The sequence below is a fragment of the Marinobacter bohaiensis genome, assembly GCF_003258515.1.
GTDB lineage: Bacteria > Pseudomonadota > Gammaproteobacteria > Pseudomonadales > Oleiphilaceae > Marinobacter_A > Marinobacter_A bohaiensis.
On the sequence record NZ_QGEH01000001.1, the window covers coordinates 56585 to 114040 of the forward strand.

Below are 57456 nucleotides of genomic sequence, written 5' to 3' on the forward strand. Positions count from 1 at the left end.
CGCCTGGTGGTGCCGGATCGTCCCGGTATTGGCGGCTCGTCGGCGCAGCCCGGACGGGTGCTGCTCGATTACCCAAGGGACGCGGCCGCGCTGGCCGATGCCCTGGGCATCGACCGCTTCGTGGCCATGGGCTGGTCCAGCGGTGGCTCGCGCACCCTGGCCTGCGCCCACGCCCTGGCGGACCGGGTCTCGCTGGCGGTGTGTCTGTCCGGCTATACCCACTTTGCCGAGTACCCGCGCCGTGGGCCGCTGCTGGAAACCACCCGCTGGCCCGGCCCGGCGCTGGCGTCATGGAGCCCGCGGCTGTTGCGGCTGGTGGTGCGCGCGCTGGTGTGGCTGTCCCGCCGTCATCCAGGCCTGTACCTGCGCGAAGCGCGCCAGTTGACCAGCGGCCAGGATCGCGAGCTGCTGGCCCGGCACGGGCCCACCCAACGCTTCCAGGCGGATCAGATCCTGTGCCTGGGCAGCGGCGCCCGGGCCATTGCCGACGACCTGATGACCGAACTGGTGGACTGGGGCTTCCGGCTCGGCGAGGTCGCCATACCGGTGTGGCTGTACCAGGGCGGGCAGGATCCGTTCGTTCCCGCCGATTACGCCCGGCACCTGGCGTCCCGTTTGCCGCGGGCGGACCTGGAGCTGATGCCCGGGGCCGGGCATCTGTACCCGCTGTCGGAAACGTTTCAGGCGCAGTTGTTCGGGCGCCTGCGGCAATGGCTGTCGTGATCGCTATTCATCGCCGCTATTCATGAACTCATGAGCGTTATCGGGTTGATGCAATGGATTTGCGTGGATCGATAGCGACCTGCTATTAGCGTGTTATACGATCTATTTTTGCGCTTCTGCCCTCGGCCAAGGATAATTGCGCTCCTATCGAGGTGCTAGCTGGCGAGGTGCTGGCTGGCGAGGTGATGGCGGGACGATCCCGGTCAACGATCGTCGCCGGCCGAGTAATCCAATGCCGCTATCCAGCGTAAATGCGTCATTGTGTGTATCCATCAGGGCAGAGGCTTTCCCATGTCGCAGCAATTGCAGACTTCGTCCCTCCGCGAGGCGGACTCCGTCGCGGTATCACGGCTCAGTGAAGAGGCGCTCGCGGTGCGCAGCGCGCTGGTGGAACGGGGCCTGGAAACGCCCATGGTGGACAATCACCTGACCCGCGACCAGAAGGTCGAGCGGATCCGTGAGCTGATGCGCCAGATGACCCAGACCCTGGGGCTGGACCTGAACGACGACAGCTTGGCGGAAACCCCCGACCGCATCGCCCGGATGTACGTGGACGAGATTTTTGCCGGCCTGGATTACAGCCAGTTTCCCAAGATCACCCAGATCGAGAACAAGATGGGCGTTGAGGAAATGGTCAAGGTGCGCGACATCAGCGTCACCAGCACTTGCGAGCACCATTTCGTCACCATCGACGGGCTGGCCCGGGTGGCCTACCTGCCCAGGGACAAGGTGATCGGCCTGTCCAAGATCAACCGCATCGTGCGGTTCTTCGCCAAGCGCCCGCAGGTGCAGGAACGCCTGACCAACCAGATCATGGTCGCCCTGCAGACCCTGCTTGATGTGGAAGACGTGGCCGTGCACATGGACGCTACCCACTACTGCGTCAAATCCCGCGGCGTACAGGACACTCATTCCCAGACCGAAACCATGGCCCTGGGCGGACGCTTCAAGACCGATCCCCAGTACCGGCGCGAGTTCCTCGGCTGAGCCGGATCAACGCCGGTGCGCGGCAGGCGCCCGGTAAATCCCGTATACTGCGCCGCCTGAATCCGCGATCCCGAACGATGGAGTGAGTTGTGGCGCTGCTGGTCTTCGTAACCGTCCTCTGGGCGTTTTCTTTCAGCCTGATCGGTGAGTTCCTCGCCGGCCACGTGGACAGCGACTTTGCGGTGCTGAGCCGGGTGGTCCTGGCCGGGCTGGCGTTCCTGCCGTTTACCCGCTGGCGCGGCGTGCGCTGGGAGCTTAAGGCCGGCGTCACCGTGGTCGGCGCCCTGCAGTTCGGCATCACCTACCTGTGCCTGTACCGGTCCTTCGCCTACCTGAGCGTGCCGGAAGTGCTGCTGTTCACCATCTTCACGCCGCTCTACGTCACCCTGTTCGACGATGCCCTCAATCGCCGCTTCTCGCCCATGGCCCTGGTGGCCGCGGCGATCGCCACCCTGGGGGCGGGCATCATCCGCTACGACGGTCTAAGTGAGGACTTCCTGACCGGCTTCCTGCTGCTGCAGGTGGCCAACGCCACGTTTGCCGCGGGGCAGGTGGGCTACAAACACCTGATCCAGCGTTTCCCCACCGAGGTTCCGCTGTTCCGCTTCTTCGGTTACTTCTACGCCGGCGCCCTGGTGTTCGCGCTGCCGTCATTCCTGATCTTCGGCAACGCCGACAAGCTGCCGCACACCGCATTGCAGTGGGGCATCCTGGCCTGGCTGGGGCTGGCCGCGTCGGGCATCGGCCTGTTCCTGTGGAACCGCGGCGGCTGCCTGGTGGACGCCGGCACCCTGGCGATCATGAACAACGCCCTGGTGCCCGCCGGCCTGCTGGTCAACCTGCTGATCTGGAACCGCGACGCCGACCTGGGCCGCCTGCTCGCCGGGGGCGCGGTGATGATGCTGTCGCTGTGGGTGAACGCCCGGTTCTCGCGCGGGCGGCTGGCACTGAGGAACGCTGTCTAGCGGTCTCACTTGAGCCTGATCGAAGCGGATGTCCCGAAGGAGGCATAGGGACGTGCCGGTCGCTATTACGCCCAGGAATGGCCGTTAATAGCAGCGAAGGCAAGGGTGGAGCACCCGCTTCCCACCCCAAGGCCTGAATGCCTGTAATGCCGTCTCCTGCCGCAAAGCCCCTTGCCCGTGATGGTTTTGTGAACTTTCCTTTATAGACTCTTTAGCGGGCCGTGATGGGCCCGTGAGCGGGTGTTGTCAGGCTGCGTCCTGTCCCCTGCGGCATTTGGCCGTGGGTCCATGACAGGAGAACGCATAATGAAAACACTGACCCCGATCGTATTCGCCGCCGTCACCGTCCTGCTTTCCGGCACCGCAGTCGTCCACGCTGATGAGATGATGGACGGCGAGGACCACATGACGTCGGACATGCAGCACGAGACCATGGCGGACGACGGCATGGCCAAGGAGTCCATGCACGACGACATGAAAAAGGATGCCATGCACGACGACGGCATGATGAAAGACGATGGGATGCAGGACGAGATGCATCACGACGACATGAAGGACGCCGGCATGAAAGGCGACGACATGAAGCAGGATGCCATGCAGTAATCCCCGGCAGCCGCCATCGGCCCTGGCCGGTGGTGGCCGCCCGCGCAGCCCCCGAGGCCGCGTAACCGGCAACTGAGACAACCATGACCCGAACCGTACTGATCATCGAAGACAACCCGGGCATCGGCCAGCTGGTCAAGATGCACGTGGAAGACATCGGCTGCGAGGCGATCCTGGTGCCGCGCGGCGATGATGGCCTCAAGCGCTACCAGGAAGGCGGCATCGACCTGGTGGTGCTGGACCTCATGCTGCCCGGCCTCGACGGCCTGTCCATCTGCCGCGAGATTCGCGCCGGGACGGGCTATGTGCCGGTACTGATGCTCACCGCCAAGTCCACCGAGCTGGACCGGGTGCTGGGCCTGGAAATCGGCGCTGACGACTACCTCACCAAACCCTTCAGCGTGGCCGAACTGGCCGCCCGCATCAAAGCCCTGTTCCGCCGTGTGGATGCCATGAGCGCTCCGGCCGACGACGCCAGCCCGGGCGATCGCATCGACGTTGAGGGCCTGACCATCGACCCCGAGCGCCGCCGGGTCACCGTTGCCGGCAATGAGGTGGAGCTGACCGCGCGGGAGTTCGATCTGCTCTACCACTTCGCCCGTCAGCCGGGGCGGGTTTTCAGCCGCAGCCAGCTGCTGGATTCCGTGTGGGGCTACAATCACGAAGGTTACGAGCACACCGTCAACACCCACATCAATCGCCTGCGCGGCAAGATCGAGCGCGACCCGTCCGACCCGTACTACATCCAGACGGTGTGGGGCGTTGGCTATCGCTTCCGGGACTGAACCATGCTGAATTCGCTGTACACCCGCCTGGCTGCGGGGCTGTTCGTGCTGATGGTTGCCGTGGGGCTGGTCTACACCTTCATCAGCACCGTGTCATTGCGCGAGTACTACGCCTCGGTGAATCAGGAGCTGAACCGCAACCTGGCCCGGGACCTGGTCTCCGACCGCAACCTGGTGGACGAGGGGCGCATCGACCAGACAGCCCTCAAGGAGCTGTTCGCGCTCTATATGACCATCAACCCCAGCATCGAGATCTACCTGCTCGACCCCGACGGCAAGATCCTGTCCTACTCCGCCGATCCGGAGAAGATCAAGCGCAACCGGGTGTCCCTCGACCCCATCCGCAACCTGCTGGTCGACGAGACCGCCTACCCGGTGCTCGGGGACGACCCGCGCAGCCACGAACGGCAGAAAGCCTTCTCGGTGACGCCGGTGCCCTCGGCTGACAACATCCAGGGCTACCTCTACGTGGTGCTGCGGGGCGAGGAATACGACTCCGTGGAAATGATGGCCCGGGAAGGGCATTTCATCGGCATGAGCGCCTGGGCCGTGGCCTTCAGCCTATTGTTCGGCCTGGTGGCGGGGCTGGCGGTGTTCCGTCTGCTGACACGACGTCTGACCCGCCTGACCCGGCTGGTGGAGCAGTTTGAACAGGGCGACCCGTCCGCCTGGGCCGCCCGGGCGCGCTGGGCCGACGAGCGCGGTCGCAGCCGGGACGAAGTGGACTACCTGGGCGTCGCCTTCGACCGCATGGCTGACCGCATCGTCTCCCAGATCGAACAGCTGCAGGAGAAGGACACGCTGCGCCGGCGCCTGATCGCCCAGGTCTCCCACGACCTGCGCACCCCGCTGGCGTCCATGCAGGGCTATGTGGAAAGCCTGCGCATGAAACGGGACAGCCTCTCGCCGGAACAGCAGGGCCGCTTTCTGGATGTCGCCCTGGATGAAAGCCGGCGCCTGAGTCATCTGGTGGACGAACTGTTCGAGCTGGCGGCGCTGGAAGCTCGCGAGAAACGGCCTCAGCCGGAACCGTTCACCCCGGCCGAGCTGATCCACGACGTCGCCCAGAAGCACGGCCCCGAGGCGGCCCGCAAGGGCGTCGAACTCCGGGTGACCGGAAATCTGGGGCTGCCCATGGTGCTGGGTGACCTGGGCATGACCGAACGTGTACTGGACAACCTGATCCGCAACGCCCTGCGCTACAGCCCCGAGCACAGCGACGTGGTGCTCGATCTGGCGGGAGACGAGCGCTGGCTTACAGTCACGGTGCGCGATGCCGGGCCGGGCATCCGCGAGGCGGACCTGCCCCATGTGTTCGATGCGCTCTACCGCGGCGAGCAGCGCGACGAACCCGGCCACGCCGGTCTGGGGCTGGCCATCGCCAAGCGCATCATGGATCTGCAGGGCGGCGATATCCGCGTGCGCAACGAGGCGGAGGGCGGCGCGGCGTTCGCCATTCGCCTGCCGTTCCAGTCGGCGATGGCCGACTGATCCCGAATCCGTTATGAATTCGTAATAACGTGGGGAAAATGGTGTGAATCTTTTACCCGATACTGGAGTCTCAAAACTGGGACACCCGAAGAGGTAAGTGGTATGAAACGCATAACCCTGGCTGCCATCCTGATGCTGTCCGCCGGCACGGTCGGACTGCAGGTCTACGCGGCCGATGACGAGCCCAAAGCGGATACCGAATTTGCGCCGGACGATCCGTCGCTGGCGGTGGCCACCTTCGCCGGCGGCTGCTTCTGGTGCGTGGAAGCCGGTTTCGAGAAGATTCCCGGCGTGGTGGAAGCGGTGTCCGGTTACGCCGGCGGCGATGAGGCCGATCCCACCTACAAGCAGGTGTCCTCCGGCCGCACCGGCCACACCGAGGCGGTGCAGGTCTATTACGATCCGGACGTGATCACCTACCAGGGACTGCTGCAGGGATTCTGGCGCTTCATGGACCCGACTGATGCCGACGGTCAGTTCGTCGACCGCGGCCAGCAGTACCGTCCAGAGATTTTCTACGACACGGCCAAACAGCAGCGGTTGGCGGAAGTCTCGCGTGACGCACTGGCGGACTCCGGCCGCTACGACAAGCCGGTGGTGATCGAGATCACCGCGCTCAAGCAGTTCTACCCGGCCGAGAAGTACCACCAGGACTACTACAAGAAGAATCCGGTGCGCTACAAGTTCTACACCTTCAACTCCGGCCGCTACCAGTTCATCGAGCAGGTCTGGGGCGAGGATCAGGACATCGATTTCGCCCAGTTCCGGCCGGAGAACGTGGACTCCGACGACGGAGGGCAGGCGATGAAAGGCGCCGATGCCAAGGGCTTCGACGACGCCAGTTTCGTCAAGCCGAGCGACGAGAAACTGAAGTCGATGCTCACCGATATGCAGTACAAGGTGACCCAGAAGGACGGCACCGAGCCGGCGTTCGAGAACGAATACTGGGACAACAAGCAGGTGGGCCTGTACGTGGACGTGGTGTCCGGTGAGCCGCTGTTCTCATCCGCCGACAAGTACAAGTCCGGCACCGGCTGGCCCAGCTTCGTGCGCCCGATCAAGCCGGACGCGGTGGTCGAGAAAGAGGACAAGTCCTGGTTCATGACCCGCACGGAAATCCGCAGTAGCGTGGCGGACTCCCACCTGGGCCACGTCTTCAAGGACGGCCCGGCGCCCACCGGCCTGCGCTACTGCATGAACTCGGCGGCCATGAAGTTCATTCCCAGGGACGAGATGGTGGCGGCCGGTTACGGCGAGTACCTGGATGAAGTGGGGCCGCCGCTGAGCTGAGCAAAGCGATGGCCCGGTAACCCGCTTTTCGACAAGCGGGGCATCTGGGTGCCGGCAGCGAATGAACACCCCTGCCTACGCTGCTATTAATGGCCGTCCCTGGCCATAATAGCGACCAGGACGTCCCTGTCCTTCCTTCGGCAGGGGCGTCCATTCGCTTCGATCCAATCCCACGGTATTCGCTCACCCATATCGGCTTTGCGGGGTCAGACGCTGAACCGCGCCACCCGGGTCCGCAGGTTTTCACCCAGCTGCGCCAGCTCGGTGCTGGACGAGGCCACCTGGGTCGCGGCGCTGGCGGACTGGTCGCTGATGTCGCGGATGCGGGTGACGTTCTGGTTGATGTCTTCCGCCACCGACGACTGCTGCTCCGCCGCCGTGGCGATCTGGCTGTTGAGCTGGCGGATCTCCTCCACCGACTGGGTGATCGCCTTGATGGTGCGGCCCGCGGTCTGGGCGCGGTCCAGGGTGCGGCCGGCGAGGTCGGTGCCTTCGCTCATGGCCGTCACCGAGGCTTCCGCGCTGTGCACCAGTTTGTCGATCAACGATTCGATCTCCTCCGCCGAACTCTGGGTACGCTGGGCCAGTGACCGTACTTCGTCCGCCACCACGGCAAAGCCGCGACCCTGTTCGCCGGCGCGGGCGGCCTCGATGGCGGCGTTGAGGGCCAGCAGGTTGGTCTGCTCGGCGACGGCCTTGATCACATCGAGCACGGTGCCGATGTTGCGGGTGTCGGACTGCAGCGTCTGCACCTGTCCCTGAACCCGCTCCAGCAGGTTGTTCAACTCGCTGACGTAGCTCAGGGTTTCACCCACCGCGGTATCGCCGTCATTGGCGGTCGTGCTGGCCCGGTTGGCGGCGTCGAACGCTTCCTCGGCACTCTTGGCGACTTCGCCCACGGTGGCCACCATCTCGTTCATGGCCGTGGCCACCTGGTCGGTCTGGTCGCGCTGGTCGGTCATGCCCTGGCTGGTCTGCTCGGTGACACTGGACAGTTGCCCCGTGGAAGTGGCGATCTCATGGGAGCCGCTGTTGATGTCGCCCACCAGATTGTGCAGGTTGGCGATCATCTGGCCCAGGGCGTTGATCAACTGCCCCAGCTCGTCGCTCCGGTCGGATTCGGCGTGGGCGCGCAGGTTGCCGTCGGCCACCTGGGTGGCCAGGCCCACGGCTTCCTTGAGTGGGCGGATGATGCTGCGCGACAGCGCCCACGCCAGCAGCACACCGATCACGATGGCCGCCAGGATGCCCAGACTGATCAGGATGGTGGCGCGGTCGTGGTCACGCTCCATTTTCCCCAACTGGATGGTCTGCAGTGACTGCGCAGCATCCAGGATGCTGCGCGCGGTGGTGACCAGTTGTTCCTCCAGTTCCCGCAGCTGGCGTGAGGCGGAGACGGCTTCGTCGAAGGCGGCGGTGTAGCGCTGGAACAGGCCGGTGATTTCCGCTTTGGCATCGTCGCTGATGTAGGTGCCCTCAATCGATTGCAGGGCGCGCTCGGCGTCCTTGTCGAACCGGCCAACGGCGTCATCATCGTGCTGGATCAGGAACTGGCGCTCGTAGCCCCGCATCTTCTTCAGCGCACCTTCCGCCACGTAGAGCTGGGGCTCGGTGCTGAGCCGGCTGGCGGTGATCCGCGCGCTTTCCTCCAACTCCGCCACCGCGCTGTCGCGGGCGGACTGGGTGCGGGCCAGATCCTGCAGGCTCTGGGTGTAGCGCGCGCTGCCGTCGCGAACGGACTTGAGCAGTTCCAGGTCCGACGGTACGACCAGCTCATCGGCAAGGGTCCTGGCCACCGTTCCCGCCTGCTGCCCCAGGCTGACCGCCTCCTGAAGCCGCGCGTCGTCCCCGTTCAGCATGAAGTTCTTCTCTTCGGTGCGGGCTTGCAGCAACAGGGCCTCCATCTGGCCGGCCTGGGCCACCACATTGGAGCGGTGCCCGTAGCTTTCCAGCTGCAGCAGCGCATGGCCGCCCACCAGGGCCGCCAGGATGATCAGGATACTGAACCCGATCGCCAGCTTGCGGGCGATCGTCAGGGAAGAAAGGAAGCGGAACATGTCGAGTACTCGTTTTTTGGTTGTGCGACCCACCGGGCCCTTTTGATTGGATTTCGAGGGACGGCCCGGACAACTGGTATGGATATTCGACCAAACGCCTGCGGCGTACGCCGTTACCAGGGGGCCAGCCAAGCAAGAAGCTCGCCGCCGCCGGGAATCGGATCGGGCCGGAGGATCGTCCGTTTGAAATGGGTGGATTCCTACCCGCATCCATTCGGGCGTCCGGTCTGGTGCCGGGGGCATCGTCCTTTACTAGGCAGTCTAGAACAGGATTTTCGCTTGCAAGTGACGACGGGTGAAAAATCACCCGTTATTTGCCGGGAATGGGTGGATATCTGCCCATTGTAGGGGGTGTTACGTATCAGATTGTTGCAAAAAGGACTGGTTGCGTAAGCGTACGGTGTGAGGCGCCACGGATCCGCGACCTGGCCCTGGTCTTGCTAAAGCCCTGTTCTAACTATAAAGCCTGACAAAAGATGCCGAGAGGCCATCCGGACAACAAACCGATAAAAAGAAGGACGTATCCACCATGAAATGGAATCTGCTGCGCGTCGCCCTGGCTGCGCTTCTGGTCTGGCCCATGAGCCTGGCCGCCGAGCCAAAGACGCTGGTGCTGTCTCACGTGGTCAGCCCGGACACGCCCAAGGGCAAAATGGCGACGATGTTCAAGACCATTGTCGAGCGCAAGATGGGTGACCGCTTCCGCGTCGAGATCCACCCCAACGGCACCCTGATGGATGACAACGAAGCCGTCGACGCCATCGCCGAGGGTCGCATCCAGTTCGCCGCGCCGTCGGTGTCGAAATTCGAGGCCTACACCCAGAAACTCAAGGTGTTCGATCTGCCGTTCCTGTTCCCGGACATGGCGGCGGTAAACCGCTTCCAGCAAAGCCCCGCCGGCCAGTCGCTGCTCACCAGCATGACCGATCAGGGCATCGTCGGCCTGGGTTATCTGCACAACGGCCTCAAGCAGCTCTCCGCCAACCAGCCGTTCGAAAAGCCCCAGGATCTGGCGGGGCTGAAGTTCCGCATCATGAATTCGGACGTGCTGAAGAAACAGTTCCAGGCGGTGGACGCGACGCCGGTTCCCATGGCCTTTGCCGATGTCTATCAGGCACTGGCGGAGGACCGTATCCAGGGGCAGGAGAACACCTGGTCCAACATCTATTCCAAGCGTTTCTACGAGTACCAGCCCTACATCATGGAATCCAATCACGGCGTGCTGGACTACATGGTGATCACCAACGCCGCTTTCTGGCAAAGCCTGAGTGACGAGGACCGCCACCACTTCCAGTACGCCATCGGCAACGCGCTGGGTTACGGCAACGCCGTGGCCAAGGCCAAGAGTACGAACGATCGCGGCGAACTGCAGGCGATGCCGGGCGTTAACCTGATCCGGCCCAGCCGCGCCGATCTGGCGGACTGGCAGGCGGTGATGAAGCCCCTGTGGGACGAGTACGCGCCCGCCATCGGCGAAGCCACCCTGCGCGCCGCCCAGGACGCGGCCGCCGCCAGTCTCTGACGGCGGCCGTCCCGCTCACACGCTGAAGCGGGCCACCTGGGTGCGCAGCGTCTCGCCCAGCCGGGCCAGCTCGGTGCTGGAGGAGGCGACCTGGGTCGCCGAGCTGGCGGACTGGTCGCTGATGTCGCGGATGCGGGTGACGTTCTGGTTGATGTCTTCCGCCACCGAGGATTGCTGTTCCGCCGCCGTGGCGATCTGGCTGTTGAGCTGGCGGATTTCCTCCACCGCCTGACCGATGGCGGTAATCGTCTGACCGGTGGTGCGGGCGCTGTCCAGGGTGCGGTTGGCCAGTTCGGTGCCCGTAGCCATGGCCTGCACCGAGCTTTCGGCGCTGCTCACCAGGTTGCTGATCAGGGTCTCGATCTCGGCGGCGGAGCTTTGCGTACGCTGGGCCAGGGAGCGGACCTCGTCGGCGACGACCGCGAAACCGCGGCCCTGCTCGCCGGCACGGGCGGCCTCGATAGCGGCGTTGAGCGCCAGCAGGTTGGTCTGCTCCGCCACGGACTTGATCACATCCAGCACGGTGCCGATGTTCTGGGTGTCGCTGCGCAGGGTTTCCAGCTGCGCCATCACGCCCTGGGAGCGGGTGTTCAGCTCTTCCACGTAGGTCACCGTCTCGCCCACCGCGGCCTCGCCCTGGGCGGCGGTCTCGCTGGCGCGGTTGGCGGCGCCGAAGGCCTCCTCGGCATTGCGGGCGACTTCGCTGACGGTGGCCGCCATCTCGTTCATGGCGGTGGCCACCTGGTCGGTCTGGTCACGCTGCTGGGTCATGCCGTCGCGGGTCTGCTCGGTCACGCTGGACAGGTCGCCGGTGGAGTGGGCGATTTCCGTGGAGCCGTTGTTGATGCCCAGCACCAGCTCGCGCAGGCTCACCACCATGCTGCCCAGGCCGCCCAGCAGCTGGCCCAGTTCGTCCCGGCGCGGGCTGTCGATCTCGCGGCGCAGGTCGCCGGAGGCCACGCAGGAGGCCACGTCAACCGCTTCGCGGATGGGCCGCACGATGTTGCGGCTCAGGCCCCAGGCGAGGGCGATGCCCAGCAGGATCACCACCGCGGTGGTGGCCATGATCAGCACCAGCGCCTGCTGGTGGTCCCGGCGCATCAGCGGGATCTGGGTGGCCTTCAGGCCGCCGGCGGCGTCGAGGATGGCGTTCGCGGCGCCGACCATGGCGGTCTCCAGTTCGTGGGTGCGACGCACCTGGTCCACGGCGCTGTGGAAGGTTTTGGCGTACTGCTCGAACAGCCCCGTGATTTCCTGTTTCACCGACTTGTCCACAAACGAGGATTTGATCGAGCGCAGCGCCCGGTCGGCGGCGGACTCGAACTGTTTGATGGCGTCGTCGTTGGCTTCCACCAGGAAGCTGCGCTCGCTGCGGCGCATCTGCTTGAGCGCGGCGGCGGCCATGTAGAGCTTGTCTTCCGTGCTCAGGCGGCTTTCGGTCATGCGTGCGTCGGTTTCCAGCTGGCTGACGGTCTGGTTGCGAGCCTCGCTGGTGGCGGCCAGGTCGCTCAGCAGCTGGCTGTAGCGCGTCGAGCCCTGTTTCACCTGCTCCAGGCGTTGGCGGTCGGCCGCAGCGGTCAGGTGTGTTTCCAGGGACTCGGCCACCTGGCGGGCGGCGGCGCTTTGTTCGCGGGCCGCTTCCAGGTTGGCGTCGGTGGGCTCCAGCAGGAAGGATTTTTCCGCCAGCCGTGCTTCCAGAAGCCGGGTTTCCAGGGCACTGACCTGGCCCACGATCACGGCGCGGCCGGTGTAGCTGTTCAGCGCCTGCAGGCCAATGGCGCCGACGATGACGGACAGGATGATGAGGACAGCAAAGCCGATGCCGAGCTTGCGTCCGATCGACAGGGACGTGAAGAACGAGAGCAATCGCATGAGGATGTCTTCCTGGCTGGAGGCGCTGTCGCGGGAGGGGCGCGGCACCGCCTCGATTGTTGTTGTTTATATTGTTTTTCGAGCTAGGCAGAAAATAGTTCCGCTAGTCGGTATTTAAGTTTGAAATATAACCAATAACAACCCTGGGAAGGTAACAGATTGAAAACCCGTCGCTTTACCGATGGGCGGCAGGGGCAAGCGATTGAGGAAAGAGGCGCCCGCGCTCACAGGGAGCGTCGGGCGCCGGACGGTCAGAAGAACAGGTCGGGCAGGTAGGTGGCGATTTCCGGGAAGATCATGATCAGCGCCAGGCCGACGATCTCCACCAGCACGAACGGCAGGATCGACTGGTAGATGTCGCGCATGGTGATGCTCGGCGGCACCACGCCCTTGAGGTAGAACAGGTTGAAGCCGAAGGGCGGCGTCATGTAGCCGATTTCCATGTTGATCACGAACAGGATACCGAACCAGATCGGATCGAAGCCCAGGCTTTCCACGATGGGCATGAACACCGGCAGGGTGATCAGCATGATGCCGACCGGATCGAGCACCATCGCCAGCAGGAAGATGATCAGCATCATCGACAGGATGATGCCCCAGGGCCCGCCCGGGATCGCCTGCATCAGCCCCTCGATCAGCTCCTGGGCGCCCATGCTCTGGTAGGCGGCGGAGAAGGCGTGGGCGGCAAACAGGATCCACATGATCATGCCGGTCAGCTTGAAGGTGCGGATCGACGCCTCATGCAGCAGCGACCAGCTGAACTTGCGGTAGACCACCGCCGAGACCAGCGCGCCGAACACGCCTACGGCCGCGGCCTCGGTGGGCGTAGTGATACCGCCGATGATCGAGCCCAGCACCATCACCACGATCGCGATCGGCAGGATCACCGCGCGCAGGGCGCGGAACTTCTCGGCCCAGCTGGCGCGGTCTTCCGGCGGCAGTGCCGGGGCCAGATGCGGCTGGAAATAGCAGCGGATGATGATGTACGCGCAGGTCAGCACCATCAGCAGCAGCCCGGGCAATACGCCGGCGGCGAACATCTTGCCCACCGAGACGCCTGTGATCAGGGCGTACAGGATCATCAGGATGCTGGGTGGAATCAGGATCCCCCAGCCGCCGCCGGTATTGATGCAGCCCAGCGCCATGTTCTTGTCGTAGCCGCGCTCCAGCATGGAGGGCAGGGCGATGGTGCCCATGGCCACCACCGCGGCGCCGCTGATGCCACACATGGCCGCGAACAGGGCGCAGATGCCCAGGGTGCCGATGGCCAGACCACCGCGTACGCCGCCCCACCACAGGTGCATCATGCGATAGAGGTCGTTGGCTACGCCGGTTCGCTCCAGGATCATCGCCATGAACACGAACAGCGGTATCGCCACCAGCGTGAAGCTCTCCATGGTGCTCCAGATCTGGGAGGCCACCATAAAGAAGGAGTCAAAACCCCAGGTGAAATACAGGAAGACGACGGACACACCGCCCAGCACGAAGGTCAGGGGCAGGCCCAGGACCAGGAAGAACAGCAGGGCGCCGAAAAACAGCAGGGTCAGAACTTCGATACTCACAGCATATCCTCCGGCTCATCGTCGCGTTTGCCCGGCTTGAAACCCTCCAGGTTGCAGGCGATGGCAATGTCTTCCAGCAGCTTGACGACCCCTTGCAGGATCAGCAGTCCGGTGCCCAGCGGAATGGCCACCTTCACCGGCCAGATCGGCGGGTTCCATGCGGAATAGGTGGTCTCCAGGCTGGCGACCGACTCGCTGGCCATCTCGTAGCCGAAGTAGAACAGCGCCAGGGTGAAGGCGAAAAACATGGTGGAGGTGAAGATGTCGAGCCCCGCCTGCACCCGCGGGCCCAGGTGCGAATAGAGCAGGTCGACGTTGACGTGCCCCCGGTGCGCCATGATGTAGCCGCCGGACATGACGGCGTAGACGCCGAACAGCATCTGCGTCAGCTCGTTGGTCCACACGGTGGGCGAGTTGAGCAGGTAGCGGAAGCCCACTTCCAGCAGCAGGAAGATGAACATGGCAAAGACGAGCAGGGACAGCCAGCGCCCGATGAAATCGTTCAGGCGGGTGACCCCGTTCATGAATGCGGTCAGCGCACGCATGGTGTCCTCCGGGACGGCAGGGTGAATCGGAGACAACGGACAGACCGGCGGGCCGGGGCCCGCCGGTCATCGGTGGGGGTTACAGGTAGCCCAGTTCGCGCAGGTAGTCCTTGAGCATGTCGAGGGCTTGCTGGGCGCGCTCGCTGCGCTTGCCTTCCTCGTCCCACATGCCCTGGGCGGCCTGGGTCAGACGGTTCTGCACGTCGTCCGGCAGGGTGTTGACCTGCACGCCTTCTTCCTTGATGGCCTTGGACAGGGCGACCTGTTCCTTGAACTGGTACTCATTGGTGCGGAACCAGAACTGCTCGTCCAGGGCCTGTTTGACGATGGCCTGGAGGTCTTCCGGCAGCTTGTCCAGCGCTTTCTGGCTGACGATGATGACGTCGGTGCCGGCGATGTTCAGGGCCGGTTTGACGTGGTACTTCGCCACTTCATACAGGCCCATGGAGAAGGCGCCCTGGGCCGCACCCCAGTGGGCGCCGTCCACCACACCGCTGTCCAGCGCCGGGTAGAGCTCGCTGCCCGGAATGTAGGAGGCTGCCGCGCCGGCTTCGGTCAGGAACTTCTGCAGGGCGCCGGAGGAGCGGATCTTCAGGGAAGTGAAGTCATCCCAGCTTTCGATCGGCTTCTTGACCACCATCTCGGTCGGGTAGACCTTGTCGGTGGCCCAGTAGACGCCATACTGCGCCGCTTCGTCGCGCAGCATCTGCTCGAAGCCCAGGCCCTGGTGGAAGTAGGCCGCTTCCCACACGTGGCGGAAGGCGAACGGCAGCCCGGAGGCGATGCCGGCCAGGGTCATCTTGTCCTGGGCGTAGGACGGTGAGATGGTGCCCATTTCCAGAATGCCACGGCTGACCGCGTCGAAGGTCTGCTTGGCCTTGAACAGGGCGCCGGCTTCGTACAGCTTGAGTTCGAGACGCCCGTCACTGCGCTCCTCGATGACGCGCTTCAGCCGTTCCAGACTGTCGGTGTAGGAGCTGCTGGAGCCAGGCCAGTGAGACTGGACCTTCCAGGTAATGGTATCGGCTGCGGTCGCCGCGCCACTGAACAGCACCCCCAGACTCAGGGTGGCTGCGGAGGCGAATACGGTCAGTTTTTTGCGGGACAGATGCTTACGGAACAGGGAAAGCGTTGGCATGACTGAACCTCTTGTTGTTGTCAGGTCGTTGTTGTCAGATCAATGTTCCTTTTTATTTCGCTATGCGGAACTAATGTCTGCACAACGAATTATTGTTTTCAGAATTTATCACATGCATAGCGGTTTGCAATAGGCGTATCGGGTAACTCCCCCGACACGCGTTCAGGGCGAGTCGGGGTGCCGGCTATTCCCGAGCCATCGGCAAACCGTCGGGGTGCAGGTGCCTGGCCAGCAGATGGCCGATGCGCAGCAGGTTGCGATCGCCGAAGGCCGGGCCGATCAATTGCACCGCGAGGGGCAGGCCGCTGTCGGTGAAACCCACCGGCAGACTCAGGGCCGGCAGGCCGGACAGTACCGCCAGGCCGGACCAGACGGTCACGTCCATATAGGGCTGCGGGCGGCCGTTGATGATGAGGTGGCGATCCAGCGCGGAGGTGTCCTGATCGTGCGGGAAGGGTTGCGTATTGGTGACCGGGCAGACCAGCACGTCGTAGCGCTCGAAGAAGCGTCGCCAGCGACGTTGCAGCTGCGCCCGTTGCTCGTCCAGGTTCATCCAGTCGGCGTGGGACAGGGTGGCGCCCCGTGCGAAGCGGGTGCGGTAGTCGGCGGGATCGCCGCTGCCGGCCTGTTCCTTCAGTTTTTCCCGCATCGCCTCGTCAAACCCGCCGCCCATGGTGGCGGCCAGCAGCGTGTAATAAAGGTCGTGGTTGTCTTTCAGGGACACCTGCTCCGGCCGCGCCTGTTCATCGACCTGGGCGCCCTCGGCGCGCAGCAGGTCGATCACCGACTGCAAACCAGCCCGCACCTCGGTATCCACCGGGCAGTACAAGTCATCCGGCCAGGCCGCGACAGTCAGGTCGGTCACCTTGTCGCAGTGGGCTTCCGGGAGGTGGACCTGCCAGCCCGGCGCCTCCATATCGTCCGCGCCCACCAGCAGCGACAGCATCCGGTCGAGATCCTCCAGGTGACGCCCCATGGGCCCGGCCACGCCCAGGTCCCGTTTGCGGCACTGGCCCGGCGCTGCCGGTACGTGGCCGCGGGTGGGAATCACGCCGTAGGTGGTCTTGAGCCCGTAAACGCCGCAGAACGCCGACGGTGTGCGAATCGAGCCGCCGATGTCGCTGCCCAGTTCCAGGGGGGTGAGTCCGGCCGCCAGCGCCGCTGCGGCGCCGCCCGACGAGCCACCCGGGGTGCGGGCCGCGTCCCACGGGTTGTGCGTGGTGCCGTAGAGGCTGTTGAAGGTCTGCAGGTCACCGGCCAGTTCCGGCACGTTGGTCTTGCCCAGCACGATGGCGCCGGCGTCCAGCAGTCGTTGCACGGCTGGAGCGGTGCGCGGGGAGACGTGATCCCTGAGCTTGCCGTGGCCGGCCGTGGTGGGCCAGCCCTTGATTTCGAAGGTTTCCTTGATGGTCATGGGCACGCCATGCAGGAGGCCCCAATCTTCGCCGCGTTGGGCGGCGGCATCGGCCGCTTCGGCCTGGCGCCGGGCGTCGTCGGCGCGCAGCACGACGATGGCGTTGAGGTCGGGGTTATGGCGCTCGATGCGCTGGAGGAAATGGTCGAGGACCTCGACGGCCGAAAAATCCTGACGGCGGATGCCGTCGGCGAGGGCAAAGCTGCTCATCTGGTGATAATGCACGATCAGCGGTTCCTGTGTTGTGGGGCGATTCCGCCCGTTCTTGTTATGCCTCTCCAAAATAGATCCACCGTGGCAAGATAGATTAATCGTGAAAATTGTGAAACAGTGTTTCGCAATACATGCGTAGGCTATGGAAAAAACAACACGACGAACAACAAGAGGAAACGTCATGATCGAGGTGAATCGCGAGCCCGGCCTCGTCCGGCTGACCATCCGGCGTCCGGAGAAGAAGAACGCCCTGACTCGCGCCATGTACGACGATTTGTCCACCGCCGTGGACGAGGCGGCCGCCGATCGGAGCGTCCACGCCATCGTGCTGAGCGGTTGCGAGGGCCTGTTCACCGCCGGCAACGACCTGGACGATTTTCGCGCCCGGGCGGTGGACCCCGATCCCCAGCCGTCGGCGGGGCTGGCCTTCATCGAGCGGCTGATGCACTGCGATACGCCGGTGATCGCCGCCGTCGAGGGCATCGCCATTGGCATCGGCACCACGCTGCTGTTCCATTGTGACATCGTGGTGGCTGGCCGGTCGGCACGGTTCCGCACGCCGTTTGTCGATCTGGGCCTGTCGCCGGAGGCCGCGTCCACCGTGATGGGACCGCTGCGCATGGGCTATCGCCGGGCGCTGGACCTGCTGGTGTTTGGTGACACCCTGGACGGGCAGGCGGCGCTGGACGCCGGCCTGGCCTCGCAGGTGGTCAGCGACGGCGAGGCGGAAACCGTCGCTCTGGAGCGCGCGCGCAAGCTGGTGAAACAGCCCCGGGACGCGCTGCGGGCCAGCAAACGGCTGATGATGGACCCCTGGCGCGAGCCGGCCAAGGCGGCTCTGGAACGGGAGCGGGACGTGTTTGCCGAGCGCCTGCGGTCGCCCGAGTGCCAGGCGGTGCTGGCCGGAATGGGGAAGCGGTAGGCGCAGCTGCGAACCTGAGGGATTGCCCGCAATGTAGCGGACGCTTCAGCGTCCGAGCCGCCCTGCGGGCGGCCCAAGGTTGCAGGTTGCGGCGGGGGCTTGACCTCCGGGGCCCTCGCGGACCCTCCGAAACTGAAGTTTCGGCTACATTTCTATGGTGCAGCTTCAAGCTGTCGATTGGTCTCTCTGGGCTTGATGGATTCCCGCAACGTAGCGGACGCTTCAGCTTCCGAGCCGCGCTAGGGGCGGCCCGAGGTGGCAAGTTGCGGCGGGGGCTTGACTTCCGGGGCCCTGGCGGACCCTCCGAAACTGAAGTTTCGGCACCATTTTACGGTGCCGCGTTCAGCCCCGGGATTGCGGTACGCTCGCTAATCCTTCCAGTACGGCGCCCGCAGTTCCCGCTTTAGCACTTTGCCAATGGTGCTGCGCGGCAGTTCGTCGCGAAACTCGACGCCCGCCAGGCGCTGGGCCTTGCCCAGCCGTTCGTTGGCCCAGGCCAGCAACGTCTCGTCGGGCACCGTCTCCCCCTCCTTGCGCACCACCAGCCCCAGCGGTGTCTCGCCCCAGTGCTCGCTGGGAATGCCGATCACCGCCGCATCCGCCACCGCCGGGTGCGTCAGCAATACCTTTTCCAGATCCACCGCGTAGATGTTGAAGCCGCCGGAGATGATCATGTCCTTGCGCCGGTCGAGGATATAGAGGAAGCCGTCGGCATCCAGCTTGCCCATGTCGCCGCTGCGGTAGAAGACCCGGCCGTCGGCATCGGTCCACAGCATGGCGCGGGTCTGCTCCTCGCGGCCGTAGTAGCCGCGCATCATGGCCCCGGCGCGGCCGACGATCTCGCCGATTTCGCCACGCGGAAGCTCCTGGTCGTCCTCGTCGAGGATCCGCACCTCCGCGCCCTCGGTGGGCTGGCCCACGGAGTCCCATTTGTCCGGGAACGCGGCGCAGTCGAGGCTGGTGGAAATGCCGCCTTCGGTCAGACCGTACACCTCGCGGATGTTGCCCGGCCAGCGCTGCATGGCCTCGGCGATCACCTCTGCGCGCAGCGGCGCGCTGGTGGACAGCTTGAGCTGGAAGTGGGACAGGTCGAAGCGGTCGAAGTCCGGTTCCGCCAGGATGCGTTGGTATTGCACCGGCACCAGCATGGCGTGGGTCACCTTGTGGTGCTCGGCCAGCTCCAGGAAACGGCGGGCGTGGAATTTGGCCATCAGCACCAGGGTGCCGCCGTGGAACAGGACGGGCAGGGCGGACACCAGCGTGGTGTTGGAGTACAGCGGTGTGGACACCAGATTGACCGCCGTGCCGTTGAGACCGTAGCTGCCCATGCGCCGCATCTGCCGGTCGCGGAAACGGTGATCGTGCAGGATGCCCTTGGGCGTGCCGGTGGTGCCGGAGCTGTAGATGATGTTGAACGGGTCGTCCAGGTCCAGCGTGGCCGGTCGGGCCTGGTCGTCCACCGCGCCCAGCCAGCCGTCCAGGGTCTGGCCGCTGTCGGATGGCGCGTAGTCCAGGCCGATCCGCAGGTCCGCCTCGACCTTGTCCAGCTGGTCGCGAATGTCATCGTACAACGACGCGTTCTTGTGCGACACGAACAGGAAGCGGGCGTCGCAGTCGTTGACCATCAGCGCCAGGGTCTCACCGCTGGCCATGCCCGACAACGGCACCATGCAGCCGCCGGCGGTCAGCACGCCCAGATAGAGCATCATGTAATCGGCGCTGTTCTCCGACAGGCCGGCCACGGTATCGCCTGTGGATAACCCGCACTGGCGCAGCCGATTGGCGATGCGGTTCACGCGGCTCACCAGGTCGGCCCAGCTCACCCGGCCGGTGTCGTCGATCAGGGCGGTCTTGTCGGGCTGGCGCTCGGCCAGCTGCTGGAGGCGGTGGCCAATGGCTTCGAGATGTTCGCCGTCCACAGCGGGGGCGTGGACCGGCAGCGTCCGAACGGATTGGGTCATGATTTCACCTAAATGATTTTTGTGTTTTAACTAGTGAAATTAATTTCCGATAATATTGACTCAAAACCGGATGCCGTGACAAATTAATCCGAGAGTTCCTATTGGCGGACCCCGACTTCGTGGAACGACAGTGCTTCGGGTTCGGGATAGGCCGCAAGACTCAGCGAACGACAACTCAGCCAACAAGAACAAAAGGAGCTGCCGATGATGCGGTTCAGGAAGCGTGTGGCCCTCGTCACCGGTGCCGGTAGTGGCATTGGCCGGGCGGTGGCCCTGAGGCTGGCCCGGGAAGGGGCCCATCTGGTTCTGGTGGATCAGTCCGAGGCCGGGCTGATGGAAACCGAGGGTGCCCTGCCCGAGGACGCGGATTACCTGCGCAAGGTCATGGACGTGTCCGACGAGGCGGCCGTGGTCGCCCTGGTGAAAGAGACCGTCAAGCGTTGGGGCCAGATCGACGTGCTCTGCAACAACGCCGGGATCGCCGGCAAGCATCCCCCCATCACCGATCAGGACCGCGACGACTGGGATCGGATCCTGGGCGTGAACCTGATCGGCCCCATGCTCTTTATCAAGCATGTCGCGCCGCACATGCAGTCGCGCCGTCTCGGTAGCATCGTCAACACCGCCTCGGTGGCCGGTATCCGCTCCGGCGCCGGCGGTAACGCCTACAGCGCCTCCAAGGCCGGCGTAATCAACCTGACCCAGACGGCCGCCTGCGACCTGGGCGGCGACAACGTGCGCGTGAACGCCGTCTGCCCGGGCCTGATCGAGACCGGCATGACCCAGCCCATCTTCGACTACGCCCGCGCCAACGAGAAAGCCCACAAGCTGGGCGCGCGCTGCGAGCTGCGCCGCTACGGCAACCCCGAGGAAATCGCCGCCGCCATCCTGTTCCTGGCCTCCGACGACGCCAGTTACATCACTGGCCAGGCGCTGCCCGTGGACGGCGGCAACACCGCCTCCCTCAACCTGCCGGGAATGAAAGTCTGATGTCCGAAACCAAGCAAGACGCCTTTTTCGACAGCCAGGACCTGCCGGGCTTCCACAACGTGCTCGGTTACGAGCAGGTGTCCTGGGAAGAAGAGCAGGCGGTGATTGCCGTGCGCCTGCAGCCCCATCACCTGAACCTGGCCGGCGTGATCCACGGTGGCGTGCTGACGTCGCTGCTGGACATTGCCCTGGCCCAGGCCGGCACGTATTGCCCGTTCCCGGGACGGATCCGCAAGGCCATCACCCTGTCGCTGACCACCTCGTTCACCGGTCAGTGCAGCGGCGGCACCATCACCGTGACCGGCACCCGGCGCGCCGGCGGCACCCGCATTTTCAACAGCACCGGTGAAGTCCGCGACGACCAGGGCAACCTGCTGGCCATTGGCGAGGGCACCTTTCGCATCCGCTCCGGCAGCGAAGGCCCGGAGGGTGTTCCTCTGTAGCCGATACGCCCCTTACCGGGCGCGCGTCGGCCCTGACGCATGCTCCAACAACGATTGTTTCGCTCCAACAAAGACAAGACGAGGCACGACAACATGTTCGAACTTTCCGAAAAAGCCCAGGCCCTGCGCGAGCGTCTGCTCGCCTTTATGGACGAACACGTCTACCCCAACGAGCATCGGCACCACGAGCAGATCGACAACGCCGGGAACCGCTGGGCGCCGACCGCGATTCTGGAAGAGCTCAAGGGCAAGGCGAAGGAAGCCGGCCTGTGGAACCTGTTCCTGCCGGAAAGTGATTACGGCGCTGGCCTGACCAACTTCGAGTACGCCCACCTGTGCGAAATCATGGGCCGCTCCCACATGGCGCCGGAAGTGTTCAACTGTTCCGCGCCGGACACCGGCAACATGGAAACCATCGCCCGCTATGGCTCTCCCGAGCAGCAGAAGGCGTGGCTGGAACCGCTGCTGGCCGGCGAGATCCGCTCCTGCTTCTCCATGACCGAGCCGGCCGTGGCCTCGTCCGACGCCACCAATATTGGCTGCGAAATCCGCCGTGAAGGCGACGAGTACGTGATCAACGGCCGTAAATGGTGGTCGTCCGGTGCCATGACCACCACCTGCAAGATCGCCATCGTCATGGGCAAGACGGACCCGTCGGCGGAAAAGCACAAGCAGCAGTCCATGATCCTGGTGCCGCTGGACACCCCGGGCGTGAAGATCATCCGCCCGCTGACCGTGTTTGGATACGACCACGCGCCGCACGGTCACGCCGAAATCGAGTACAACAACGTGCGCGTTCCGGCCAGCAACATGCTGCTGGGTGAGGGCCGCGGTTTCGAGATCGCCCAGGGCCGTCTGGGGCCAGGCCGGATTCACCACTGCATGCGCACCATCGGTGTCGCCGAACGCGCGCTGGAAGCGATGTGTCAGCGGGTCAACGAGCGTGAAGCCTTCGGCAAGCCGCTGGCCCAGTTCGATTCCATCCGCAAGGACATCGCCCGCTCCCGCCTGGAAATCGAGCAGTGCCGTCTGCTGACCCTCAAGGCCGCCCACATGATGGACACCGTCGGCAACAAGGTGGCGCGTCAGGAAATCGCGATGATCAAGGTCGCCGCGCCGAGCATGGCGCTGCGCGTGCTGGATCGCGCGATCCAGGTTCACGGCGCCATGGGTGTGTGCCAGGACTCCTTCCTGGCGGCGGCCTGGGCCCAGGTCCGCACCCTGCGTCTGGCGGACGGTCCGGACGAAGTGCATCTGGATTCCATCGCCAAACTTGAACTGCGCGGCTATCCAAAAAACCAGCCGAAAACGCACTGATCCGGAGGCCCGAGCATGACTAATCCGTTGTTTGATATGACCGGCCGGGTGGCCCTGATCACCGGCTCCACCAAGGGTATCGGCCGTTCCATCGCCGAGGAAATGGCCCGCGCCGGCGCCAAAGTCGTGATTTCCAGTCGTAAGCCCGACGTGTGCGAGAAAGTCGCCGGCGAACTGACCGAACAGGGCTTCGAGGCCATCGCCATTCCCTGTCACGTGGGTCGCAAGGACGACCTGCAGAATCTGGTGGACAAGACCCTGTCCGCCTGGGGCCGCATTGACGTGCTGGTGTGCAACGCCGCCACCAACCCGGTCTATGGTCCCACCCAGGAGATGACCGACGACGCCTGGGACAAGATCATGGACACCAACGTCAAGGGCACCTTCTGGTTGACGAAAATGGTGCTGCCGCACATGGCCGAGCGTGGCGATGGGCAGGTGATCCTGCTGTCCAGCATCGCCGGCATTCGCGGCAACACGGTGATCGGCACCTACGGCGTGTCCAAGGCGGCGGAAGCCGCGCTGGCCCGTAACCTGGCGGTGGAGTGGGGGCCTAAGGGCATCCGCGTCAACTCGATTGCCCCGGGACTGGTGCGCACCGATTTTGCCAAGGCGCTGGTGGAAGACCCGGAGCGCCTCAAGCGGGTGGAAGAGAAAACGCCCCTGCGCCGCATCGGCGAGCCGGTGGACATCGCCGGTCTGGCGGTGTTCCTGGCCACGCCGGCCAGTGCCTACATCACCGGTCAGGTGATTGTGGCCGACGGCGGCGAAACGGTGGGCTGATATGAACATGGCCGCTGTCGCAAACCTCGACCCGGAGCTGGTGGACGTCCTCGACGCCCACCGCTTCGATGAACCGTCACTCAAGCGCTGGCTGCAGACCGCCATGCCCGACATCGGCGACCGTCTGGACGTCAAGCAGTTCCAGGGTGGGCAGTCCAACCCCACCTTCCTGCTGGATACCGACAGCGGTCGCTACGTGCTGCGCAAGAAGCCGCCGGGCAAGACCCTGCCGTCGGCCCACATGGTGGAGCGCGAGTACAAGGTGATCCGGGCGCTGTCGGACCACACCGATGTGCCGGTGCCCCGGGCCCGCGTGCTGTGTGAGGACCCGGACATCATCGGCACGCCCTTTTACGTCATGGACTTCATGCCCGGCCGGGTGGTCAGCCATCCGGCGCTGCGGGCGCTGGATCGCGACGAGCGCCGGCCGGTGCACGAGGCGGCGATGGATTCGTTGGCCCAGTTGCACGCCGTGGACGTGAACGCGATCGGCCTGGGCGACTACGGTCGGCCGGAAGGCTACGTGGCCCGGCAGGTGGCGCGCTGGAGCAAGCAGTACGAGGCCGCCAAGACCGACGACATGCCGGCCATGGACAAGCTCATGGCCTGGCTGCCGGATCACCTGCCGCAGCACGACGAATGTGCCATCGCCCACGGCGACTACCGGCTGGGCAACCTGATGCTGGCGCCGGATCGGCCCGGTGTCATTGCCATCCTCGACTGGGAGTTGTCCACGCTGGGCCATCCGCTGGCGGATCTCGCCTATTATTGCCTGCCGTATCACCTGCCCATGGACCTGGAAGGGTCGCGCGGCATCGTGGGTGAGGATCTCGAAGCGCTGAACATTCCGGACGAACGGGAGATCGTCGAGCGCTACTGCCGCCAGTCCGGGCGTTCCGGTATCGAGGACTGGCATGTGTTCCTGGCGTTCTCCCTGTTCCGGCTGGCGTCCATCGTGCAGGGGGTCTATGCCCGGGCCCTGCAGGGCAATGCCAGCAACGCCGATGCGCTGCAGGTGGGCAAGCGGGCCAGCATGCTGGCCGACGCCGGCTGGCGCATCGCCCAGAACGGGGCGAAGGGAGCATCGGTATGAGCCATCCCGGTGTGAATGAACGGATCGTTCGCCGCATCCTGATTACCAACGACGATGGCATCAACGCCCCCGGTCTGGCCGTGCTGGAACGCATCGCCGCCCGGCTGGCGGAAGAGGTCTGGGTGGTGGCGCCGGAGCATGATCGCAGCGGGGCGGGGCAGAGCATTTCCCTGCATACGCCGTTGCGGGTGTATCCCCAGGACGACAGCGGTCGCCGCTTCGCTGTCTCGGGGACTCCGGCTGACTGCGTGCTGTTCGCCCTGGCCGAATGGTTTGGCGAAACCCCGCCGGACCTGGTGCTGTCCGGGGTCAACTGCGGCGCCAACATCAGCGATTCGGTGCAGTATTCGGGCACCGTCGGTGCGGTACTCTCGGCCGAGCACATGGGCGTTCCGGCCATGGCGCTGAGCCAGGCGTTCCTCAACCGCGACGGCATCGACTGGTCGCCGGTGGCGGAACTGGGCGAGCGGGTCATCCGTGCCCTGTGGGCACCGGACGAGCAGCCGCAGCCGTGCTGGAACATCAACTTCCCGGCGTGTGCCGCGAGCGACGTCCGCGAAATCCGCTGGGCGCGCGAGTCCAGCGGCTCCATCCAGCGCACGCGCCTGCTGGCCGGCCAGGACGGCCGCAGCCTGCCGTACTGGTGGCTCAGCTTCGAGCGCAGTTCCCAGCACATCATTGCGCCGGATATGGACGTGACCGTTTTGCGTGACCGGGCGATTGCCGTCACGCCCCTGCGCAGCCAGGCGCCCCTGCCGGGGCGGCAGGCTGTGCTGTCGATCGAATAATTCCAAGACGACGTGGCCGGCTTGCCGGCCGGCATGGGAGAACAAGAGATGTTTGAAAGACACCACGGGGTCTGGCCCCAGGATCTGCCCAAGACCATGACGCTGCCCCAGACCAGCGTGTTCACCAACCTGGCCATCGCGGCCCTGCGCTACCCGGACCATCCGGCGATCATCTTCTACGACCGCGTGATGACCTATCGCCAGTTGCTGGAGGAAGTCGAGGCGCTGGCCGGTTACCTGCAGGCGCAGGGGGTAAGCAAGGGCGACCGCGTGCTGCTGTACATGCAGAACTCGCCGCAGTACGTGGTGGGTTACTACGCCATCCTGCGGGCGGACGCGGCGGTGATCCCGGTGAACCCGATGAACCGGGCCGCCGAGTTGGAGCACTACATCAGTGATACCGACGCGACCGTCTGTCTGGCGGGCCAGGAACTGGCCGGTTTTATCGCGCCGCTGGTGGGCAAGACCCACCTGGAAACGGTGGTGGTGGCCGCCTACCGCAGCTACATCGATCCCGAGACGGATCTCAATCTGCCGGCGGAAGTCGCCGCTCCGGCCGCCCCTCTGGACGCCCCCGGCCTGGTGAGCTGGGACGAGGTGATCCGCGCCGGCCACGTGCCCGGTCCGCACACCGCCGGTCCCGACGACGTGGCCGTGATTCCCTACAGCTCCGGCACCACCGGCGCCCCCAAGGGCTGCACCCACGTGCACCGGGGCGTGATGGCGACCGCCGTGCACCGCGCCTTCTGGAACCTGAGCACCGCCGACACGGTGCAGCTCTCCACGCTGCCGTTCTTCCACGTCACCGGCATGACCGGTTCCATGAACAGCCCGATCTTCTCCGGCTCCACCTCGGTGATCATGACCCGCTGGGAGCGCAACACGGCGGCCAGGCTGATCGAGCGTTACCGGATTACCGGCTGGACCAACATCGTCACCATGGCGGTGGACTTCCTGTCCAACCCGGAGCTGGCCAACTACGACATCAGCAGCCTCAAGACCATCGGCGGGGGCGGCGCGGCCATGCCGGCGGCGATTGCCGACAAGCTCAAGACCCTCACCGGGCTGGACTACATCGAGGGTTACGGTCTGTCCGAGACCATGGCGGCCACCCACATCAACCCGCCCGACGCGCCCAGGACCCAGTGCCTGGGGATTCCGGTGTTCGACGTGGATTCGCGCATCATCGATGTGGACACGCTGGAGGAGAAAGGCCCCGGCGAAGTGGGCGAGATCGTCAGCCATGGCCCGCAGGTCACGGTGGGCTACTGGAATCGGCCCCAGGAGACCGAGGCCGCCTTCATCGAGCTGGACGGCAAACGTTTCTTCCGCACCGGCGATCTGGGCTACTACGACGAGGACGGCTATTTCTTCATGGTCGACCGGGTCAAGCGCATGATCAACGCCTCCGGCTTCAAGGTATGGCCGTCCGAGGTGGAGAGCCTGATGTACCGGCATCCGTCGATCCACGAATGCTGTGTGATCTCTGCGCCCGACCCCAAGCGGGGCGAGACCGTCAAGGCCTGCATCGTGCTGACGCCGGAAGCCGAGGGCTCCGCCACGGCGGAAGACATCGTGGCCTGGTGCCGCGAGGAGATGTCCGCCTACAAGGTGCCCCAGCTCATTGAGTTCGTCACCGAGCTGCCCAAATCCCCCACCGGCAAGGTGATGTGGCGAGCCCTGCAGGAGCAGGAGTGGCAGCAGTCCGCCTGACGCAGACGCGTCGCCCTTAATGGCATATGGCCCGATACCGTCGGTTTGTCCGGTGGTGTCGGGCTATGGCCTGATACACCCTCATTCAGTTTCACTATAACGCCAAAATCCCAATCAATGGTCCGCAGAGTGGAATTGCATTCTGTATATTGACAGGCGATCTGCTCGGTGTACTCTTGGAATAAAGGTGATATTAAAAACTAAAACGTCTCGATCGGATTAGAAAACCAGCGGTTCAAAGGAGTCGATCAAAGGCTCCGATTTCGATAACAACTTCCGCCGGTATCCCAAAGCCAGCGGCATCCAATAACAACAACTTGCCAAGAGGGGGCTGATTTGAACCTCTTTTTCCAGAACATCGTGAACGGGCTGACGCTCGGGAGCATCTACGGTCTCGTAGCGCTCGGGCTGACCCTGGTTTACGGCATCCTGCATATTCCCAACTTCGCCCATGGCGCGCTCTATATGGTCGGCGCGTTCATGTCGTACTTCTTCATGGTGGATCTCGGTGCGCATTACTGGATCGCCATGCTGGGTTCTGCCGCGGTCGTCGCGGTGCTGGCCGTGCTCTGTGAGCGGCTGGTGTTCCATCCCCTGCGGCATTCGCCGCCCATCCACGACAAGATCGCCGCCATCGGCATCCTGCTGTTCCTGGAAGCGGTGGTGCAGATGCTCTGGGGAGCGGACTTCCGCCGCATGACCACGCCGTTCATGGGCATCATGAACTTCGACGGGCTGATCATCCCGCAGCAGCGGGCGCTGATCATCGTCGGCGCCATCGTGCTGGTGATCGCCCTGCAGTGGTTCCTGCGCAAGACCATGACCGGCGCCACCATCGTTGCCATGGCCCAGAGTCGCGAGGGCGCCTTCCTGGTGGGCATCGACGCCAACCGGGTGGCGATGATGACCTTCGCCATCTCCGGCATCCTGGCCGCCTTCGCCGCCACGCTTTACGCGCCGATCAACCTGGTGTACCCGGCCATGGGCCACGTGGTGATCATGAAGGCCTTCGTCATCATCATCCTCGGCGGTATGGGCAGCATTCCCGGTGCCATCGTCGGCGGCATGATCATCGGCTTCGCCGAAGCCTTCGGCGGCTTCTACATCTCCAGCAGTTACAAGGACATCATCGCGTTCGGCCTGCTCGTGGCGATCCTGTCCTTCCGTCCGCAAGGTTTGTTCGCGAAGGGGGCGCACTGATCATGTTGAAATTCGCATCCCTGCTCACTCAGCCGGCGACCAAGTACGCCCTGATTGTCCTGGCGCTGCTGTTCCCGCTGGTCGCCAGCAACGAGTACCAGGTCTACGTCATGGCGTCGGCCTTCATCTGGGCCATTGCGGTCTACGGCCTGAACATCATCACCGGCTACTGCGGCCAGCTGAACCTGGCTCACGGCGGTTTCTTCGCCCTGGGCGCCTACACCCTGGGCCTGCTCAGCGCGGATTATGGCTGGAGTTTCTGGCCGGCGTTCGCCGCCGCGCTGGTGATGACCGCTTTCATCGGTCTGCTGGTGGGCGTGGTGTCCCTGCGCCTGAAGGAGCACTACTTCGCCATCTTCACCCTGTGCGTGGGCTTCATCATGTACATGCTGATGGACAAGTGGGAGGAACTGACCCATGGCCCCATCGGCGTGCGTGACATCGCCGCACCCCACGGCTTCGGCCTGGTGGATTTCACCGAGACCACACCCTTCTACTACCTGGTGCTGGCGTTCCTGGTGTTCGCCATGTGGTTCATGGGCAAGCTGTCCCGTTCCCTGCTGGGCCGGACCTTCATGGCCATCCGCAACGGTGACGAGCTGGCCCAGTCCCTGGGCATCAACCTGATGCGCAACAAGACGATGGCGTTCGTGCTGTCCACCACCTACGCCGGTATGGCCGGGGCCCTGTACGCGGGCATGGTGCGCTTCATCGGGCCCGAGGACGGCAACATCCTGCACACCTTCGACATGATCACCTACCTGCTGGTGGGCGGCATCGGCACCCTGTCCGGCCCGCTGGTCGGCACCCTGGGCATCGTCTGGCTGACCCAGTCCCTGCAGTTCCTGGAAGAGTACCGGATGATCCTGTTCGGTCCGCTGCTGGTGATCCTAGTGATCTTCTTCCCCCGCGGCATCGTGGGCTCCTTCCTCGGCTGGCTGCATCGTCGCGCCCAAAGTGCCGCATTGCCGGCGGCCAAGAAGAAGGAAAGCCGAATCCAGACCGGCAAGGGGGTCGAGAACAATGCTTAAGATCGAGAACCTGACCAAGATGTTCGGTGGCCTGGCGGCGGTGAACGACGTGTCCGTCGAGTTCGAAGCCAACAAGGTCAACGCCATCATCGGGCCCAACGGCGCTGGCAAGAGCACCTTTTTCAACCTGGTGGCCGGCACCCACAAGCCGACCTCCGGGCGCATCATCCTCGATGGCGAGGACATCACGCCGCTGCGCTGCGACTTTATCGCCCAGCGCGGGGTGGGGCGCACCTTCCAGACCACCAACCTGTTCGAGCAGGCGACGGTGCTGGATAACCTGATCGTCGGTCACCGGCTGCGCACAACCTCCGGCCTGTGGGACGTGCTGATCAACTCGAAGCGCCTGCGCGCGGAAGAGAAAGCCTGTCGCGACAAGGCCCGGGAAGCGCTCGATTTCGTCGGCCTGAGCCATGTGGAAAACCGCTTCATTGCCGACATCACCCAGGAGGAGCGCAAGCGCGTGGCGTTTGCCCTGGCCCTGGCCACCGATCCCAAGATCGTGCTGCTCGACGAGCCCGCCGCCGGGGTGAACCCGGAGGAGACCGAGGGCCTGGCCGACCTGATGCGCAAGATGGTCAACCACGGCCTCACGGTGTGCCTGATCGAGCACAAGATGGACATGATCATGGGCATCGCCGACAAGATCATGGTGCTCGACCACGGCGAGAAGATCGCCGAAGGCACACCCAAGGAAGTCCGGGAGAACCCGGTCGTGATCGAAGCCTACCTGGGGAGTGACGAAGATGCTGCAGCTTAGAAACGTCGACGTCTGCTACGGCAGCTTCAAGGCGCTCAGCCAAATCTCGATGACCGTGGACTCCGGTGAGCTGGTGGTGCTGCTGGGAGCCAACGGTGCCGGCAAATCCAGCCTGTTCAACGCCATCAGCGGCCTCAACAGGCCGGCCGCCGGCGAGATCGAGTTCGAGGGCCAGCGCCTGGATGGGCTCAAGCCCAGCGGCATCGTGTCCGCCGGCGTGGTCCAGTGCGCCGAGGGGCGCAAGCTGTTCCCGCAGATGAGCGTGATGCAGAACCTGATGATGGGTGCCTACGTGCATCGCCGGGACAAGGCGGGCAACAGGAAGCACCTGGAAGAGGTGCTGGAACTGTATCCGATCCTGCGCGAGAAGGCGGATGAGCCGGCGGGGTCCCTGTCCGGCGGTCAGCAGCAGATGGTGGCCATCGGCCGCGCCCTGATGAGCCGGCCGCGGCTGCTGATGCTGGACGAACCCTCCCTCGGCCTGGCCCCGCTGGTGGTGCGCCAGATGTTCGAAACCATCCAGAAAATCAACCGCCTGGGCACCACGGTGCTGCTGGCGGAACAGAATGCGTTTGCGGCCCTGAAGATTGCCACCCGGGCCTACGTGATGGAGAACGGCCAACTGGTCATGGAAGGCGACCGGGACACCATGCTGGGCAATGAAGAGGTCCGCAAAGCGTATATCGGCGCTTAAGGAGCCCGTCAGAAAAGATCGACCTGGAACGCGATAAATCCAACAACAAGACGCAATACCCAAGGAGAACACAATGAAAATGCTGAAAAAACTTGGTCGTGCCGTTGCCGTTGCGACACTGGGGGCGGGGTTGTCCACCGGTGCCATGGCGGAATCCACTGTGAACATCGGCTTTACCGGCCCGCTCAGTGGCGGCGCCGCGCTGTACGGTGAGAACACCCTGTCCGGCCTGCGTATGGCGGCGGACGAAATCAACAGCAGCGGTGGTTTCCAGATCGACGGCGAGACCTACAAGCTTAACCTGATCTCCCTGGACGATCGTTATTCCCCGTCCCAGGCGGCGACGAACGCCAAGCGCCTGAAGCAGGAATCCAACGTGCCGGCCGTCTTCGTGCCGCATTCCGGTGGCGTGTTCGCGCTGCAGGACTTCAATGAAAAGGACGACTTCCTGGTAATGGCGTACACCAGCGTGCCGACGGTCACCGAGAAGGGCAACAGCCTGACTCTCCGTATCCCGCCGACCTTCGACGGCTACGTGCGCGCCTTCACCAACTACGCCCTGGGTCACGAGGGCAAGAAGCTGGCCATGGGCGGCGCCACCCACGAGTACGCCAAGATCTGGGCCAAGATGATCGAGCAGGAATGGACCGGCAAGGGTGGTGAAGTGGTTGCCCAGAACCCGATGGACTACAACAAGTCCGCCGACTTCTACACCGGCGTCAGCCGTCTGGTGGCGTCCAACCCGGACGTGATGTTCGTCGGCGGTGCCTCCGAGCCCACCGGTCTGGTGGTCCAGCAGGCACGCCAACTGGGCTTCCAGGGTGGCTTCATCGTCATGGACCAGGCCAAGATCGACGAAGTGGCCAATGTGGCCGGCGGTGTGGAGATGATGGAAGGCGCCATCGGCGTGGTGCCGCTGTCGGTGTATGAAACCGCCGCCGCGCAGGACTTCATCAAGCGCTACCAGGCTGAGTACGACAAGATGCCGGGCTCCGAAGCCGCCTACAACTACCTGGCCATGTACGGCCTGGTGAAGGCGATGGAACTGGCCGGCACCACCGAAGCCAAGGCCGTGCGCGCCAAGATGGGCGAGGCCATGGGCCAGCTCAAGCCGGAGCATAACCCGTACGAAGTCACCACCGTGACCGACAAGGGCGGCTTTGTCACTGAAACCACCCTGGCGGTGGTGGAAGACGGCAAGATCGTGCAGAAGCCGATCGAAGGCGAGTAATCGTCGGCTAGGAGAAAAGGGGCCTATGGATGGCCCCTTTTTTGTTGGCCCGACTGCCTAGCGCACGTACATCACCAGGTTCTCCGCCACACAGGCGGGTTTGTCCTCACCCTCGATCTGCACCTCGGTATTGTAGGTGGCCAGCACGCGTTGCTCGTCCACCGCGCTGACGTCCTTCAGGGTGACCGCGGTACGGATGTCCGAGCCGGATTTGACCGCTGCCGGGAAGCGCAGCTTGTTGAGGCCGTAGTTGATGCTGGCGGTGGTGCCGGTGACGTGCATTGCCCCCTGGTTGAGCAGGGGAATCAGGGACACGGTCAGGAAGCCGTGGGCCACCGGGCTTTTCCAGGGGGCTTCCCGCGTCGCCCGCTCCACGTCCACGTGGATCCACTGGTGATCGCCAGTGGCGTCGGCGAAGGCCTGGATCATGTCCTGGGACACGGTTTTCCAGGGGCTGTGGCCGATCAGCTGGCCGCGGTATTGAGACAGGTCATCCAGGGCAATCTCTTTCATGTCGAATCCTGTTTTTGTTTGATTTAGTTTCGCACTGTAATACTTGATTTCGCATTCATTCTGGCGAACCGGTCAGCCGGGTGCAACCGCTTTGACGGCGCCCGCTTAGGCCCCATCAAGTATTCAAGCCACACGATAAGGAGAGCACGAACATGGCCAGCAACCAGCAGATTATCCTCGCCGAGCGTCCCACCGGGATGCCGGACGACAGCCACCTGGTCCTGCGGGAGGCGCCCATGCCGGAGCCGGCCGAGGGCGAGGTGCTGCTCAGAACGATCTACCTGTCGCTCGACCCGTACATGCGCGGTCGTATGTCCTCGGCGGCGTCCTACGCCAACCCGGTGGAGCTGGGGGACGTGATGACCGGCGGCACCGTCAGCGAGGTGGTGGAAAGTCATTTCGATGGCCTTGAGCCCGGCGACCTGGTGCTCAGTCACAGCGGCTGGCAGAGCTATGCCACCGCGCCGGGCAAGGCCCTGCGTAAGCTGGACCCGCAGGCAGCTCCCATCTCCACCGCGGTGGGTGTGATGGGCATGCCGGGCTTCACCGCCTACGTCGGCCTGCTCGATCTGGGCCAGCCCAAAGCCGGCGAGACCGTGGTGGTTTCCGCCGCTGCCGGGGCCGTGGGGCAGGTGGTCGGCCAGATCGCGAAGATCCAGGGCTGTCGCGTGGTGGGCGTGGCCGGCGCCGACGACAAGTGTCAGCACGTGGTGGACACCTACGGGTTCGATGCCTGCGTGAACTACAAGGACGACGACTTCGAAGCCCAGCTCGACAAAGCCTGCCCCGATGGCATCGATGTCTACTTCGAGAACGTCGGCGGCAAGGTGTTCGACGCGGTGATGAAGCGGGTCAATGTGTTCGCCCGCATCCCGGTGTGTGGCCGCATCGCCCATTACAACCAGACCGAACTGCCCGAAGGGCCGGATCGCCTGATTCCGTTCATGGGCAAGGTGCTGGTCAAGCGACTGATGCTGCGCGGCTTTATCCAGACCGATCACCTCGAACGCCAGCCGGATTTCCTTGAGGACATGGCGGGCTGGATTCGCGATGGCAAAGTGCAGTACCAGGAGGACATCGTCGACGGGCTGGAAAACGCGGTGAGTGCTTTTCAGGGGCTGCTGGAAGGCAGGAACCGGGGCAAGATGCTGGTTCGGGTGGCTGATGACCCGACTCGCAAGGCCTGATGTCGGCTTTTAATGTAGCCGACGCTTCAGCTTCGGAGCGGACAACAGTCCGCCGGACTTATCCGGGAGCCTCACGGCTCCTCCGAAGCTAAAGCATCGGCTACATCCTCGGAGACGCCTTAAACGGCGTACCCCGGGTTCTTGCTGTCCAGCAGCCGCAGCAGCGCCGGCCAGGTCAGCTTCGCCGCCTTGCCCAGCGACTGGGACTGCTCGCGCGTGGTTTCGATCGCTGCGTCCGTTGGCATGAAAGTCGGCCCACACGCCTGTGCCTTCACCTGGATCTCGCACGCCTTCATCAGGAAATAGAGGTAGGTGAAGGTTTCGGGCACGTCGTGACCGGCGGTCAGAATGCCGTGATTGCGCAGGATCAGCATTGATTTGTTGCCAATGTCGGCGATCAGGCGCTCCCGCTCGTCCAGGTTCAGGGCCACGCCCTCGTAGTCGTGGTAGGCCACGTGATCCAGGCACAGCATGGCGGTCTGGCTCAACGGCAGCAGGCCGTCGCGATGGGCGGATACCGCCACCCCGTCCGCCGCGTGCAGGTGCATGACGGCACCGGCGTCGTCCCGCCCCATGTGAATCGCGCTGTGTATGGTGAATCCGGCCGGATTAACGCGTGCGAGTCCGCCGGCCTCCACCACCTGACCTTCCTGATCCACCTTCACCAGCGACGACGCGGTGATTTCGTGGAACAGTAGCCCGTAAGGGTTGATCAGAAAGTGATGCTCGGGGCCGGGGACCCGTGCCGACAGGTGAGTGAACACCAGGTCGTCCCAGCCGAACAGCGCTACCAGCCGATAGGCCGCGGCCAGGTCGCACCGGGCCTGCCATTCCTGTTTGCGCAATGCCTTGTCCTGTTCTTGTTGTTGGGGGGATTGCATAAGGCCTCCTTTATCGTGAGGGCGGGAGTGGGCGGCTCCGTAAGGTGTCGCAGAAGCTTTGGCTTCTGAGCCACCAGTGGTGGCCGGACCGTATTGATTCCCTCGTCTCTGGTTACGAGGCGGGTTATCCGTCTCATGGTGACGCCCTGAGGGGCGCTCCGAAACCAGAGTTTCGGCTACATTCAAGGCCGCTTTGAGCAAGCCGTGAGACGAAAAAGGGGGCGGCAAAGCCGCCCCCGTAAAATTGGGTCTCCAAGGGGATTGGCGCCCTTCGGGCAGAACAGGCACCGGAGACCCAGCTCCTCGCACAGAGAACGGTTTGGCGTTTACGAGGCTTCCAGCAGGCCCGCGTAACGCTCCAGGTGGTGATCGTCGTCACCGAACTGGTGATTGATCATGATCAGACGCTTGGCGTAGTGGGCCAGGCTGTATTCCCAGGTCATGCCGATGCCGCCGTGCAGCTGGATCGCCTGTTCGGCGATGAACTGACCGGCGCGGCCGGTCACGTTCTTGGCGGCGGCCAGGATGCGGTCGCGCTCGTCGCTGGCGTCGTCGTTGGCCACGCTGGCGGCCAGGATCGACATGGAGCGGGCCTGTTCCAGCTCCGAGCTCATATCGACCATGCGATGCTGCAGCACCTGGAACTTGCCGATGGGTACGCCGAACTGTTTGCGCGTCTTGAGGTATTCAAGAGTGAGCTTGATCGACTCTTCCATCGCGCCCACCGCTTCGGCGCAGAGCGCGGCCACGGCACGGCCGGCCTGGTACTGGATCACGGGACCGGCCTGGCCCTCGGCACCGATCAGCGCATCGGCGCCCACCTGTACGTTGTTCAGGAACACGTCACAGCCCTTGGCGCCGTCCATGGTCGGGTAGACCCGGCGTTCCACGCCCTCGGCGTTGGGATCGACGGCGAACAGGGACACGCCGCTGTCGTCGCGGCTGTCGCCGCCGGTGCGGGCCGAAACCAGGATCAGGTCAGCCGCGTGGCCGCCGATCAGTACGCCCTTGCGACCGTTCAGGACATAGCCGTCGCCGGACTTCTCGGCGCGGGTCTCGACGTCGTTCAGGTTGTAGTGGCTCTGGGGTTCGTCCAGGCCCACGACGATTTTCAGTTCGCCGGTGGCGATGCGGCTCAGCCAGTCTTCCTTCTGGTTGTCGCTGCCCGCCTGACTGATCAGGCCCCCGGCCAGCACCACCGTCTGCATGTACGGTTCCAGGCACAGGCCGCGACCCAGCTCGGTCATCACCGACTGTACGTCCACGCCGGAGCCGCCGAAGCCACCCAGCTCTTCCGGGAAGGGCACGGCGCACAGGCCCAGCTCACCCAGCTGTTTCCAGAAGTCCTCGCTGTAGCCCTGTTCGCTTTCGCTGAATTTCAGGCGCTTTTCGAATTCGTACTCACCGCGGACCAGGCGCGCCACGGTGTCCTGCAGCATCTGCTGCTCTTCATTCAGATTGAAGTCCATGGGTGCCTCCTTACAGTCCGAGAATCATCTTGGTGACAATGTTCTTCTGGATCTCGTTGGATCCGCCGAAGATCGACAGCTTGCGCATGTTGAAATACTGCGGTGACAGCGCGGCGCCGTCCTCGTCGGACAGGTGCTCGCCCTCGTAGGCCAGATCCAGCTCCTCTTCCACGAACGGCTGGGCGTAGGGCCCCAGGGCACGGCGGGACAGGTCGGTGATGGTCTGGCGGATCTCGGTACCGCGGACTTTCAGCATGGAACTCTCGGCACCCGGCACGCCGCCGCCTTCAACCGAGGCGATGATGCGCAGGTTGCTGATGGAGGCGGCCATCAGGTCGATCTCCACCTGGGCGATGCGTTGCGCGAAGGTCGGGTCCTCGATCAGCGGGCGACCGTTCTTCTGCTGGCGGCCGGCGATGGCCTTGAGGTGGCTCAGTGCCGCCTTGGAAGCGCCGATGCCGGCCAGGCCGGTACGTTCGTAGGTGAGCAGGTACTTGGCGTAGGTCCAGCCCTTGTCTTCTTCACCCACGAGGTTGTACACAGGCACTTTGACGTCGTCGAAGAAGACTTCGTTGACCTCGTGCTCGCCGTCCAGGGTGATGATCGGGCGCACGGTCACGCCCGGGGTGTCCATGTCGATCAGCAGGAAGGAGATGCCTTCCTGGGCTTTCACCTCGGTGTTGGTGCGCACCAGGCAGAAAATCATGTTGGCGTGCTGGCCCAGGGTGGTCCAGGTCTTCTGGCCGTTGACGATGTAGTGATCGCCGTCGCGCACCGCGCGGGTCTTCAGGGACGCCAGATCGGAGCCGGAGCCGGGCTCGGAGTAGCCCTGGCACCACCAGTGCTCGCCGCTGAGGATGCGCGGCAGGTAGTGCTGTTTCTGTTCTTCACTGCCGAACTTGATGATCACCGGCGCCACCATGTTCACGCCGAAGGGGATCGAGCGGGGCGCGCCGTAGCGGCAGGACTCTTCGTCCCAGATGTGTTTCTGCACGGCCGTCCATTTCACACCGCCGTATTCTTCCGGCCAGTGGGTGGCGTACCAGCCCTGCTTGACCAGGATCTGTTGCCAGCGCTCGTGGTCGGCGCGGCTCATGCGGCGCCCCTGCTTCACCTTGGCAGCGATGTCCGCCGGCAGTTTTTCCTCGAGGAAGGTCCGGACGTCGTCCCGGAAGGCCAGCTCATCGGCCGTGTAGTTCATGTTCATCGATCAACCTCTCGGTGCGTTCTCTTGTTGTTGAGACTTTTTTGAACCCTTTTGAGCCCCTCATCGAGCTGAGGGCTCTCATTGAGCTCGTGGCGTCGAGATTCATTGCGAGACCGGTTTTGCATTAATGCGAAAACAGATACCGCATAGCAGAATTAAGGTAAGGATGAATGAAGGGGTTTGGCCTGTCAATTGCCCAGATCATGATCTTTTACAGAAAAAGCACGTTGCTGGGCAAAATTTGGTTTTAAAAGGTTGAGGATGGAAAGTGCTTTGTCTATATTCGAAAACACGGAAGCCGGTATTGCTTAGCGGAACTGAAAATACAAAAAGTACCGCATAGCGAAACTCAGGGACGAGCAGTGATCGAACCGGCGCTCTAAAAACAACAACCAAGCACCCGGGAGGACGCGCCGACCCAAACGGCGTCTCAAGGCGTCAGAGCAAGGCGGTCTGCAACTTCCAGCGATACAACAACAAGAGACGAGGTTTGCAATGACAACAAAAATGGGCTCATTCCGAGCACATCCCCTCACCCGTGCCGTTACCCTGGCAACCTTCCCTCTGCTGGCGGCCATGGCCACCACGGCGGCCGCCCAGGATTCCCAGGACGAAGAAATGGAACAGCTGCGCCAGCGCGTGGAGCAGTTGGAAAACACTCTGCAGGGCGCTGTGTCGTCCGCCCCCGAACTGCGTGAGGACGAACCCTATATCCTGCGCGAGGGCGATGGTCTGAAGATCGGTGATACCACCATTTCCTTCGGCGGCTTCATCAAGGCCGATGCGTTCTTCGGGTCCGGCGGTGATGGCACGGTCAACACCTACTCGGTCGGTCTGCCCCGTAACTTCGCCGCAGCGGCCAACTCCGGCAGCAACGAGTGGAAAACCGGTTTCTCCGCCCGGGAGTCGCGCTTCAGCTTCGGTACCCAGACCGCCGATGTGGCCGGTCACACCCTGCGCACCTACCTGGAGATGGACTTCAACCAGGCCGACGACTCCGATGGCAACGAGGTGGTGTCCAACAGCTACGCCCCGCGTCTGCGTCAGGCCTACGGTAACTGGAATGGCTGGGAATTCGGTCAGACCTACACCACCTTCTCCGACCTGGCGGCGCTGCCGGAAATCCTGAACCAGGGCAAGATGGCGGCGTTCCTCTATGTCACCCAGCCCCTGATCCGTTACAACATGGCGGCGCCGGGCGGCAAGTTCAGTGTGGCGCTGGAAAACCCGGAAGACGGCTTCGGCACCACCTCCTATGACGACCAGTCCTATCCGGACCTGACCGCCCGCTACCAGCTGCGCTCAAAGTACGGTATCTACTCCATTACCGGCCTGCTGCGTAACCTGGAAGACGATGACGCGGACGACGAGGATCTGGCCGGTGCCGTGGCGTTGAGCGCGCGCATCCCGACCTTCGGCAAGGACGACCTGCGCATGCAGTACAGCTACGGTGCGCTGGGCCGCTACATGGGTCTGTTCACCTACCCGGACGTGGACCTGGGCGCCCAGGCGGCGGGTGAAGTGGACGCGCTGAACGTCTACGGCGCCACCGTGGCGTACCGTCATTTCTGGACGCCGACCTGGCGCTCCAGCGTCGTGGGGTCACACACCGAGATTGTCGACGACCTGGCGTTCTCGCCGTCCGGTACGCTGAGTTACTTCGATTCCAGTACCTCGGCCCACGTCAACCTGATCTGGCAGGCCCACAAGAACCTGGAGCTGGGCGTGGAATACGCCTACTGGGACTTTGGCGAGATCGCCACCGACGGCAGCCAGCAGTATGAGCAGGTTATGGCGTCGGCCAAGATGTCCTTCTGATCAACCGACCGCGGATAGAGAAAGGGGCCGGCTCGACCGGCCCGCCTTCTGATTTATCTCAGGTACTCCGTCGTTTTGCCCATTGCCCCGGCGCGTTTGCTCCGGGGCTTTTTTGTGGGTGCCGGTGGGGATCGTCGGGGCAATGTAGCAGAAGCTTAAGCTTCTGAGGCGCCGTTGGCGCCCCGCGTGTTGAGTCGCGTTCCGGGGCATCCGGCCGTCCGGAGGACGGCTTGGAAGCCAAAGCGTCTGCTCGATTGATGGTCTTCCGCAGCGCTCAGCGCCGTAACGCAAACGCCACTGTCTTCACCAGTGCCGTCACGGTCTGCCCCGGGGCCAGTGCCATCTCCTCGAAGGATTTCCGCGTCAGCCTCGCTCGCAGCGCCTGCTCGCCCACCTGCAGCCGTACTTCAATGGCGGCGGGGCTGTCAGGCAGGGTGTCGGTGTCGGTGATGCGCGCCTGCAGCTGGTTGCGGTAGGACGAGTCGGTCTGTGGTGCCAGCGCCAGGGCCACGTCCCGCACCGGGATGCGCAAGCGCAGGCGCTCGCCGAGCCCGGCCTCGACCGCGGGGATGGTGAGAAGCTGGCCGTCGTCGAGTGCGAGCTGCGTCAGGCCGTAGGCGGTGTCCTGGGCATCTACCCGGGCATCGAGCACCGACGCGGCGTCGAACCCACCCAGATAGCGGGTCAGCTCGAAGCGCATCAGCAGGTCGTCCAACGGGCCGTCCGCCACCACGCGTCCGGCATCCATCAGCACCAGGTGATCGGCGATGGCGGTCAGCTCTTCCGGATCGTGACTGACGTAGACAATGGGAATGTCGATGTCCCGGGCCAGGCGCAGGATGAAGTGCAGCAGCTCCTGCTTGCGGGCGCCATCCAGGCCGGTCAGGGGTTCGTCCATCAGCAGCAGGCGCGGGTTGCTGAGCAGGGCGCGGCCGATGGCCACCCGACGCGCTTCGCCGCCGGACAGGGTGGCGGGGAAGCGATCCAGCAGTTGAGCGATGCCGAGCAGGTCGACAATGTCGCCGAAACGCGCGGCGTCCGGCCGGGGCATGCCGTAGGTGAGGTTGCCGCGCACACGGTAGTGGGGGAACAGGCGGGCTTCCTGGAACACCACGCCCAGCCGGCGGCGATGGGGGGGCACAAAGACGCCCGCGCCGCGATCCACCAGGGTGTCGTCGCCCAGGCGGATCGCGCCGCTCTCGGGCTTGTCCAGACCGGCGATCAGGCGCAGCAGGCTGGTCTTGCCGCTGCCGGAGACACCGAACAGGGCGGTGACGCCGGAACCGGGCAGCGTCAGCTCGGCGCGCAGCCGGAAGTCCCCCTGGCGATGATCGACCTGTAATTCCAGCGGTGCGGCTTCCTTCATCGGGTGGGCGTCAGTCATCGCGTCCTCTCAGGCGGCGACGGGCCCGGCGTGCCAGCCATTCCGAGGCGATCAGCGACACCATGGCAATGACGATGGACAGCACGCACAGCCGCGCCGCGGCGCTCTCGGCCCCCGGCGTCTGGATCAGGGTGTAGAGCGCCAGCGGCAGGGTACGGGTCTCGCCCGGAATGTTGGCGGCGAAGGTGATGGTGGCGCCGAACTCCGACAGGGCGCGGGCGAAGGCCAGCACGGAGCCGGTAAGCAGCCCGGGCAGGGTCAGCGGCAGTGTGATGGTGAACAGCACGCGCCAGCGGCCGGCGCCGAGGGTACTGGCGGCGGCTTCGAGCTGGGTGTCCACCGCTTCCAGCGACAGCCGCACCGAACGCACCAGCAGCGGAAATGCCATGACGCCGGCGGCCAAGGCCGCGCCCTGCCAGGTGAACGGCAGCTGAATGCCGAAGGTGCTGTCCAGCCATTGCCCCAGGAACCCGCGCCGGCCCAGGGCCACCAGCAGCAGGTAACCCACCACCACCGGCGGCAGCACCAGCGGCAGGTGCAACAGCCCGTCGAGCAGCGCCTTGCCCGGAAAGGTGCGGCGCGCCATCAGCCAGGCGAGGGCAATCCCCGGGACCAGGATCCAGGCCAGGGCGCTGCCGGCCACCTGCAGGCTGATGCGGATGGCGTCCCATTCGGCGGGCGTCAGCATGGTGATCAGTGCTCGGCCGCCAGGGGCGAGAAGCCGAAGCGCTGGAAGATGGTCATGGCCTCTGGTCCGGCCAGCCAGCGGCGGAAGTTATCCACAGCGTCGCTGTGGGACGGACCGATCAGCGCCGCCGGGTAGGTGATGGTCTTGTGGCTGGACTCTGGGAACAGGCCCAACTGGCGCACCGTGTCACTGGCTTTGGCGTCGGTCTGGTAGACGATGCCCAGCGGCGTTTCGCCGCGCTCGACCAGGGCCAGCGCCGCACGCACGTTATCGCCCCGGGCCAGGCGGGCCTGCAGGTCATCCCACTCGCCCAGGTTCTGCAGCGCCTGCTTGGCGTAGATACCGGCGGGCACGTGATCCGGGTCGCCCACGGCGATCCGTTCGTCGGGCCGCAGCAGGCTGGCGATGGGCTGGCCGGTGCCCGGGGTAAAGTCCTGCGTCGCACTGTCTTTCGGAGCGATCAGCGACAGCCGGTTCTGCAGCAGGTCAGCGCGCTGGTTGAGCGTCACGCCCTGGGCGGCGAGCCAGTCCATCCACTTTTCGTTGGCGGAGAAGTACAGATCCGCCGGGGCGCCATTGGCGACCTGGCGGGCCAGGGTGGACGACGAGGCATAGACCGGCACGACGTCGGCATCATGGTCCGCCTCGTAGGTCTCGGCCACCGCGTCCATGGCGTCGGTCAGGGACGCGGCGGCATAGACGTTGATACGGGGGGCTGCGGTGCTGGAGCCGGCGAACAGCAGGCCGGCCAGTGACAGGAGAAGAGCACGAAAGAGCATGATGGCTACCGTTATGTATAAATGGAAATAACGGAATCACTATAGCGGCTGATCGACAGGGCGCCAACCGGTGCCTATTGATCCGGGTCGTCTGCCAGCAGGGTCATCAGGGCCTGGGCTTCGGGGGTGGCTTCCGGGGCCATGCGGGCTTCCAGGGCGCGAAATTGCGCCAGCACCTGCCGGCCGAGATCGGTCAGCTCGGCGCCGCCATGCCGGCTGCCGCCGGTGGCGGTCGTGATCACCGGTTCCCGGAAATGCTGGTTCATGGTGTGGATCAGTTGCCAGGCTTTCTTGTAGCTCAGCTTCATCTCGCGGGTGGCCGAGGCTATCGATCCGGTGCGGCCCACCGCCTCCAGCAGGTCCGCCTTGCCCGGGCCGATGACCACATCCTTGCCGGACACGAGACGAAGCTGGAAGCGGGGCTGTTTATGGAGGGTGCGGGTCATGCCGGTCTTCTCTGCTGAAAAGACCGGTTCTACCACGATGTTGGCGGGAGCGACAGTCGGCGGCCCCCGATCAGTCCGTTACGCGCTCGATCACGGCGGCGATCCCCTGGCCGACGCCAATGCACATACTGATCAGGGCGTAGCGGCCGCCGCTGCGCTCCAGCTGGCGCGTGGCGGTGAGGGCAATGCGCGCGCCGGATGCCCCCAGCGGATGACCCACGGCGATGGCGCCGCCATTGGGGTTGAGGCGCGAGTCGGTGGGATTGATGCCCAGTCTGGTGGTGCAGCCCAGCACCTGGGCGGCGAAGGCCTCGTTGATCTCGATCACGTCCATGTCGGCGATACCCAGTCCAGCGCGGGCCAGGGCCTTCTCGCTGGCAGGTACCGGCCCGTATCCCATGACGCGCGGTGACACGCCGGCGATGGCCGCGGAGACGATGCGCGCCCGGGGCTGCACGCCGGCTTTCTCGCCGGCCTCCCGCGACCCGACGATCAGCGCCGCCGCGCCGTCGTTGACACCGGAAGCGTTGCCGGCGGTCACCACACCGCCGTCGAACAGGGTGCGCAGCCCGGCCAGGGCTTCCAGGTCGGACTGGGGGCGCGGATGCTCGTCCCGGGCCACCGCAACCGGCGGCTTCTTGCGGCCCTGGGGCACCTCGATGGGCAGGATCTCCTCGTCGTAGAATCCGTCCTTGAGGGCCGCGTCATAGCGCGCCTGGCTCTGGGCGGCGAAGCGGTCCACCGCGTCCCGGGACAGCTCCAGCTCGCGGGCGATGTTGTCCGCCGTCTGCGGCATGGTGTCGTTGCCGAACGCGCTTTCCACGCGCGGGTTGGGGAAGCGCGCGCCGATGGTGCTGTCGAAGGCGCGGAAATCCCGGCTGAACGGGGACTCGCTCTTGGCCATCACGAACGGTGCCCGGCTCATGCTCTCCGCGCCGCCGGCGACAAACAGCTCACCCTCACCGCAGCGCACGGCCCGCGCGGCGTCGATGATGGCCGCCAGTCCGGAGCCGCACAGGCGATTGACGGTCAGGCCGCCGGCCTCGACCGGCAGACCGGCCATCAGGCCTGCGTGGCGGGCCAGGTTGCGGGCGTCCTCGCCGGCCTGGTTGGTGCAGCCGGCGATGACGTCTTCATACAGCGCCTTGTCGAAATCGTTCCGTTCGACCACGGCCTGGATGACGCTGGCCAGCAGGTCGTCGGGGCGGACCCGGGCGAGGGCGCCGGCGTGGCGGCCGAAGGGGGTTCTCAGACCATCGTAAATGTAGGCGGACATGGCATCTCCCGGATTCTTGTGGGTCTCACGTCGCAGCGGCCGGTTTGGGCAGCCGAAGTGAGACTTGTGTTGTTGGAAATGTTGCTATAGTTTCGTTAAGCGGAATTTAGTTTTGAATAATTAAAACAAGATTAATCGGGGGATTGTGCAAATGCAACCAGTGCCAGCGGCCCCTAACGAGGCGTCATGACCCGTCTGGCCCTCCCGTTCGCGGTGGTCTGCGAACTCCTGTCGTTGCTCAGCGGGTGGCGCCCGCTCAGTCTGGTGTCCGGCGGCGCGTTCCTGGTGTATTTCCTGGTCCGGCTGCCACAGCTGGAAGGCTATGCCCGCTATTTGATGTCCGTGTCCGTGCTGACGCTGGCGGGCCTGGTGCTGGCGGGGCGCCTGACGGCGGCGCAGTTGGCCGATGCGGCCTCGGCGGCGGCCTTCTACGGCGCGTTTCTGGGCAGCCTGGGCACGATGCAGTGTCTGGTAAAGCGGTTCGAGGTGCTGCGGCGGGTTCACGATGTCCTGCTGCGGGGGCGCTCGCTGTGGCTCTACCCCAAGTACGTGGCCACCAGCTGTGGGGTGGCGTCGGTGCTCAATTTCGGTGTCATGAACCTGCTCTGCGGGGCGCTCTCCGACACCCTCGATCAACGCGGCATCAGCGGCGAGTCCCGTTTGCGCTGGCTGCGCAGCGTGTTGAGCAGCACCTTGCGCGGCTTTGCGCTGGTGCCCCTGGTGGCCCCCACCAGCGTGGCCGTGGCCATCATCACGCGGGAAGTACCGTCCCTGAGCTGGAGTCAGATGCTGCCCTACAGTGCGGCGGCCGCGGTGCTGTTCCTGCTGGTGGGCTGGGCGCTCGAATTCCGGCGTTTCCGTCGGGTCAGCGCCGAGCGCACAACCCTGGACGGCTGGCCGGCGGGCACCGGGCGCCTGCTGGCGCTGGTTGCGGTGGTGTTCGGGTTGATGGCAGCGCTGGTCTGGCTGACGCCGCTGAATGTGTCCCGGGCGGCGATGTTGTCGGTCCCGGCGGTGACCTTCGTCTATCTCTGGCGCAGCGATGGCGCCGTGTCCCGGGCCGCAACGGAATGGAGTGGCAGCATCGCCGGGCTCTATAACGAGATTGCGATCTTCGCGGCGTCGGCGGGACTCGGCGTGGCCCTGTCGGCCCAGGTGCCGCCGGAGCTGCTGTCCCAGTGGCTGGAGGGTCGTGCCAGCGATGTCATGCTGGTGGCCGCCGGTGTCCTGATCCTGCCGCTGTGCGCGTCGGTCGGCATTGCGCCGATCACGGTGCTGAGCTTCCTGTCCGGACTCTTGTCGCAGCTGGTGTTGACCGGACTTGACCCGCTGCTGGTGGCGGTGTCCCTGGTGGTCGGGTTCTCCCTGGCGATGATGCTGTCGCCGTTCGGGCCTTCGGTGATGCTGCTGTCGCGGTTCGGCAAGCTGTCCCGGTGGGTGGTGGCTTTCGGCTGGAACGGCCTGTTCGCGCTGGTTTCGATACCGCTGATGCTGGCGCTGCTGTGGGGCTGTCAGTGGCTGCGTTAGGCCGCCGTGGGCGGCTTTTTCAATTTACTACATATTTCGCATGTTAAAATATAGAGCCATGAACTAAGGTGCGGTCAAGGGTATTCCGGGCGTTGGCGAAATAGCCATGAGACAAAAAGAAAGTCTGTTTCAAGTTTGGCACATATTTTGATTGATCTCGGTGGTACTCGGTGCCGAGTCACCGTAAAATGAAGAAAATTTCAGCGAATGGAGCAAGTGGGTCACCGTAGCGACGCGGCGTTCAACGTCTGCAGAGCGGTTGGTCAGTGGAAGCGACCACACCGCCGAACGTCAGGGCATCGGCTGTGGGAAACACTAGGCAATCTATGACAGCAAAACAGAAAATCGAATCCGATCTGGCCCTGGCCAGCGGGGAAGGGAAAACCGAAGCACCGGAAAAAGACCGCAAGTTCGTCGAGGCGCTGTCCCGTGGCCTGGACGTGCTGCGCGCCTTCAGCCAGGGCTCGGTGATTCTCGGCAACCAGGACATTGCCCGCATCACCAGCCTGCCCAAGCCGACCGTATCCCGGATGACCTACACCCTGACCAAGCTGGGTTACCTGAGCTACAACCCGGTGCTGGAGAAGTACCAGCTCAGCTCCGGCGTTCTGGCGCTGGGTTACGCCTACGTCTCCAACCTCAAGGTGCGTCAGCTGGCCAAGCCCTACATGGACGAGTTCGCCCGCCGCACCAACATGTCCGTGGGCCTGACCTGCCACGACCGCCTGCACATGATCTATGTGGAAAACCGCATGCCGCCGGAAGCCACGCTGCTGCGCATGGAAATCGGCCTGCGCCTGCCCATGGCGACCACCTCCGCCGGTCGCGCCTACTGCGCTGCGATCAGCGAGAGCGGCCGCAAGATCCTGATGGACGGCATGGCCAAGAAATACGGCGACCAGTGGCCGGAGAAGAAGGAAGGCCTGGAGCGGGCCATGGAAGAATACCGCACGTCCGGTTTCTGTCTGTCCCTGGGCGAGTGGGACCGCAACATCAATTCTGCCGGCGTGCCGGTGCACCTGGAAGACGGAACCACCATGGTTCTGACCTGCGCCGCGCCGTCCTACCTGATCTCCGGCGAGAAACTGCGCGAGTCCATCGCCCACCAGCTGGCGATGCTGGCCAGTGACATCGAGGCGCTTGGCGTCTAAATCCGCTTCGTCGTCGAGCCAACGAAAACCGCAGGTTCCGGCCTGCGGTTTTTTTGTGTCTGACAATTCCTCGAATTGTGGCCCGGTCAAGCCCCGGGCCGGCCTGCGGACGGCTCGGAAGCGGGCGTTTCCGCGACACCGATTCTGCCGACGCCTCGTCTACGCTTCTCCAAACCGGTTTTCCTGATCCGTCATTCGACGCTGTGTCTCAATTTGCGGTTGAAACAGACGCCCAAAATGGTTTAAAACGTTTTTAGATTTCGCTTAATAAAACTGCATTCCATATAAAAGCGTTTAGACAAGTATAAGGAGAACGCTATGTCAGAGGTCGTCACCTATCAACGCGAAGGCGCCGTCGGCGTCATCACCGTGAACTATCCGCCGGTCAACGCCCTCGGTCATGCCGTACGCTCCGGTCTGCTGGGCGCCCTGGAACAGGGCCAGGCGGACGCCGAGGCGAAGGCGCTGCTGCTGGTCTGCGAAGGTCGCACCTTCATCGCCGGTGCGGATATCCGCGAGTTCGGCAAGCCGATGCAGGAGCCGGGGCTGCCGTCGGTGGTGGACGCCTTTGAGAACAGCGACAAGCCGGTTGTCGCCGCCATCCACGGCACCGCCCTGGGTGGCGGTCTGGAAATGGCACTGGGTTGTCACTATCGCGTGGCCCTGGACAGCGCCAAGGTGGGCCTGCCGGAAGTGAAGCTGGGTCTGCTGCCCGGCGCCGGCGGTACGCAGCGTCTGCCGCGCGTGGCCGGGGCGCAGGTGTCCCTGGACATGATCACCACCGGCAACTTCGCCTCCGCCGCCGACGCGCTGGCCAACGGCATTGTCGATGCGGTGGAATCCGGTAGCGACGCGAAGGCCGTGGGCCTGGCGTTCGCTCAAAAGGTCATCGACGACGGCAAGCCGGTGCGCCGGGTCCGTGAGTTGACCGAGAAGGTCGATGCCGAAAAGGGCAGCGACATCTTCGACCAGTACCGTGCCGGTCTGCAGAAGAAAGCGCGCGGCCTGTTTTCCCCGTTCAAATGTGTGGACGCCGTGGAAGCCGCGTTCCAGCTGCCGTTCGCCGAGGGCATGAAGCGCGAGCGCGAGCTGTTCATGGAATGCATGGAATCGCCGCAGCGCGCCGGTCTGGTTCACGCCTTCTTTGCCGAGCGTGAAGTCTCCAAGGTGCCGGGGCTGCCCAAGGATACCCCGGTGCGCGACGTGAACAGCGTGGGCATCATCGGCGCCGGCACCATGGGCGGCGGCATCGCCATGAACTTCGCCAACGTCGGCATCCCGGTGCGCCTGCTGGAAGTGAAGCAGGAAGCGCTGGATAAAGGCCTGGCCATCATCCGCCGCAACTACGAGAACACCGCGAAGAAGGGCCGCATCACCCAGGAGCAGGTGGAAGAGCGCATGGCGCTGATCCAGCCGACCCTGGCCTATGACGACTTTGCCGACGTGGACCTGGTGATCGAGGCGGTGTTCGAGAACATGGGCGTGAAGAAGGACATTTTCGGCACGCTCGACAAGGTCTGTAAGCCGGGCGCCATTCTGGCTTCCAATACCTCCACCCTGGACATCGACGAGATTGCCTCCGCCACCACGCGCCCGCAGGACGTGGTGGGCATGCACTTCTTCAGTCCGGCCAACGTCATGAAGCTGCTGGAAAACGTGTGCGGCAGCCAGACCGCCGACGACGTCAAGGCGACCGTGATGGCGGTGGCCAAGCGCATCAAGAAAGTCGGCGTGCTGGTGGGCAACTGCTACGGCTTCGTCGGCAACCGCATGCTGCACCAGCGCGGCGCAGAAGCCACCAAGCTGGTCAACGAGGGCGCTTCCCCGCAGCAGGTGGATAAGGTCCTGACCGACCTTGGCTTCCCCATGGGGCAGTTCGCCATGTCCGACCTGGCGGGCATCGACGTGGGCTACCGCATTCGCGAGGAGCGCCGCAAGGCGGGTGAGGACATTCCGCCCAGCTGGATGGACAAGCTCGCCGAGCAGGGCCGTCTGGGTCAAAAGACCCAGGCCGGCACTTACCTCTATGAAGAAGGCAGCCGCAAGCCGATTCCCGATCCCGAAGTGGACAAGCTGATCGCCGAGTTCCGTAAGGAGCAGGGCATCGAGCCACGCGAGATCAGCGATCAGGAAATCCTTGAGCGCTGCATGTACGTGATGATCAACGAAGGCGCCAAGATCCTGGACGAAGGCATCGCCGCCCGCGCCCTGGATGTGGATATCGTCTGGATCTACGGCTATGGCTTCCCCGCCTACCGCGGCGGTCCCATGTTCTGGGCCGACCAGGTGGGCGTGAAGGAGATCTTCGACACGGTCAAACGTTTCCACGACACCTTAGGCGGTGCCCAGTGGGAGCCGGCACCGCTGCTGGAGCGCCTGGCGAACGAAGGCAAGACCTTCGCCAGCCTCTGATCCGCGCCGATCACGAAACGCGCGGTTCCTTGTGCGGCGGTCGTCCTGCGGGGCGGCCGTCGGGTTCTCCGGCCGGCCGTGCGTTTCGCCCTAAGCCACGCTGTTTGCTTGCGCGAACAGCGTCGAGATAACAACCACAACACGCTTCCCAGGAGGCTCTCATGTCAGATGCCGTCATCGTTTCCACCGCCCGCACCGGTCTGGGTAAATCCTACCGGGGCGCCCTGAACAACACTCACAGCGTCGACCTGGCCGGTCACGTGATCCGGCACGCCGTGCAACGTGCCGGTATCGAATCGGATCTGGTCGAGGACGTGATCCTCGGCGCCACCTTCCACGAAGGGGCCCAGGGCAAGAACATGGCCCGTCTGGCCGCCGTGCGCGCCGGTCTGCCGGTGACCACCGCCGGCCTGTCCATCAACCGCTTCTGCAGCTCCGGCCTGCAGTCCATCGCGCTGGCTTCCCAGCGGGTGCTGTCGGAAAAGGTGCCGGCCATGGTTGCCGGCGGCGTCGAATCCATCAGCCTGGTGCAGAACGACAAGATCAACCAGTTCCGCGCCAGCAATGAATGGCTGATGCAGAACAAGCCGGAACTCTACCTGTCGATGATCGAAACGGCCGACATCGTCGCCAAGCGTTACGGTATCAGCCGCGAGGCCCAGGACGAGTACGCCCTGGTCAGCCAGCAGCGCACCGCCGCGGCGCAGGAAGCCGGCTACTTTGACGACGAGATCGTGCCTTACGACGCCACCATGCTGGTGAAGGACAAGGAAACCGGTGAAGTCAGCGAAAAGCAGGTCACGCTCACCAAAGACGAGTGCAACCGTCCGAATACCACGCTGGAAGGCCTGGCGGGCCTGAACCCGGTGCGAGGCGACGATCAGTTCGTCACCGCCGGCAACGCCAGCCAGTTGTCCGACGGCGCCTCCGCCTGTCTGGTCATGGACGGCACCTACGCCGAGAAGCACAACATCGAGCCGATGGGTATCTTCCGTGGCTTTGCGGTCGCCGGCTGCGAGCCGGACGAAATGGGCATTGGCCCGGTCTACGCCATTCCACGTCTGCTTGAACGCACCGGCCTGACCATGGACGACATCGACCTGTGGGAGCTGAACGAGGCGTTTGCCTCGCAGGTGGTCTACTGCCGCGATCGGCTGGGTATTCCCATGGAGAAGCTGAACGTCAACGGCGGCTCCATCTCCATCGGGCACCCCTACGGTGTCACCGGCTCCCGCCTGACCGGCCATGCGCTGATCGAAGGCAAGCGCCGCGGCGCCAAGTACGTGGTGGTCACCATGTGCATCGGCGGCGGTCAGGGGGCGGCCGGGTTGTTTGAGGTGGTTTAAGACCTCGGTGCTAGCCGCCGCCCCCTCTCCCCAACCCTCTCCCTCCAGGGGAGAGGGAGCGTGAACCTCGAGTTGGCGCCATGAGCTCCCCTCGCCCCTTGAGGGAGAGGGGCTGGGGGAGAGGGGGAGCAGACAACTCCAAACCCGCAGCATCACCACAAAAACAACAGGTCAACGCCATGCACCAGCACATCATCAACCCCCACGATCTCGCCTTCCAGCTGTTCGAACTGCACCAGACGGAAGACGTGCTCCAGTACGAGCGCTACGCCGACCACAGCCGCGATACCCTGGAAGCGGCGCTGGATCTGGCGCTGAAGGTGGCCGCCGAGGAATTCGCACCCCACGCGCGGCTGGTCGATGAGGAAGAACCGACCTTTGAGAACGGGCGGGTCGAGATGCGCCCGGAAGTGAAGCAGGCGCTGGATGTGTTGCGCGAGACCGGACTGATGGCCGCCGGCCAGGACTACGAGCTGGGCGGCATGCAACTGCCGGCGGCGGTGGCGCAGATGTGCGTCGGCCTGCTCAAGGGCGCCAATGTGGGCACCCAGGGCTACGCCGGCCTGACCATCGCCGCCGCCAACCTGATCCTGGCCCACGGCAGCGAGGAGCAGAAGGAGCGCTACGCCCGACCCATGCTGGCGGGCCGCTTCTTCGGCACCATGTGCCTGACCGAACCCCACGCCGGTTCGTCGCTGGGTGACCTGAAGACCCGCGCGGAGCCGGCCGGTGACGGCAGCTATCGCCTCAGGGGCAACAAGATCTTTATCTCCGCCGGCGACCACGAGCTGAGCGACAACATCGTGCACATGGTGCTGGGCCGGCTGCCGGATGCGCCGGCCGGGGTGAAGGGCATCTCCCTGTTCCTGGTGCCCAAGATCCTGGTCAACGACGACGGCAGCCTGGGTGAGCGCAACGACGTGGCGCTGGCGGGACTGATCCACAAGATGGGCTATCGCGGGACCACCTCCACCATGCTCAACTTCGGTGAGAAAGACGGTGCCGTGGGTTATCTGGTGGGCGAGCCGCACAAGGGTCTGGCCGCCATGTTCCACATGATGAACGAGGCGCGCATTGGTGTGGGTCTGGGTGCCGTGATGCTGGGCTACACTGGCTACCTGCACGCCCTGGACTACGCCCGTGACCGCAAACAGGGGCGCCCCATGGGCGAGAAGGACCCGAACACCGGCCAGGTGGCACTGACCCGTCACGCGGACATCCGCCGCATGCTGCTGACCCAGAAGGCCTATGTGGAAGGCGGTCTGGCCCTGTGCCTGGAAGGCGCGCGGCTGGTGGACGAGAAGAAGTTTGCCGCCGGGGACGGCGCGCGGGCGGAGGCCGCCGGCCTGCTCGATCTGCTGACACCACTGATCAAGTCCTGGCCGTCCCAGTATTGCCTGGAGGCCAACAGTCTGGCGATCCAGGTCCACGGCGGCTATGGCTACACCCGGGAATACCCGGTGGAGCAGTTTTTCCGCGATAACCGCCTGAACCCGATTCACGAAGGCACCCACGGCATCCAGGGCATGGATCTGCTGGGGCGCAAGGTGATGCAGGCCGATGGGCAGCACTACCGTGCGCTGCTCAAACGGGTCGAACGTACGATCACCGAGGCGCGGGAAGTGCCCGCGCTGGCGGACAATGCCACACGGCTGGAAGCGGCGGTCGCGCAGCTGGTGCAGGCGACGGATGCCATCAACGTCGTGCGCGCTGACGGTGCCACCGAACGTGCCCTGGCCAACGCGTCGCTGTACCTGGAGGCCTTCGGCCATGTGGTTGTTGGCTGGCTCTGGCTGCGCCAGGCCCAGGCGGCGCTTGGTGGCATCGAGAACGGCGGTCCGCAGCCGGAAGTCTTCTACCGGGGCAAGCTGCGCGCCTGCGACTACTTTGCCCGCTACGAATTGCCGAAAGTGGCGGCCCTGGCCGGCCTGCTGGCGGAAGTGGATACGACCGCCCTGGACATGAACGACGCCGAATTCTGATTCGGCGCGCTGCGCACTGACGGTCAGCAGCGCTGGCATTCAACAAAGGTTCGCACAACCAGGACTCGCACAACCAAAAACAAAGGGAGAACGGACGAATGACGCGTGAAGCCAAAGCCGTGGTGTGCCGGGAGTGGGGGCAGCCCATTACCGTGGAAACCATCCAGGTTGCGCCGCCCAAGCGCAACGAAATCACCATCAAGGTCGCGGCCTGTGGCGTCTGCCACAGCGACCTGTCCGCGACCACGGGCAAGATCCAGTATCCGCCGCCCCTGGTGCTGGGGCACGAAGCCGCCGGTGTGGTGGTTGACGTGGGGGAGGGTGTAACGAGCTTCCAGGAAGGTGACCACGTGGTCAGCTCCTTCATCTCCATGTGTGGCAAGTGCCGCCAGTGCGTGCGCGGTCGTCCGGTGCTGTGCGAGAACGCGCGCAAGGCCATGTTCACCCTGCCGGACGGCAGCGTGCGCACCACCGATGCCGACGGCAACGACCTCAACGTGTTCGGCGCCTGCGGCGTAATGGCGGAGTACGCCACCCTGCATGTGGATAACGCGGTCAAGGTCGAGCAGGGCGTGCCCCTGCAGAACGCCGCGCTGGTGAGCTGCGCGGTGATGACCGGAGTGGGCGCCGTGTTCAACACCGCGCAACTGGAGCCGGGCTCGCGGGCCGCGGTGTTCGGTATCGGCGGCGTCGGCCTCAACACCATTCAGGGCTGCGCCACCGCCGGTGCGGAGATGATCGTGGCGGTGGACACCAACGACCGCAAACTGGAAATGGCCAAAGAATTCGGCGCCACCCACACGGTGAACATCAACGAGGTGGACGACGCCGCCAAGGCGGTGAAGAAACTGACCGGGGGCGTGGACTACGCCTTCGAGTGCGTCGGCGCCGGTGCGGTGGCCGCCCAGGCCTATAAATGCCTGGGGCGCGGCGGCACCGCGGTGGTCGTCGGCGTCGCCGATCCCAAGGACAAGACCGAAATCGGGACGCTGTCGCTGCCGGCGGACGAGCGCACGCTCAAGGGCAGCTGGCTGGGTTCGGCCCGGCCGCAGCACGATTTCCCCCGCATCCTGGGCCTGTACAAGGCCGGCAAACTCAAGCTGGACGAACTGATCACCCAGACCTATTCCATCGACCAGGCGCCCCAGGCGTTCGATGATATGGTGGCTGGCAAGAACGCACGCGGCGTGATCGTGTTCGACTGAGGAGCGAATCATGAAGAACCTGAACAAGCTGTACATCAATGGCCAGTGGGAAGACTGGAGCGGCGACACCCTGGACGTCCACGAAGCGGCCACCGGCGAGGTGATGGCGCAGGTGCCTGCTGCCGGTCGCGAGGAAATGGAGCGGGCGATCAGCGCCGCCCACGCGGCCTTCGACAGCTGGTCGGAATCTTCGCTGGAGCAGCGCACCCGTGTGCTGGAGCAGCTACTGGACGGCCTCAAGGCCCGCGCCGACGAGATCGCCGAAACCGTGAGCCGGGAAGTGGGCATGCCGCTCAAGCTGGCGGGGCAGATCCAGGCGGGGATGCCGATCCTGACCACCAAGTCCTACCTCAAGCTGCTGCCGGAATTCACCTTCAGCGAGCAGGTGGGCAACTCCGAGGTGCAGTACGCGCCGGTGGGCGTGGTGGGCTGCATCACGCCCTGGAACTACCCGCTGCATCAGGTGATGCTGAAGATCGTACCGGCCATCGCGGCGGGCTGCACCGTGGTGCTCAAGCCCAGCGAAATCGCCCCGGGCACGGCCTTCATCCTGTCGGAAATTCTGGACCAGACCGACCTGCCCAAAGGCGTGTTCAACATGGTCTGCGGCCTGGGCCAGACCGCCGGCGATACGCTGATCAAACACCCGCAGGTGAACATGGTGTCCTTCACCGGCTCCACCCGCACCGGTCACCTGATCGCCCACGCGGCGGCCGACGACTTCAAGCGTTACGCCCTGGAGATGGGCGGCAAGTCCGCGTCGGTGATCCTGCCGGACGCCGATCTCACGGCGGCGGTGAAAGGCACCGTGAACAACTGCCTGCTCAATTCCGGTCAGACCTGCACCGCGCTGACCCGCATGCTGGTGCCGGCCAGCCGGCACGACGAAGCCTGCGAACTGGCGGCAGCCGCCGTGGCGAAGATGACGCCGGGCAACCCGCTGGAAGACACCACCCGGCTTGGCCCGCTGGCCTCGGCCGAGCAGCGGGACAAGGTTTTCGACTACATCCGGCTGGGCCAGGAAGAAGGCGCGACGCTGGTGGCCGGCGGTGCCGGTGCGCCGGAAGGGCTGGATCAGGGCTATTTCGCGAGGGCCACCGTTTTCGGCAACGTGAAGCCGGACAGCCGTCTGGCGCAGGAAGAGATCTTCGGTCCCGTGCTGTGCGTGATTCCCTACGAGGACGAATCTGAGGCGATCCGGATCGCCAACGGCACGGCCTATGGCCTGTCCGGCGCGGTCTGGTCCGGCGACGCCGATAAGGCGAAAAAGATCGCCGGCAAGCTGCGCACCGGCCAGGTCTTCGTCAACGGCGGCGCATTCAACCCGCAGGCGCCGTTCGGTGGTTTCGGCCATTCCGGCGTGGGCCGCGAGTTCGGCAAGTGGGGCCTGGAGGAGTTCCTGGAAGTGCGTTCTCTGCAGCTGTGATTGGTGGTTTAATAGGCGGCTAATCAATGGCTGAACAAGAAGAGGACAAACAACAATGAGCAGTATCTGGACGCGTACGCCAACGATCGAAGCCATGACCGAAGGATCGCTCGGCACGGCTGTGGAGAGTCTGGGCATCGAGTATCTGGAAGTCGGCGACGATTTTGTGCGGGCGCGGATGCCGGTGGACGAGCGCACCCGGCAGCCGTTTGGCATCCTTCATGGCGGCGCGTCCGTGGTCCTCGCCGAAACCCTGGGCAGCATGGCGGCGAACTACTGCCTGCGCAAACCGGACCAGGTGGCCGTGGGCTTGGAAGTCAACGCCAACCACGTGCGCTCGGTCAGCTCCGGGTGGGTGATCGGCACGGCCCGGCCGCTGCACATCGGCGGCTCCACCCAGGTGTGGGAAATCCGCATCGAGAACGAGGACGGTAAGCTCACCTGTACGTCCCGCCTGACCATGGCCGTGATCAAGCGCCCGCAGTAACCACACGGGACACTAGCGGCGCTTGCCTCCCAGCAGGATTCGCACCGCCTGGCAGGCGTCGTCCAGCTCCGCTTCCCGCGGTTCCCGACCGCAGATCACGTCGCTGTAGAGGCAGGATTCGGCGAGCCGGACCATGAAATAGGACAGGCTCTCGGTCTTCATCGGCGGGCGCGCCAGGTGGCCGGCGTCGATCTGTTCCCACAGCATGCGGGTGTTGGCCTGCACCACGCGGTTGTGCACGGTGGAGCTGGCGGAAGTGAGGATGCGCAGGGCGTATTCCGGATCCTGGGCGATGAAACGCCGCAGGGCCTTGTCGTGCAGCAGCGCCTTGTTGATCTGATGGTAGACGCCCACCACGTAATCGATCCCGGAGCCCGGTACGTCCATCCGGGCCTTGTCCCGCAACGGCGCGTACAGCGACCAGAGAATTTCCCCCAGCAGCAGGTCCTTGTTGCCCACCCAGCGAAACAGGGTGGCGCGGCCGATGCCGAGTTCTTCCGCCAGTGAGGCCAGGTGAAGTCGTTCTCCCTGCAGCCAGAGCTCGCGGGCTCGCCTGAAGGCATCGTCGGGGGTGGGGCGTTGCGTCCGTTCGGCGGACGTCGTTTTGTGGGAGTTCGCGTTGGTTGCCACAGTCACCTCGTCCTGTCTGGGCTGGTTTTTTGTTGTTATGGATATTGTTGTTATGGGTGTCGCTATTTATGGGTGTCGCTATATAGGCCAGAGGCTTCGCCGCTGGCCGGGTGTGTCGTCAGTATACTGATTCCGCCTGACTGACCCAGTGCCGCGCTGCGAAATTTGTGCATTGTTTGCAAGATTAGTCATTAATGAAACTAAATACCAATAATCAGAAAAAAGGTCCGCAAATGGCTCAAGGCAAGTAGGTATCAGCAGCACGGGAATTGCCGGTCATGACCTCGCTCAACCGGTGCGACAATCATCCCGGAACTATTCCTTCGCCTTCCGATCTTGAGTGTGTCGGTCATGGACGGTGTCTGGCTACTGCACCGTCCCTGGCCGCCTTCATGGAGTCTCATTGCTCCGGGTCATGCCGCCGGCAACCGTGCCCGATACGTCGGGAACGCCGCCGTCAGCCAGCCCGACCCGATTCGGCGGACACGCTTGTGTCCGCCTTTTTTATGGCTGACTGGCGGTTTCGGCGGTGCATTGATTTTCGTTATTTTCGAGACAATAATGAAATCAAATTCCAATAAATAAAATAACGCACCGTTAGGGAAGATTTCGTCCATGAAAACCCGAATTACCGAACTGTTCCAGATTGAGCACCCCATCATCCAGGGCGGCATGCACTACGTCGGTTACGCGGAGTTGGCTGCGGCCGTGTCCAACGCTGGTGGCCTGGGCATTATCACGGCATTGACCCAGTCCACGCCGGAAGATCTGGCTCGGGAAATCGCCCGCTGCAAGCAGATGACCGACAAGCCGTTCGGCGTCAATCTGACGTTCCTGCCCAGCTTCAAGGAGCCGCCCTATCCCGAGTACATCCAGGCCATCGTCGAAGGCGGTGTGCGGGTGGTGGAGACTGCCGGTCGCAGTCCGGAAGCGTATATGCCCACGCTGAAGGCGGCGGGCATCAAGGTCATTCACAAATGCACGTCGGTGCGTCACGCCCTGAAGGCGGAACAGATCGGCTGTGACGCGGTCAGCGTCGACGGTTTCGAGTGCGGTGGCCACCCCGGCGAAGACGACATTCCCAACTTCATCCTGCTGCCACGGGCGGCGGAGGAGCTGAGCATTCCCTTCGTGGCTTCCGGCGGCATGGCCGACGGCCGCAGCCTGGTCGCGGCGATGGCGCTGGGGGCAGAGGGCATGAACATGGGAACCCGGTTCATCGCCACCACCGATGCCCCGGTGCACGGTCACGTCAAACAGGCCCTGGTCGAGGCGGACGAACGCCAGACCCGACTGATCATGCGCAACCTGCGCAATACCGAGCGGGTGATGAAGAACGCCGCGGTGGACGAGATCCTGCGCATTGAAGCCGAGAAAGGCGCTGCCACGCAGATCGACGATATCCGTCACCTGGTCACCGGCGTCAAGGGGCGCCAGGTGCTGCAGGAGGGCAAGATGGACGAAGCCGCCTGGAGCTGCGGCATGGTGGCCGGCCTGATCCACGACATCCCCAGTTGCCAGGACCTGCTGGCCCGCATCATGGACGAAG

Annotated in this window: 50 protein-coding genes (2 of these 50 only partly in view); 32 read left to right on the forward strand and 18 right to left on the reverse strand. The window is 64.4% G+C overall.

All coding sequences use genetic code 11. From position 1 onward, the window contains the following. From DKK67_RS00260 to msrB, 7 genes are all read left to right on the forward strand, one after another. Positions 1 to 723, forward strand: the 3' portion of a protein-coding gene (locus DKK67_RS00260) for an alpha/beta fold hydrolase (protein ID WP_111493258.1). The gene continues 141 nt to the left of window position 1, outside the view; only the last 723 of its 864 coding nucleotides appear in the window; its start codon lies beyond the left edge, outside the window; its stop codon occupies positions 721 to 723. A 291-nt stretch (positions 724 to 1014) separates the two neighbouring features. Beyond that, the gene (gene folE / locus DKK67_RS00265; RefSeq protein ID WP_111493259.1) at positions 1015 to 1710 is read left to right on the forward strand and encodes a GTP cyclohydrolase I FolE; all 696 of its coding nucleotides are present in this window, start codon (positions 1015 to 1017) and stop codon (positions 1708 to 1710) included. 89 nt (positions 1711 to 1799) lie between these two features. Next, complete coding sequence (locus DKK67_RS00270) at positions 1800 to 2675, forward strand: carboxylate/amino acid/amine transporter (RefSeq protein WP_111493260.1); 876 nt, start codon at positions 1800 to 1802, stop codon at positions 2673 to 2675. A gap of 306 nt (positions 2676 to 2981) precedes the next feature. Next, on the forward strand, positions 2982 to 3278 hold the full coding sequence (locus tag DKK67_RS00275) for a pentapeptide MXKDX repeat protein (RefSeq protein ID WP_111493261.1): 297 nt from the start codon (positions 2982 to 2984) through the stop codon (positions 3276 to 3278). An 83-nt stretch (positions 3279 to 3361) separates the two neighbouring features. After that, entirely contained in the window at positions 3362 to 4063 is a 702-nt protein-coding gene (locus DKK67_RS00280; RefSeq protein ID WP_111493262.1) for a response regulator transcription factor, read from the forward strand. Positions 4064 to 4066: 3 nt separating this feature from the next. Further along, entirely contained in the window at positions 4067 to 5554 is a 1488-nt protein-coding gene (locus DKK67_RS00285; protein WP_111493263.1) for a sensor histidine kinase, read from the forward strand. 102 nt (positions 5555 to 5656) lie between these two features. Beyond that, entirely contained in the window at positions 5657 to 6844 is a 1188-nt protein-coding gene (gene msrB, locus DKK67_RS00290; RefSeq protein ID WP_111493264.1) for a peptide-methionine (R)-S-oxide reductase MsrB, read from the forward strand. A 206-nt stretch (positions 6845 to 7050) separates the two neighbouring features. Here msrB and DKK67_RS00295 read toward each other — a convergent pair whose 3' ends face one another. Continuing rightward, positions 7051 to 8901 carry a HAMP domain-containing methyl-accepting chemotaxis protein gene (locus tag DKK67_RS00295; RefSeq protein ID WP_111493266.1) on the reverse strand — a complete coding sequence of 617 codons (1851 nt, stop codon included), beginning with the start codon at positions 8899 to 8901 and terminating at the stop codon, positions 7051 to 7053. 529 nt (positions 8902 to 9430) lie between these two features. Between DKK67_RS00295 and DKK67_RS00300 the strand changes: the two genes are divergently transcribed. Then, positions 9431 to 10423 (forward strand): DctP family TRAP transporter solute-binding subunit, encoded by a 993-nt coding sequence (locus tag DKK67_RS00300; RefSeq protein ID WP_111493268.1) that lies wholly within the window; start codon positions 9431 to 9433, stop codon positions 10421 to 10423. Positions 10424 to 10438: 15 nt separating this feature from the next. On the opposite strand, the gene DKK67_RS00305 is transcribed toward DKK67_RS00300, so the two are convergent. The 5 genes from DKK67_RS00305 to DKK67_RS00325 all read right to left on the reverse strand — a co-directional run bounded on the left by DKK67_RS00305 (position 10439) and on the right by DKK67_RS00325 (position 17179). Further along, complete coding sequence (locus DKK67_RS00305; RefSeq protein WP_111493270.1) at positions 10439 to 12295, reverse strand: HAMP domain-containing methyl-accepting chemotaxis protein; 1857 nt, start codon at positions 12293 to 12295, stop codon at positions 10439 to 10441. 251 nt (positions 12296 to 12546) lie between these two features. Beyond that, a complete protein-coding gene (locus DKK67_RS00310; RefSeq protein WP_111493272.1) occupies positions 12547 to 13857 on the reverse strand; it encodes a TRAP transporter large permease in 1311 nt (436 codons plus the stop codon). Then, positions 13854 to 14402: a TRAP transporter small permease subunit gene (locus DKK67_RS00315; RefSeq protein ID WP_111493274.1), complete on the reverse strand. Its 549-nt coding sequence runs from the start codon at positions 14400 to 14402 to the stop codon at positions 13854 to 13856. The genes DKK67_RS00310 and DKK67_RS00315 overlap by 4 nt, the downstream gene beginning before the upstream one ends. Before the next feature lie 79 nt (positions 14403 to 14481). Continuing rightward, the gene (dctP, locus tag DKK67_RS00320) at positions 14482 to 15540 is read right to left on the reverse strand and encodes a TRAP transporter substrate-binding protein DctP (protein WP_111493276.1); all 1059 of its coding nucleotides are present in this window, start codon (positions 15538 to 15540) and stop codon (positions 14482 to 14484) included. A gap of 184 nt (positions 15541 to 15724) precedes the next feature. Then, positions 15725 to 17179: an amidase gene (locus DKK67_RS00325; RefSeq protein WP_111493278.1), complete on the reverse strand. Its 1455-nt coding sequence runs from the start codon at positions 17177 to 17179 to the stop codon at positions 15725 to 15727. 169 nt (positions 17180 to 17348) lie between these two features. On the opposite strand from DKK67_RS00325, the gene DKK67_RS00330 reads away from it, so the two are divergent. After that, positions 17349 to 18089: an enoyl-CoA hydratase/isomerase family protein gene (locus tag DKK67_RS00330; RefSeq protein ID WP_111493280.1), complete on the forward strand. Its 741-nt coding sequence runs from the start codon at positions 17349 to 17351 to the stop codon at positions 18087 to 18089. Positions 18090 to 18457: 368 nt separating this feature from the next. Here DKK67_RS00330 and DKK67_RS00335 read toward each other — a convergent pair whose 3' ends face one another. Then, on the reverse strand, positions 18458 to 20050 hold the full coding sequence (locus DKK67_RS00335; protein ID WP_111493282.1) for a class I adenylate-forming enzyme family protein: 1593 nt from the start codon (positions 20048 to 20050) through the stop codon (positions 18458 to 18460). A 204-nt stretch (positions 20051 to 20254) separates the two neighbouring features. On the opposite strand from DKK67_RS00335, the gene DKK67_RS00340 reads away from it, so the two are divergent. From DKK67_RS00340 to DKK67_RS00395, 12 genes are all read left to right on the forward strand, one after another. Continuing rightward, entirely contained in the window at positions 20255 to 21040 is a 786-nt protein-coding gene (locus tag DKK67_RS00340; protein ID WP_111493284.1) for an SDR family NAD(P)-dependent oxidoreductase, read from the forward strand. Then, complete coding sequence (locus tag DKK67_RS00345; RefSeq protein WP_111493286.1) at positions 21040 to 21483, forward strand: PaaI family thioesterase; 444 nt, start codon at positions 21040 to 21042, stop codon at positions 21481 to 21483. The genes DKK67_RS00340 and DKK67_RS00345 overlap by 1 nt, the downstream gene beginning before the upstream one ends. A gap of 93 nt (positions 21484 to 21576) precedes the next feature. After that, positions 21577 to 22800, forward strand: coding sequence for an acyl-CoA dehydrogenase family protein (locus DKK67_RS00350; RefSeq protein WP_111493288.1), 1224 nt, complete (start codon positions 21577 to 21579; stop codon positions 22798 to 22800). 15 nt (positions 22801 to 22815) lie between these two features. Beyond that, positions 22816 to 23583: an SDR family NAD(P)-dependent oxidoreductase gene (locus tag DKK67_RS00355; RefSeq protein WP_111493290.1), complete on the forward strand. Its 768-nt coding sequence runs from the start codon at positions 22816 to 22818 to the stop codon at positions 23581 to 23583. A 7-nt stretch (positions 23584 to 23590) separates the two neighbouring features. Next, positions 23591 to 24676, forward strand: a complete 1086-nt coding sequence (locus DKK67_RS00360) for a phosphotransferase (RefSeq protein ID WP_111496705.1) — start codon at positions 23591 to 23593, stop codon at positions 24674 to 24676. Continuing rightward, on the forward strand, positions 24673 to 25464 hold the full coding sequence (surE, locus tag DKK67_RS00365; RefSeq protein ID WP_407657806.1) for a 5'/3'-nucleotidase SurE: 792 nt from the start codon (positions 24673 to 24675) through the stop codon (positions 25462 to 25464). Before DKK67_RS00360 ends, surE begins: the two co-directional genes overlap by 4 nt. A 48-nt stretch (positions 25465 to 25512) precedes the next feature. Beyond that, on the forward strand, positions 25513 to 27177 hold the full coding sequence (locus tag DKK67_RS00370) for a long-chain fatty acid--CoA ligase (protein ID WP_111493292.1): 1665 nt from the start codon (positions 25513 to 25515) through the stop codon (positions 27175 to 27177). Between the two features lie 336 nt (positions 27178 to 27513). Next, entirely contained in the window at positions 27514 to 28377 is an 864-nt protein-coding gene (locus DKK67_RS00375) for a branched-chain amino acid ABC transporter permease (RefSeq protein WP_111493294.1), read from the forward strand. A gap of 2 nt (positions 28378 to 28379) precedes the next feature. Next, the gene (locus DKK67_RS00380) at positions 28380 to 29408 is read left to right on the forward strand and encodes a branched-chain amino acid ABC transporter permease (protein ID WP_111493296.1); all 1029 of its coding nucleotides are present in this window, start codon (positions 28380 to 28382) and stop codon (positions 29406 to 29408) included. Continuing rightward, positions 29401 to 30168, forward strand: a complete 768-nt coding sequence (locus DKK67_RS00385) for an ABC transporter ATP-binding protein (protein ID WP_111493298.1) — start codon at positions 29401 to 29403, stop codon at positions 30166 to 30168. Before DKK67_RS00380 ends, DKK67_RS00385 begins: the two co-directional genes overlap by 8 nt. Then, a complete protein-coding gene (locus DKK67_RS00390; protein WP_111493300.1) occupies positions 30155 to 30862 on the forward strand; it encodes an ABC transporter ATP-binding protein in 708 nt (235 codons plus the stop codon). Before DKK67_RS00385 ends, DKK67_RS00390 begins: the two co-directional genes overlap by 14 nt. Before the next feature lie 73 nt (positions 30863 to 30935). Further along, positions 30936 to 32093, forward strand: a complete 1158-nt coding sequence (locus DKK67_RS00395; RefSeq protein ID WP_111493302.1) for an ABC transporter substrate-binding protein — start codon at positions 30936 to 30938, stop codon at positions 32091 to 32093. 57 nt (positions 32094 to 32150) lie between these two features. Here DKK67_RS00395 and DKK67_RS00400 read toward each other — a convergent pair whose 3' ends face one another. Next, a complete protein-coding gene (locus DKK67_RS00400) occupies positions 32151 to 32606 on the reverse strand; it encodes a MaoC family dehydratase (RefSeq protein ID WP_111493304.1) in 456 nt (151 codons plus the stop codon). Positions 32607 to 32758: 152 nt separating this feature from the next. Between DKK67_RS00400 and DKK67_RS00405 the strand changes: the two genes are divergently transcribed. Next, entirely contained in the window at positions 32759 to 33793 is a 1035-nt protein-coding gene (locus DKK67_RS00405; RefSeq protein WP_111493306.1) for an NADP-dependent oxidoreductase, read from the forward strand. A 119-nt stretch (positions 33794 to 33912) separates the two neighbouring features. Here the strand turns inward: DKK67_RS00405 and DKK67_RS00410 are convergent, their stop codons facing one another. From DKK67_RS00410 to DKK67_RS00420, 3 genes are all read right to left on the reverse strand, one after another. Continuing rightward, the gene (locus tag DKK67_RS00410; protein WP_111493308.1) at positions 33913 to 34674 is read right to left on the reverse strand and encodes a class II aldolase/adducin family protein; all 762 of its coding nucleotides are present in this window, start codon (positions 34672 to 34674) and stop codon (positions 33913 to 33915) included. Positions 34675 to 35000: 326 nt separating this feature from the next. Then, positions 35001 to 36143: an acyl-CoA dehydrogenase family protein gene (locus DKK67_RS00415; protein WP_111493310.1), complete on the reverse strand. Its 1143-nt coding sequence runs from the start codon at positions 36141 to 36143 to the stop codon at positions 35001 to 35003. A gap of 10 nt (positions 36144 to 36153) precedes the next feature. After that, positions 36154 to 37350, reverse strand: a complete 1197-nt coding sequence (locus tag DKK67_RS00420; protein WP_111493312.1) for an acyl-CoA dehydrogenase family protein — start codon at positions 37348 to 37350, stop codon at positions 36154 to 36156. Between the two features lie 507 nt (positions 37351 to 37857). Here DKK67_RS00420 and DKK67_RS00425 point away from each other — a divergent pair. Further along, entirely contained in the window at positions 37858 to 39168 is a 1311-nt protein-coding gene (locus tag DKK67_RS00425; RefSeq protein WP_228160477.1) for a DcaP family trimeric outer membrane transporter, read from the forward strand. 274 nt (positions 39169 to 39442) lie between these two features. Here DKK67_RS00425 and modC read toward each other — a convergent pair whose 3' ends face one another. From modC to DKK67_RS00450, 5 genes are all read right to left on the reverse strand, one after another. Then, positions 39443 to 40552 (reverse strand): molybdenum ABC transporter ATP-binding protein, encoded by a 1110-nt coding sequence (gene modC / locus DKK67_RS00430; RefSeq protein WP_204355693.1) that lies wholly within the window; start codon positions 40550 to 40552, stop codon positions 39443 to 39445. Then, positions 40545 to 41240: a molybdate ABC transporter permease subunit gene (modB, locus tag DKK67_RS00435; RefSeq protein ID WP_111493314.1), complete on the reverse strand. Its 696-nt coding sequence runs from the start codon at positions 41238 to 41240 to the stop codon at positions 40545 to 40547. The genes modC and modB overlap by 8 nt, the downstream gene beginning before the upstream one ends. A 5-nt stretch (positions 41241 to 41245) precedes the next feature. Further along, the gene (modA, locus tag DKK67_RS00440; RefSeq protein ID WP_111493316.1) at positions 41246 to 42019 is read right to left on the reverse strand and encodes a molybdate ABC transporter substrate-binding protein; all 774 of its coding nucleotides are present in this window, start codon (positions 42017 to 42019) and stop codon (positions 41246 to 41248) included. A gap of 74 nt (positions 42020 to 42093) precedes the next feature. After that, positions 42094 to 42465, reverse strand: a complete 372-nt coding sequence (locus DKK67_RS00445; RefSeq protein WP_111493318.1) for a winged helix-turn-helix domain-containing protein — start codon at positions 42463 to 42465, stop codon at positions 42094 to 42096. Positions 42466 to 42535: 70 nt separating this feature from the next. Further along, positions 42536 to 43741 (reverse strand): 3-oxoadipyl-CoA thiolase, encoded by a 1206-nt coding sequence (locus DKK67_RS00450; protein WP_111493320.1) that lies wholly within the window; start codon positions 43739 to 43741, stop codon positions 42536 to 42538. Positions 43742 to 43927: 186 nt separating this feature from the next. Between DKK67_RS00450 and DKK67_RS00455 the strand changes: the two genes are divergently transcribed. From DKK67_RS00455 to DKK67_RS00490, 8 genes are all read left to right on the forward strand, one after another. Further along, positions 43928 to 45268 carry a hypothetical protein gene (locus tag DKK67_RS00455; RefSeq protein ID WP_111493322.1) on the forward strand — a complete coding sequence of 447 codons (1341 nt, stop codon included), beginning with the start codon at positions 43928 to 43930 and terminating at the stop codon, positions 45266 to 45268. 326 nt (positions 45269 to 45594) lie between these two features. After that, the gene (locus tag DKK67_RS00460; protein WP_111493324.1) at positions 45595 to 46419 is read left to right on the forward strand and encodes an IclR family transcriptional regulator; all 825 of its coding nucleotides are present in this window, start codon (positions 45595 to 45597) and stop codon (positions 46417 to 46419) included. 318 nt (positions 46420 to 46737) lie between these two features. Then, a complete protein-coding gene (locus DKK67_RS00465; protein ID WP_111493326.1) occupies positions 46738 to 48831 on the forward strand; it encodes a 3-hydroxyacyl-CoA dehydrogenase NAD-binding domain-containing protein in 2094 nt (697 codons plus the stop codon). Positions 48832 to 48992: 161 nt separating this feature from the next. Beyond that, positions 48993 to 50177, forward strand: a complete 1185-nt coding sequence (locus DKK67_RS00470; RefSeq protein ID WP_111493328.1) for an acetyl-CoA C-acyltransferase — start codon at positions 48993 to 48995, stop codon at positions 50175 to 50177. 179 nt (positions 50178 to 50356) lie between these two features. After that, positions 50357 to 52159: an acyl-CoA dehydrogenase gene (locus DKK67_RS00475; RefSeq protein WP_111493330.1), complete on the forward strand. Its 1803-nt coding sequence runs from the start codon at positions 50357 to 50359 to the stop codon at positions 52157 to 52159. A 98-nt stretch (positions 52160 to 52257) separates the two neighbouring features. After that, positions 52258 to 53364: a zinc-binding dehydrogenase gene (locus tag DKK67_RS00480; protein WP_111493332.1), complete on the forward strand. Its 1107-nt coding sequence runs from the start codon at positions 52258 to 52260 to the stop codon at positions 53362 to 53364. A 10-nt stretch (positions 53365 to 53374) separates the two neighbouring features. Next, entirely contained in the window at positions 53375 to 54790 is a 1416-nt protein-coding gene (locus tag DKK67_RS00485; RefSeq protein WP_111493334.1) for an aldehyde dehydrogenase family protein, read from the forward strand. A 55-nt stretch (positions 54791 to 54845) separates the two neighbouring features. Continuing rightward, positions 54846 to 55277: a hotdog fold thioesterase gene (locus tag DKK67_RS00490; RefSeq protein WP_111493336.1), complete on the forward strand. Its 432-nt coding sequence runs from the start codon at positions 54846 to 54848 to the stop codon at positions 55275 to 55277. Positions 55278 to 55289: 12 nt separating this feature from the next. Here the strand turns inward: DKK67_RS00490 and DKK67_RS00495 are convergent, their stop codons facing one another. Beyond that, positions 55290 to 55907 (reverse strand): QsdR family transcriptional regulator, encoded by a 618-nt coding sequence (locus DKK67_RS00495; protein ID WP_111493338.1) that lies wholly within the window; start codon positions 55905 to 55907, stop codon positions 55290 to 55292. Positions 55908 to 56320: 413 nt separating this feature from the next. Next, positions 56321 to 56524: a hypothetical protein gene (locus tag DKK67_RS21465; protein ID WP_162628695.1), complete on the reverse strand. Its 204-nt coding sequence runs from the start codon at positions 56522 to 56524 to the stop codon at positions 56321 to 56323. Between DKK67_RS21465 and DKK67_RS00500 the strand changes: the two genes are divergently transcribed. Next, a protein-coding gene (locus DKK67_RS00500) for an NAD(P)H-dependent flavin oxidoreductase (protein ID WP_111493340.1) crosses the window boundary here: on the forward strand, positions 56523 to 57456 show its 5' portion. The gene runs 41 nt beyond the window's last position; only the first 934 of its 975 coding nucleotides appear in the window; the start codon lies at positions 56523 to 56525; its stop codon lies beyond the right edge, outside the window. The two genes, DKK67_RS21465 and DKK67_RS00500, sit on opposite strands and share 2 nt — an antisense overlap.

Bases quoted from the DNA above. Each gene is read 5' to 3' on its own strand.
- DKK67_RS00480 (WP_111493332.1), top strand. From the start codon at position 52,258: ATGACGCGTGAAGCCAAAGCCGTGGTGTGCCGGGAGTGGGGGCAGCCC.
- DKK67_RS00455 (WP_111493322.1), top strand. From the start codon at position 43,928: ATGACCCGTCTGGCCCTCCCGTTCGCGGTGGTCTGCGAACTCCTGTCG.
- DKK67_RS00415 (WP_111493310.1), bottom strand. From the start codon at position 36,143: ATGGACTTCAATCTGAATGAAGAGCAGCAGATGCTGCAGGACACCGTG.
- modA (WP_111493316.1), bottom strand. From the start codon at position 42,019: ATGCTCTTTCGTGCTCTTCTCCTGTCACTGGCCGGCCTGCTGTTCGCC.
- DKK67_RS00470 (WP_111493328.1), top strand. From the start codon at position 48,993: ATGTCAGATGCCGTCATCGTTTCCACCGCCCGCACCGGTCTGGGTAAA.
- DKK67_RS00295 (WP_111493266.1), bottom strand. From the start codon at position 8,901: ATGTTCCGCTTCCTTTCTTCCCTGACGATCGCCCGCAAGCTGGCGATC.
- DKK67_RS00400 (WP_111493304.1), bottom strand. From the start codon at position 32,606: ATGAAAGAGATTGCCCTGGATGACCTGTCTCAATACCGCGGCCAGCTG.
- folE (WP_111493259.1), top strand. From the start codon at position 1,015: ATGTCGCAGCAATTGCAGACTTCGTCCCTCCGCGAGGCGGACTCCGTC.
- DKK67_RS00425 (WP_228160477.1), top strand. From the start codon at position 37,858: ATGGGCTCATTCCGAGCACATCCCCTCACCCGTGCCGTTACCCTGGCA.
- DKK67_RS00420 (WP_111493312.1), bottom strand. From the start codon at position 37,350: ATGAACATGAACTACACGGCCGATGAGCTGGCCTTCCGGGACGACGTC.
- DKK67_RS00475 (WP_111493330.1), top strand. From the start codon at position 50,357: ATGCACCAGCACATCATCAACCCCCACGATCTCGCCTTCCAGCTGTTC.
- DKK67_RS00300 (WP_111493268.1), top strand. From the start codon at position 9,431: ATGAAATGGAATCTGCTGCGCGTCGCCCTGGCTGCGCTTCTGGTCTGG.
- DKK67_RS00285 (WP_111493263.1), top strand. From the start codon at position 4,067: ATGCTGAATTCGCTGTACACCCGCCTGGCTGCGGGGCTGTTCGTGCTG.
- surE (WP_407657806.1), top strand. From the start codon at position 24,673: ATGAGCCATCCCGGTGTGAATGAACGGATCGTTCGCCGCATCCTGATT.
- DKK67_RS00410 (WP_111493308.1), bottom strand. From the start codon at position 34,674: ATGCAATCCCCCCAACAACAAGAACAGGACAAGGCATTGCGCAAACAG.
- DKK67_RS00275 (WP_111493261.1), top strand. From the start codon at position 2,982: ATGAAAACACTGACCCCGATCGTATTCGCCGCCGTCACCGTCCTGCTT.
- DKK67_RS00380 (WP_111493296.1), top strand. From the start codon at position 28,380: ATGTTGAAATTCGCATCCCTGCTCACTCAGCCGGCGACCAAGTACGCC.
- DKK67_RS00370 (WP_111493292.1), top strand. From the start codon at position 25,513: ATGTTTGAAAGACACCACGGGGTCTGGCCCCAGGATCTGCCCAAGACC.
- DKK67_RS00335 (WP_111493282.1), bottom strand. From the start codon at position 20,050: ATGACCCAATCCGTTCGGACGCTGCCGGTCCACGCCCCCGCTGTGGAC.
- DKK67_RS00385 (WP_111493298.1), top strand. From the start codon at position 29,401: ATGCTTAAGATCGAGAACCTGACCAAGATGTTCGGTGGCCTGGCGGCG.
- DKK67_RS00395 (WP_111493302.1), top strand. From the start codon at position 30,936: ATGAAAATGCTGAAAAAACTTGGTCGTGCCGTTGCCGTTGCGACACTG.
- dctP (WP_111493276.1), bottom strand. From the start codon at position 15,540: ATGCCAACGCTTTCCCTGTTCCGTAAGCATCTGTCCCGCAAAAAACTG.
- DKK67_RS00330 (WP_111493280.1), top strand. From the start codon at position 17,349: ATGATCGAGGTGAATCGCGAGCCCGGCCTCGTCCGGCTGACCATCCGG.
- DKK67_RS00390 (WP_111493300.1), top strand. From the start codon at position 30,155: ATGCTGCAGCTTAGAAACGTCGACGTCTGCTACGGCAGCTTCAAGGCG.
- msrB (WP_111493264.1), top strand. From the start codon at position 5,657: ATGAAACGCATAACCCTGGCTGCCATCCTGATGCTGTCCGCCGGCACG.
- DKK67_RS00465 (WP_111493326.1), top strand. From the start codon at position 46,738: ATGTCAGAGGTCGTCACCTATCAACGCGAAGGCGCCGTCGGCGTCATC.
- DKK67_RS21465 (WP_162628695.1), bottom strand. From the start codon at position 56,524: ATGGACGAAATCTTCCCTAACGGTGCGTTATTTTATTTATTGGAATTT.
- DKK67_RS00345 (WP_111493286.1), top strand. From the start codon at position 21,040: ATGTCCGAAACCAAGCAAGACGCCTTTTTCGACAGCCAGGACCTGCCG.
- DKK67_RS00305 (WP_111493270.1), bottom strand. From the start codon at position 12,295: ATGCGATTGCTCTCGTTCTTCACGTCCCTGTCGATCGGACGCAAGCTC.
- DKK67_RS00485 (WP_111493334.1), top strand. From the start codon at position 53,375: ATGAAGAACCTGAACAAGCTGTACATCAATGGCCAGTGGGAAGACTGG.
- DKK67_RS00350 (WP_111493288.1), top strand. From the start codon at position 21,577: ATGTTCGAACTTTCCGAAAAAGCCCAGGCCCTGCGCGAGCGTCTGCTC.
- DKK67_RS00490 (WP_111493336.1), top strand. From the start codon at position 54,846: ATGAGCAGTATCTGGACGCGTACGCCAACGATCGAAGCCATGACCGAA.
- DKK67_RS00280 (WP_111493262.1), top strand. From the start codon at position 3,362: ATGACCCGAACCGTACTGATCATCGAAGACAACCCGGGCATCGGCCAG.
- DKK67_RS00360 (WP_111496705.1), top strand. From the start codon at position 23,591: ATGGCCGCTGTCGCAAACCTCGACCCGGAGCTGGTGGACGTCCTCGAC.
- DKK67_RS00460 (WP_111493324.1), top strand. From the start codon at position 45,595: ATGACAGCAAAACAGAAAATCGAATCCGATCTGGCCCTGGCCAGCGGG.
- DKK67_RS00405 (WP_111493306.1), top strand. From the start codon at position 32,759: ATGGCCAGCAACCAGCAGATTATCCTCGCCGAGCGTCCCACCGGGATG.
- DKK67_RS00340 (WP_111493284.1), top strand. From the start codon at position 20,255: ATGATGCGGTTCAGGAAGCGTGTGGCCCTCGTCACCGGTGCCGGTAGT.
- DKK67_RS00450 (WP_111493320.1), bottom strand. From the start codon at position 43,741: ATGTCCGCCTACATTTACGATGGTCTGAGAACCCCCTTCGGCCGCCAC.
- DKK67_RS00445 (WP_111493318.1), bottom strand. From the start codon at position 42,465: ATGACCCGCACCCTCCATAAACAGCCCCGCTTCCAGCTTCGTCTCGTG.
- modB (WP_111493314.1), bottom strand. From the start codon at position 41,240: ATGCTGACGCCCGCCGAATGGGACGCCATCCGCATCAGCCTGCAGGTG.
- modC (WP_204355693.1), bottom strand. From the start codon at position 40,552: ATGACTGACGCCCACCCGATGAAGGAAGCCGCACCGCTGGAATTACAG.
- DKK67_RS00315 (WP_111493274.1), bottom strand. From the start codon at position 14,402: ATGCGTGCGCTGACCGCATTCATGAACGGGGTCACCCGCCTGAACGAT.
- DKK67_RS00355 (WP_111493290.1), top strand. From the start codon at position 22,816: ATGACTAATCCGTTGTTTGATATGACCGGCCGGGTGGCCCTGATCACC.